A 46806-nucleotide genomic window follows, 5' to 3' on the forward strand; every position below is an offset into this window, starting at 1 on the left:
CGCCGGCTTCCGCTGGGGCCTGGACCACGGCTACGGCGTGCTGATCGAGATGGACGCCGACGGCTCCCACCAGCCCGAGGAACTGCCCCGCCTGCTGACCGCGCTCAAGGGTGCCGACCTCGTGCTCGGCTCTCGCTGGGTGCCCGGCGGCCGGGTGGTGAACTGGCCCAAGTCCCGCGAGATCATCTCGCGCGGCGGCAGCATGTACTCGCGGATCGCCCTCGACCTGCCGCTGCGTGACATCACCGGCGGCTACCGGGCCTTCCGCCGCGAGACCCTGGAGGGGCTCGGCCTCGAGGAGGTCGCCTCCCAGGGCTACTGCTTCCAGGTCGACCTCGCCCGCCGCGCGATCAAGGCCGGCTACCACGTCGTGGAGGTGCCGATCACCTTCGTCGAGCGTGAACTCGGCGACTCCAAGATGAGCCGCGACATCCTGGTGGAGGCCCTGTGGCGGGTCACCACGTGGGGCGTGGGGGAGAGGGTCGGCAAGGTCCTGGGCCGGGACAAGCGGCCCGGCACGGCGGCCGACGGACAGGCGGCGTCCGGTGACGAGCCGGCGAAGTCCGGTGACCGGTCGGCCAAGCCCGGTGACGAGTCCGCCAAGCCCGGTGACGAGTCGGCGAAGTCGGGTGCCGAGTCGGAGAAGGCGTCCGACGCCAAGGCCTGACCGGCCTCTTATGCCGCACTGAGCCGGGGCCAGGCACACTGGGAGTATGACGACTGGCGCTCAGACCCCCAGGTCCCCCGCCCGGCCTCCGCGCTCCCGGCTGCGCACGTTCCTGCCGCTGGGCGTCGCCGCCTGGCTCGTGCTGGAGATCTGGCTGCTGATCGTGGTGGCGGGCGCGTCCAGCGGCTTCGTGGTCTTCCTGCTCCTGGTCGCCGGCGTGGTCCTCGGCTCCGTGGTCATCAAGGCGGCGGGCCGCCGGGCCTTCCGCAACCTCACGGAGACGCTCAACCAGCAGCAGTCGGGCATGGGATCCGGTATGCCGCCCGAAGCCCGCCCGAACAGCGAGGGCAATGGCCTGATGATGCTGGGCGGGCTGCTCCTGATCCTGCCCGGCCTGATCTCGGACGCGCTCGGCCTGCTCATGCTGCTGCCCCCCGTCCAGAAGGCGGTGAGCCGGTACGCCCAGCGGACGGTGGAGCGCAAGCTCCGGGACGCCGGTCCCGGCACCCTGGGCGACGCCTTCCGCCAGGCGAGGATGCACCGCCCGGACGGCAAGGTCGTCCAGGGCGAGGTCATACGGGACGATCCGGACGACGCCCCGCAAGGCCCCCGCCCTCCACTGACGCGCTGAGCCCGCGGACACGACAAAACCGCGGGTGCCGTACATGAAGCTCATGTACGGCACCCGCGGTTGTTCGGTTGTGTCGCCTACGGTTTCCCGCTACGCACTCTTGCGGCTGTCTCGCGGATGCACCGCGATGTTCATCGCGCCGGAGCGCAGAACGGCCAGACGCTCCTCGAGGACCTCTTCGAGCTCCTCGCGGGTGCGTCGCTCCATCAGCATGTCCCAGTGCGTACGCGCGGGCTTGGCCTTCTTCTCCTCAGGGCCGTCGCCGTCAACCAGGAGTGCCTGGGCCCCGCAGACCTTGCACTCCCACTCCGGCGGGATCTCCGCCTCGACCGAGAAGGGCATCTCGAATCGATGCCCCTTCTCGCATGCGTACTCCACGGCCTGGCGCGGGGCCAGGTCGATGCCGCGGTCCGTCTCGTAGCTGGTCACCACGAGGCGCGTGCCGCGAAGAGCTCGCTCACTCATGAATCGTGCCTCCCGGGCTTGTCGCCCACAGGACAGGTGTCGCTGTCGTCGTCATCCGGTCAACGTCCGGGCGGCGGTAAAGATTCCCGTTCCGACTCCCGATCCGGGCCCTGCGTCGCCGTCGCAGCCGCAGCCTTGCAACCAGTGCAGTACCCGCCGACGTCCGGTTTGTCACCTCCGCTGGCAGAGGTGACATAGCGATTCGGCACCTTTGACGCGCAGTAACGGTACGCCTGGCAGGCCAAACGCGTACACTACAGCCCTTTCGCGCCGAGTGCTAAATCCTTTCGGGTACCGGGTTGCCCGCGTCGCCGATCGCCCGCCGCACCGGGACCCGCGCGAGCAGCGCGAACCCGATGACGAAGAACGCCACCAGCGAGATGATGGCGTCCCGGTAGCTCCCGGTCAGCTGGTAGGTCAGCCCGAAGAGCAGCGGTCCCAGCCAGCTCATCCCGCGGTCGCTCAGCTCGTACGCCGAGAAGTACTCGGCCTCCTTGCCCGGCGGGACCAGATGGGAGAACAGGGAACGGGACAGCGCCTGGCTGCCGCCCAGGACGAGCCCGATCCCGGCGGCCAGCACGAAGAACCACACCGGCGCCCCGGCCGGCAGGAAGTACCCGGCCGCGAGGGTCACCGTCCAGGCGACCAGCGAGCCGAGGATCGTGCGCTTCGCCCCGTACCTGCGGGCCAGCCGGCCCAGCGCCAGCGCGCCCGCCACCGCCAGCACCTGGACCAGCAGGATCGCCACGATCAGCGTGGACTGCCCGAGGTCCAGTTCCTCGGAGCCGTAGACCGAGGCCTGGGAGATCACCGTCTGGATGCCGTCGTTGTAGACGAGGTACGCCAGCAGGAAGGCCAGCGTCAGCGGGCGGCGCCGCATGTCCCGGACCGTCGCCGCGAGCTGCCGGAAACCGGGCAGCGCCGCCTCCCGGGCCACCGCACGCCGATCACGCAGCCGCCGGAGCGGAATGAGCGCGAAGGCGCCCCACCACAGCCCCGCCGACGCCAGGCAGATGCGGACCGCCGCGCTCTCGCTCAGCCCGAAGGAGTCGTGGCCGGTGTAGAGGACCAGGTTGACGATCAGAACCAGGGAGCCGGCCGCGTAGCCGAAGGCCCAGCCGCGGGAGGAGACCGCGTCGCGCTCCTCGGGCGGGGCGATCTGGGGCAGGTAGGAGTTGTAGAGCATCATGGCGACCGACTGCGCCGCGTTGGCGACGACCAGGAGCAGGCCGCCCAGCAGATAGCGGTCGCCGTCGAGGAAGAACATGGCGGTCGTCGCCGCGGCGCCGGTGTACGCGGCGGCGGCCAGCAACGGCTTCTTGCGGCCCGAGCGGTCCGCCGCCGCGCCCACCAGCGGCATCACCAGCACCGCCACGATCACCGAGAGCGACACCGAATACGCGAAGAACGACCCGGCGCGCACCGGTATGCCCAGGGGGTGGACATAGCCGTCCGCGTCCGCCGCCGATTCGGCGACCGAGGTCAGATAGGGACCCAGGAACACGGTGAGCACGCTCGTCGAGTAGACGGAGCACGCCCAGTCGTAGAAGTACCAGCCGCGCTGCTCGCGCCGGCGTTCGGCGGCTGGATCGGCCCCGTCTGCCGCGTCCGTCCGCAGGGTGTCGGTGCCCACCGTGCCCTCGCCTTCCCCGTGAACGCGCACCGTCCGCGGGGCACGGCCGGGCTCATCCCCAGACGCCGCGGTCCTCCATGACCTTGCGCAGTGTGTCGATGTGATCGGTCATGATGCCATCCACTCCCAGGTCCAGGAGCCGGTGCATGCGGTCCGGATCGTTGACCGTCCAGACGTGCACCTGCAGCCCGCGCGCGTGGGCGGCGTGGACGAAGCGGTGGTCCACCACCCGGACGCCCGACTGCGCCTCGGGGACCTGCGCGGCCACCGCCGAGCGGCGCAGCGCGGCAGGTACGCCCCAGGAGCGCAGCCGCAGACCGAGGATGCCCCGGGTGCCGTACGAGGTGGCCAGGCGGGGGCCCGCGAGTCGCTGGGCGCGGACCACGCGCGCCTCGGAGAACGAGCCGACGCAGATCCGGTCCCAGGCGTCCCTCCGCCCGATCAGCTCCAGGAGGGGGCGCAGCGCGGGCTCCGCCTTCACGTCGATGTTCCAGCGCACCTCGGGGAAGGTGTCCAGGAGGTCCTCGAAGAGCGGTACGGGTTCCTCGCCCGCCACGCGCGCGTGGCGCACGCGCTCCCACGGCAGGTCGGCGATCCGCCCGGCCCCGTCCGTCACCCGGTCCAGGGTCGCGTCGTGGAAGGTGACGAGCCTCCCGTCCCGCGTGGCGTGTACATCGGTCTCGATGTACCGGTAGCCCGCCTCGACCGCGCGGCGGAACTGCCGCAGCGTGTTCTCCAGGCCGTCCGCCGCCCCGCCCCGGTGGGCGAAGGCTATGGGGCCGGGATGGTCCAGGTAGGGGTGGCGTATCGGGGTGGTCACCGACGCAGTATCGCGCGCCGGGGTTGACCGGCGGCAACCACCGTGCTGCCGTCCGGTGCCGCCGGTACGGCGAACACGCGCAGGAACACCTGGGCGAGCGGGCCGATCGACACGGCGTAGAGCAGGGTGCCCAGTCCGACCGTGCCGCCGAGGGCGAAGCCCGTCACCACGACGGTGATCTCGACGACGGTCCGCACCAGGCGCACCGAGAGCCCCGTGCGCCGGTTCAGCCCCGTCATCAGGCCGTCCCGCGGTCCCGGGCCGAAGCGGGCGGCGATGTACAGCCCGGTCGCCGCGCCGTTCAGGACGATGCCCGCCACCATCGCCGCGATCCGCAGAGTCCAGCCGTGGGCGTCCGGGACGACGCCCAGCGTGGCGTCCATCGCGGCGCCGATCACGAGCACGTTGGAGACGGTGCCGAGGCCCGGCCGCTGGCGCAGCGGGATCCACAGCAGCAGCACCACGGCGCCCACGACGGTCAGGACCACGCCCATCGACAGCCCGGTGTGCTCAGCGAGGCCCTGGTGCAGCACGTTCCACGGCTCCAGCCCGAGCCCGGACCTGACCAGCAGCGCCGAACTCGCGCCGTAGAGCACGAGACCGCCGTAGAGCTGGGTCAGCCGCCGCGTGAGTCGCCTTGACTGGCCCGACTGGCCCGACTGGCCCGACTGCCTGGACTGACTGGACAAGAGGTGCCCCCTGGGTGGTGGTAGTGGCCTGCCACATGACACCCTGTGGCTTGGGAAGAAGAGTCAACCATGGCCAATTCGGGGAAGGTGGACTGATTTCCATGGCGCAATGGACCTCGGCTGTGGGAGCGGGACAGCTCGCCCGACTGCTCGGCTCCCAGCAGGACCGGCCGGCCGGCCCCGGCACCCGCCGCCCGCCGGCCTACCGCGCACTCGCCGACGGCATCCGGCTGCTCGTGCTGGAGGGCCGCGTCCCGGTCGCCGCCCGGCTGCCCGCCGAACGGGAACTGGCCCTCGCCCTGACCGTCAGCCGCACCACCGTCGCCGCCGCCTACGAGGCGCTGCGTGCCGAGGGCTTCCTGGAGTCCCGGCGGGGCGCGGGCAGCTGGACCGCGGTGCCGGCCGGGAACCCGCTGCCGGCCCGGGGGCTCGAGCCGCTGCCGCCCGAGGCCCTCGGCTCGGTGATCGACCTGGGCTGCGCGGCGCTGCCCGCACCCGAGCCCTGGCTCACCCGCGCGGTGCAGGGCGCCCTCGAGGAGCTGCCGCCGTACGCGCACACGCACGGCGACTATCCGGCCGGACTGCCCGCGCTGCGCGCGATGATCGCCGAGCGCTACACCGCGCGGGGCATCCCCACCATGCCCGAGCAGATCATGGTGACCACGGGGGCGATGGGCGCGATCGACGCCATCTGCCACCTCTTCGGAGGCCGCGGCGAGCGCATCGCCGTCGAGTCCCCGTCCTACGCCAACATCCTCCAGCTGATGCGCGAGGCCGGGGCCCGGCTGGTGCCCGTCGCGATGGCCGAGGGGCTCATCGGCTGGGACGTGGACCGCTGGCGCCAGGTGCTGCGCGACGCCGCACCCCGCATCGCCTACGTCGTCGCCGACTTCCACAACCCCACCGGCGCGCTCGCCGACGACGACCAGCGGCGGCGGCTGGTGGACGCGGCCCGGTCCGCGGGGACGGTGCTCGTGGCCGACGAGACGATGAGCGAGCTGTGGCTGGACGAGGGCGTCGAGATGCCGCGCCCCGTGTGCGCCTTCGACCCGGCCGGGTCCACCGTGATCACCGTGGGCTCCGCGAGCAAGGCATTCTGGGCCGGGATGCGCATCGGCTGGGTCCGTGCCGCGCCCGACGTGATCCGCAGCCTGGTCGCCGCGCGGGCGTATGCCGACCTGGGCACACCGGTGCTGGAGCAGCTCGCCGTGAACTGGCTGTTCAGCACCGGCGGCTGGGAGCAGGCCGTGGCGGTGCGCCGCGAACAGGCCCGGCAGAACCGGGACGAGCTGGTGGCGGCGGTACGGCGGGAGCTGCCGGACTGGGAGTTCGAGGTGCCCCGGGGCGGGCTCACCCTGTGGGTGCGGACCGGAGGCCTGTCGGGTTCCCGGCTCGCCGAGGCGGGTGAGCGGGTGGGGGTCCGCGTCCCGAGCGGGCCGCGCTTCGGCGTCGACGGCGCCTTCGAGGGATACGTCCGACTGCCGTTCACGGTCGGCGGCGCGGTGGCCGAGGAGGCGGCGGTACGACTGGCCGCCGCGGCCCGGCTGGTGGAGAACGGGGGCGTCGGCGGCGGCGAGGCCCCCCGGACGTTCGTGGCCTAGGGCCGGTCCGAGGGGGCCGGGGCGGAGCGGTGGGTCGGGCCGCCCCGGCCACGGGGTCAGGAGGAGGTCTCCGCCGCGACGGCCTCGGCGGGGACCGGGTCAGCGGGAGCCGGCTCGGCCGGTGTCCCGGCCGTCGCCTTCTCCGCCGTCACCGGGGTCGGCTCCGTGTCCGACGCGGTCTCCTCCGGCTCGCTCGCGACCACGATGACCGGGGCGTCCTTCTTCTCCATGGAGACGGCCTTCACCTTGGCCTCCGCCACGGCCTCGGCCTCCGCCTCCGCCTCCGCCTCCGGAGGAAGGGGGGCCTGCTCCCCGTCCGCCGGTGTCGTGCGCGGGGGGAGCAGGTCGAGCACCGCCTGCCGGTGTGCCTCGCTGGTCGCGTCGTCGTAGGGGTCGGGAGTGGCCGGAACCTGGAGACGGTGCACCGGGCCGGTGCCCAGGCGGGCGTATCCGCGCCCGGGCGGGACCTGGGTGAGGGGCGTGGTGTGCGGGGGAGCGCCCAGCGCGTTCGCCAGCTCCTCGGCGGTGGCCGGGCCGAGCACGACACGCGCGCGCGTGTGCTGCCGTACGGCGTCGGTGAGGCCGTCCAGGGCGTCCAGCTGGTCGGCGACGACCACCGTCACGTTCGCGGCCCGGCCGTGCCGCAGCGGGATCTGGAGCAGGGTCTGCGGGTCCCGGCGGCCGCCCGTGGCGGCGAGGTGCGTGAACGCGGTCGGACGGTCCAGGAAGATCCACAGGGGTCGCCGGGTGTCGTCCGGTGCGGCCAGACCCTGCTGGCGGGCCTGGTTGACGGAGATCAGCCGCCGCTCCGTCTCGGCCGCGGCCCACTCCAGGCTGGTCAGCGCGCCGGTGAGGCCGCACTCCACGGCCAGGACGCCGTCCCGGCCGACCAGGCAGGCGTACTCCCCGGTGCCGCCGCCGTCGACGATCAGCAGGTCGCCGTGGTGCAGCGCCTGGAGGGCGACCGAGCGCAGCAGGGTGGACGTGCCGGTGCCGGGCTGCCCCAGGACCAGCAGGTGGGGCTCGGTCGAGCGGATACCGGTGCGCCAGACGACCGGCGGTACGTCCCGCTGCTCCACGCCGTGGGTGAGCGGGAGCGTGCGCTGGACCCGGGTCGGGTCGGTGAACCCGAGGACGGTCTCGCCGGGAGCCGTCACGAAACGCTGGGCGGCGATGTCGGTGGGCAGCGCCGCGAGCACGTCGACGCAGAGGTGGTTGGCCTCCTCGTCCCACGTGAAGTGGTACTCACGGCCCCGGCCGGACTTCGCGGTGAGCAGGTGCTCGATCCGGGCCCGGGACTCGGCCTCCCCGTCGGTGAAGTAGGCGGGGTAGCGGATCACGAGGTGGGCGACGCGGCCGTCGTCGTCGAACTCGTACGCCGGGAACGCCTTCTCCCACCCGCCGCCGTGGGCGTACAGGGGGTCGGGGTCCTCCGCGAGGGAGAAGTACGGGACCAGCGCCTCGTAGAGCGACTGCAGGCGCCTGGCCCGGGTGTCGTCGTCGGCGCCCACGGGCGCCGCCGGGGTGCGCTCCCTGCCCTGCCAGGCTGCCGCCGCCATCAGGACGATGACGGCGAGCAGCGGGCCGTACGGCACGAGCGCCACCACCAGGACCACCGAGGCCACCAGGAACAGCAGCGCGCCGCGCCGGTCCTTGGGGGTCTCGGTCCATCTGCGCCGCGCGGCCGCGGCCAGTCGGCGCAGACCGCGGGCGATCGTGATCAGCGGCTGGAGGACGTCGGTGGCGCTGTCGGCCGCCGTCCGGGCCAGCTCCCGGCTCCGGGCGAGCTGTGCGCCGCCGTTGCTCAGAATGCGGGGGAGGGGCCGCCGGGCCACTGCTGCCTCCTGGAGGTGCGTACGTGCGGATGTCGGGCGGTGGAGCGGGGCCGTCAGAACTTGATGCCGCCGAGGAGGCCCGCCAGGCTCTCGCCGCCTGCCTTGATGCTCGGGGCGATGGCCGTACTCGCGAGGTAGAACCCGAAGAGGACGGCGACGAGCGCGTGGGAGGCCTTGAGGCCGTCCTTGCGGAAGAAGATGAAGACGACGATGCCGAGCAGGACCACGCCTGAGATCGAGAGGATCATGTGAGTTCTCCTGGTTCACGGGGACAGTCACCATGAGTACTTCCAGGCTCACAGCATGTATCCATACGATAAAAGGTGCAAATGGGGGAAATTTGACTGAATTGCCCCAAGTGGCGTAGAGGTCCTTGGTCCGCTCGGGTGCCCCGCGAGCCAGTACCCTGGCGGTTCACCCGCACCGCCGCACCGCTCGTGGCGGTGCGTACACGTTGTCCCCGGCGTTCGTCAGGCTCGGACGAGCGTCACGTCGGTACTGAGAGGTGGTCCGGCCGATGAGCGAAGCCCCCGACCCCGAGGTCGTGGAGCTGGCGACCAAGATCTTCGATCTGGCCCGGCAGGGGCGGACCGAGGAGCTGGTCGCGTACGTGGACGCCGGTGTACCGGCCGACCTCACCAACGACCGCGGCGACTCCCTCGTCATGCTCGCCGCCTATCACGGGCACGCCGACGCGGTGCGCGCGCTGCTGACCCGTGGCGCCGACGCCGACCGCGTCAACGACCGGGGTCAGACACCGCTCGCCGGAGCCGCCTTCAAGGGGGAGACGGACGTGATCAAGGCGCTGCTGGAGGCCGGCGCGGACCCGGCGGCGGGCACGCCGTCGGCCGTCGACACGGCGCGGATGTTCGCTCGGACGGACCTGCTGGAGCTGTTCGGCGCCCGGTGACGGGACCGTGGCGAGGGCCGTGTCCGGGTCCACTCCACATTTTTCTGACCAGGGAAAACACTGAAAACGGGGGAGGCGGTACAGGGCCGCCGAAATTTCGGTCGCGGCAGATGTGACCGCCGGGCCATCATGACGACGTGGTTCACGGACGTGATGGCTGGGCAGGTGTTGCCGCACCGCGCGGGCCGTGACACGGCCCGCAAGGGCCACCGACGAGAGGCAGAGGAACATGGTCTTCAGCAAGCAAGAGACGGCGGGCGCTCCGACGTGTTGGCGCACGGCCAGGTAACGCGTGCTCCCCGGTTGCGTCGACGCTTGATGTGAGGCTGTTTCCCATGTTCGATCCGGTCATAGCGCCCAGCGGTACGCTGCTCGGCCTGCTTCAGCGGGGTCGCGGCGACGGCACGCTGCACGCGCTCACCGCTCCGCGCGCCGAAGCGCTCGCGGCACTGAACCACTGTGTGCTCCACGACCCCCGCCACGACTGGCAGGTCGAGAACCGCTCCCTCTACTACGCCCGCCTCTACCTCGACCTGAACGGCGAGCTGGACGCGATCGAGGCCCACCTCTTCGACCCCGAGGACGTCCTGGACGCCGACGAGTCGCGCACCGGGCTGGCCCTCGCGGTCCTCGGTCACCTCGCCTCCTACGGCAGGCTGGACGCGCTCCGGCTGCTGCGCCGGTACGCCGCACATGGCGTCAACTGGGCGTGGGCCCTGGACGAGCTGGCGCTGCGCGACGACGACGCGGGGCTGCGCGCCCTGGCCGCGCCCGTCCTGGCCCGCTTCCCGCGCGACGCCGAGGGCGAGGCCGAGCTGGCCGCCGCGGTGCGGGACGCCTTCGAGCCCCGGCCCTGGCGCCTGTGGGCCGACGACCCCCGCGAATTGATCGCCACGCGCGTGCGCGCCGCCCAGGAGACGGGCTGCTTCGACCGCTGGCAGCGCCAGATGAACTCCACCGGACCGCGTCCCGGCTGGAGCGTGCGAGCCGTGTTCGAGTGGGCCGAGCAGGGCGTCGAGCGCGGCACCCCGCTCCACGTGCCGGCCGCGCGCTGCCTCACGGCCGTCGCCGGGCCCGAGGACCGGCCCGAGATCGTCGAGGCCGCGCGGTCGGGCACCGAGGGCGCCCGCTGCACCGCCCTGCGCTATCTCGCCGACAGCAATGATCCGGACGTCCTCGACCTGATCGAGGGCGCCGTGGCCACGGGCTCGACACCGGTCGTCGAGGCCGCCGTCGCCGCCTACGAGCGCATGCGCAGCCTCGCCGCCGTCGACCGGGCCCGCGGCTGGGTGCACCGGCCCGACGCCCTGGGGGCCGCCGCCGGACGGGTGCTCGCCTGCCGGGGCGCCGCCCAGGACCGCGATCTCGTGCTCGCGGCGCTGCGGGAGGCGGTACGCGGCGAAGGCCCCGACGCGCCGACCCTGTGGACCCTCGTCGACGGCACCGGGCGGCTCGGTATCGCCTGTGCCGCGCCCGTACTGCGCCACATCTACCGCGAGACCGCCTCCTCCCACCTGCGCGGCCGGGCCGCCCGCGCGCTGGCCGCCACCGACCCGTCCTTCGCGGCGGGCTTCGCCATCGAGTGCCTGTGGGACTGCGAGGAGACCACCCGCGAGATCGCCGCACGCCATGCCGAGACCGGCGACAACCGCGTCGTCGAACGGCTGCGCAGGCTCGCCGCCGACCCGGCCGAGGAGGACGAGGTCCAGACGGCGGTACGCAGCCGCTTCGGACCGGACGCGCCCGCCGTGTGAGCGCCACGGGCGCCGGTCCGACCGGGCCCCGCACCGGGCGCGCGGCTCCAGCCCGAGGCGCTCCGGATGAACGGCGGACGGACCGCGGCTCAGTCAGGCGTGGCCGCGCCCACTCCGACGGGCGGGGTCAGCGCCCCCGTACTCCCAAGAAGCGCACCGGTGTGCCCGGTGACGCCTGGGCCGCCGCCGGGAGGTCGGCGGTGCGCACGACGCCGATCACCGGATAGCCGCCGGTCGTCGGGTGGTCGGCCAGGAACACCACCGGCCGCCCGTCGCGCGGCACCTGCACCGCGCCCAGTACCGTGCCCTCGCTGGGGAGTTCGCCCGGGCGAGCGCGTTCCAGGGCGGGTCCGTCCACGCGCAGTCCGATGCGGTTGCTCGCGGAGGACACCCGGTACGCGCGCGAGGTGAACGCCCGTACCGCCTCCGGCGTGAACCAGTCGGCGCGCGGACCCGGCGTCACCCGCAGGACCAGCTCCGCCGGAGGAGCCGGCTGTGGAGCGACGTCCACGCGCGCGTACCGCCCGCCCGGCCGTCCCAGGGGAAGCACCTGTCCGTCCGCGAGGGGCGGCGGGCCGAGGCCGGACAGCAGGTCGGTGGAGCGGCTGCCGAGGACCGGCTCGACGAGGACGCCGCCCCGGACGGCCACGTAGGAGCGCACCCCGCGGTCCGCCGCCCCGGCGTCGAGCAGCGCGCCGGGCGGCACGGCGACCGGAGCGCCCCAGGACACCGGCCGTCCGTCCACCGTCACCGGGCAGGGGGCGCCGCCGACCGCCACCGTCAGCGCGCACCGCGCGCGCAGCGCACAGCCGGTGAGCGTGGTCTCCAGGACGGCGGCCCCGGGCGGATTGCCGACCAGCCGGTTGACCAGCGCCGCCGCGGGTGCGTCGAGCGCCCCGGAGTGGGGGACGCCGAGGTGGGCGTGGCCGGGCCGGCCCCGGTCCTGCACGGTGGTCAGGGCCCCGGCGCGGACGACCGCGAGCGCACGGTCCGTCATGGACCCCCCTGGCGTCCTCGGGGGACGAACCGCACACGCGTGCCCGGCGACAGCAGCGCCGCCGGAACGCGCCTGTGGTCCCACAGCACGGCGTTGGTGGAGCCGATCAACTGCCAGCCGCCCGGCGACGAGCGCGGGTACACGCCCGTGTACGGCCCCGCCAGCGCCACCGAACCCGCCGGGACGGCGGTGCGCGGGGTGTCCCGGCGCGGCACGTCGTAGCGCGCCGGCAGGCCGGTCAGATAGCCGAAGCCCGGTGCGAACCCGCAGAAGGCGACCCGGAACTCGGTGCCCGCGTGGATGCGTGCCACCTCGTCCGCCGCGACGCCCCAGTGCGCGGCCACGTCGGCCAGGTCCGGGCCGTCGTAGCGGACCGGGATCTCGACGACGTCCCCCGCGCGCGGGGGAGCGGGCGGCACCTCGGCGGCCGTCAGTTCGGCCGCGAGCCCGACCGGGTCGGCGAGGCCGTCGAGGAGGACGGTGCGGGCCGCCGGGACGATCTCCCGGGCCACGAGCGTGCCCTCCGCGCGGCGCCGCGACAGCTCCGCGTGCCACGCCTCGGCCTCCTCGCCCGAGGACACCTCGACGAGCAGGGCGTGGTCGCCGACCCGCAGGACGTTCACGAGAAGGGCTCCACCCGGACTCCGGACGCCTCCAGCCGCTCCCGAATCCGGCGCGCCAGTTCCACCGCCCCGGGCGTGTCGCCGTGCACGCACAGGGAACGCGCCCTCACCTCGACCACGGCCCCCGAGCGGGCGGTGACCGTGCCGGCGCGGGCCAGCCGCACCGCGCGCTCCACGACGGCGTCCGGGTCGGCGATCACGGCGCCCTCCTGCCCGCGCGGCACGAGCGTGCCCCCGTCCGTGTAGGCCCGGTCCGCGAACGCCTCCGGGACCACCGGCAGCCCCGCCCGCCCCGCCCGTTCCAGCACGCGGGAGCCGGGCAGCCCGAGGACGGGCAGCGTGCCGCCCGCCAGGAGCACCCCGTCCACGACCGCGGCGGCCTGCTCCTCGTCCCCGACCACCCGGTTGTAGAGGGCGCCGTGCGGTTTGACGTACGCCACGCGCGTGCCCGCCGCGCGGGCGAAGACCTCCAGGGCGCCGATCTGGTAGGCCACCTCGGCCGCCAGTTCGGCGGGCGGCACGTCCATCGCGCGCCGCCCGAAACCTGCCAGGTCCCGGTAGGAGACCTGGGCGCCGACCACCACGCCCCGCTCCGCCGCCAGCTCGCAGACCCGGCGCATGGTGGCCGGGTCACCGGCGTGGAAGCCGCAGGCGACGTTGGCGCTGGTGACGACGGACAGCAGCCCCTCGTCGTCGGTGAGCCGCCAACGGCCGAAGCCCTCGCCGAGGTCCGCGTTCAGGTCGATCGAGGTCATGTCTCCAGTGTCCCCGGTGCCGTGGCCGCGGGCGGTCCGGGACCCGTGCCGTGGCATCCGGATCACACCACGCGGTACTGCTCGTAACGGGCGTCGGTGAGGAACATCTGCCCCGGCGCGTGGGTGAGCGCGAAGGGCGGCCGCGAGGCCATGACCGCCGCCTGCGGGGTCACGCCGCAGGCCCAGAACACCGGGATGTCATCCGGCTCGCGGTCCACCGCGTCGCCGAAGTCGGGCCGGTCCAGATCGTCGATGCCCAGCGCCGACGGGTCGCCGCAGTGCATCGGGCTGCCGTGCACCGCCGGGAGCAGACTGCTCTCGTGGATCGCCGCCGACAGGTGCGCGGGCGGCACCGGGCGCATCGACACCACCATCGGCCCGCGCAGCCGTCCGGCCGGACGGCACCTGCGGGAGGTGACGTACATCGGGACGTTGCGGCCCTGCTCGACGTGGCGGATCGGGACGCCCGCCGAGGCCAGTGCCCACTCGAAGGTGAAGCTGCACCCGATCAGGAACGTCACCAGGTCGTCCCGCCAGTGCTCCAGCACGTCCGTCGGCTCGTCCACCAACTCGCCGTCCCGCCATACCCGGTAGCGCGGCAGATCGGTGCGCAGGTCCGCGCCGTCGGCGAGCACGGTGGTCCACGACCCGGCGTCCGTGACGTCGAGCAACGGGCAGGGCTGCGGATTGCGGGTGCTGAACAGCAGCATGTCGTACGCCCAGTCGGCGGGCACCGAGATCAGGTTGGCCTGGGTGTGGCCGGCGGCGACCCCGGCCGTGGGGCCGGACAGCCCCTTCCGGAAGCGGGCGCGGGCCGTTTTCGGGCTCCACGTGTGCGCGTGCTCGTCGACGAGGGCGAGCGGACGGTCCCCGGTCGCGGAGTGCGGGTGGTTCATGCCAGTTCCTTTCCGCGCGTCTCCGGCAGACCCAGCAGGGCCAGTGCCGCGATGCCGTAGCCGATGGCGCCGAAGACGAGCGCGCCGCCCACGCCCCAGCTGTCGGCGAGGAAGCCGACCGTGGTGGGGAAGACGGCGCCCACGGCGCGTCCGGTGTTGTACGTGAAGCCCTGGCCCGCGCCCCGCACCGCCGTCGGGTACAGCTCGCTCAGGTACGAACCGAACCCGCTGAAGATGGCCGACATGCAGAAACCGAGCGGGAAACCGAGCACCAGAAGCAGGGTGTTGGCGCCGCTGGGGATGTTCGCGTACGCCAGGATGCAGACGGCCGACAGCAGCGCGAAGAGCCAGATGTTGCGCCTGCGGCCCAGCACGTCGGTGAGCACGCCGCCGGTGAGATAGCCCAGGAAGGCGCCCGAGATGAGGAACGTCAGGTAGCCGCCGGTGCCGACGACCGACAGGTCGCGCTCGTCCTTCAGGTACGTCGGCACCCAGGTGGCGAGGGTGTAGTAACCGCCCTGGACCCCGGTCGAGAGCAGGCTCGCGAAGAGCGTGACGCGCAACAGCCCCGGTGAGTCCGCCGTGCCCGGCTTGAAGATCGCCGCGAACGACCCCTTGCCGGCGCCCTTCTCCCGGACCTCGGCGGCCCGCGGCGCGTCGTGGACACTGCGCCGCACCCACACCACGAGCAGCGCCGGCAGCGCGCCCGTCCAGAACATGACGCGCCAGGCCAGGTCGTCACCTGCCAGCGAGAACACCAGCGTGTACACGATCACCGCGAGTGCCCAGCCCACGGCCCACGAGCTCTGGATCGCGCCGAGCGTGCGCCCGCGGTGCCTGGGGCTCGCGTACTCGGCGACCAGGATCGCGCCGACCGCCCACTCACCGCCGAAGCCGAGGCCCTGGAGGGCGCGGAAGACGAGCAGCGTCTCGTAGTCGGGCGCGAAGCCGCAGGCCACCGTGAAGACCGCGTAGGTGATCACGGTGAGCAACAGCGCCTTGACCCGGCCGACGCGGTCCGCCAGCACACCCGCGAGTGCGCCGCCGACCGCCGAGACGACCAGGGTGACGGTGGTGAGCAGGCCGGTCTGACCGCTGTCCAGACCGAAGTACGCGGCCAGCGCGACCATGGTCAGCGGCAGCGTGAAGTAGTCGTACGAATCGAGGGCGTAGCCGCCGAACGCGCCGCCGAAGGCGCGGCGGCCCCGCGGGCCGAGGGCACGCAGCCAGCCGAACGGGCCGTCTTCCGAGGCGTGTTCGGACGTGCCGGGAGGGCGGGTGTCGGCGGGGAGGGCCGGTGGGGGAGCCGGTGTGCTCATGGTGCACCTCGCAGTGGGAGGACGGGAGGGTGCTGGTCGAGCAGTACAGCGACGCTGCTTGGGCACCGTAGGGGATCGTTCAACGATCCCTCAATACCCCTGTTGTTTCGTTCTGGCATCTGCGATTGAATTCCGGGCATGGCAGAGCAGTTGACGGGACTGGCCGACGACCGCGCCCTCCTCGGGCGGACCAGCACCGCCGAGCGGGTCTCGGACATCCTCAGGAGCCGGATCGCCGAGGGCTACTTCCCACCCGGGACCCGGTTGTCCGAGGACAGCATCGGTGGCGCCCTCGGCGTCTCCCGCAACACCCTGCGCGAGTCGTTCCGCCTGCTCACGCACGAACGCCTGCTCGTCCACGAGCTGAACCGGGGCGTCTTCGTCCGGGTCCTCACCGTCGAGGACGTCGAGGACATCTACCGCACCCGCTCCCTCGTCGAGTGCGCCGTCGTCCGGGGCCTCGGCGAGCCGCCGTACCCGCTGGACGGGCTCGCCGAGGCCGTCGAGGACGGGCGGCGGTCGGCCCGCGAAGGTGACTGGAAAGGCGTGGGTACGGCCAACATCCACTTCCACCGGGAACTGGTGGCCCTCGCCGGCAGCGAACGCACCGACGAACTGATGCGCAGCGTCTTCGCCGAACTGCGTCTCGCCTTCCACGTCGTGGACGACCCGCGGCGCCTGCACGAGCCGTACATCGCCCGGAACGCGGAGATCCTCACGACCCTGGAGAGCGGCGAGCGCGAGAAGGCGGCGCGGCTGCTCGCGGTCTATCTGGAGAACTCGCTGGAGCGCGTCGTGGAGGTCTACCTGCGGCGGGTCGGGGACGAAGGGTAGGACCGGCGACACGACGGCCCACGGCACGGCGGCCGACCGCCGTGCCCGAGGGGGCCCATCTGCGCCGTTTGGGCCGATGTCAGACCGAGGACCTAGTCTGTGCACCGTGACTTCGCCTGCATCGACGGACAGCGTTCCGCCCCAGCTCAGCGCGGGGCCGCGCCCCGCCCCGGGCCCGGCCGCCGACGAGGGCCTGGCGCGGCGGCTGCGCGCGCTCGCCTGCACGGCGCCGCTGCACGACCTCGACGCGCGCAAGGTCAACCTCGCCGGCGAGTACTCCGTGTACGGCATGGCGGAGGTCGCCCTCGCCGCCATCGACCTCGTCACGCTGAACATGGACTTCGACACGGGCGCCGACCACGACCAGATAGTGGCCAGGCTGATCCCGCGCGTCGCCGCCCAGGCCCCGAGCCGCCCCGCCGCCGAGCACGAGCGGGTGGCCCGCTGGGTCCTGGAGAACCTGATCAACGTCGGCAGCGTGGACCGCGGCTTCCGCGCGGTGTACGGCACCTTCGGCCCCGACGGCACCTATGTGCGCCGCGACTACGACTTCAAGCTGCTCGAAGAGGTCCCCGGCCCCGGCGGCACCGTCTACCTGCGCACCACGGACGAGGCGGTCAACGTCCTCGTCGGCGCCCTGGACACCGACGTCACCAGTGCCCAGATCGCCGCCGAGGTGAAGCTCGAGGTGCTGATCAGCCGCGGCCGCCTCGCCGACGCCCAGCTCGCCGCCGAACAGGCCCGGTACCGGACCGTCCAGTACTCCGAGACCCTGCGCCGCGCCCTGGACGCCACCCGGCGCAACGTCCGCGCGGTGGACTGGCTCACCGCCGTCCCCGACATGATCGCCGAGGCCCTGGACCACGTCGCCGACCGCTACCGGCACGAGAACGCGATCCTGACCAACATCCGCAAGGCCCGCGACGAGACCGAGGACGCCGAGCACAAGCGCCGCGCCGCCGAGCTGGTCGACATCGTCAAGGACTGCATCCGCCGCCACACCCAGCTCCAGTCCCGCCTCCTGGAGGCCGGCCCGCTCTTCCGCGCGGAACAGGACCGGCAGGCCTTCGCCACCCCCCTGACCACCTCCGGCCTCGACCTGTACGGCCATCTCGTCGCCCCCGTGCTGCCGTTGCCCGTGGAGCGGGCGCTGCGCGTCACCGACGCCTTCTTCGCTCGGGGCACCGGGCTGCGCACACCCGTCTCCGTCCGGGTCGGCGACCTCGTCGACATACTCCTCACCCCGCCGGTGGAGCGGGAGCACCTGGGCGCCGAGATGCCGGAGCCCGACCTGATCGCCACCCCGGACGACAGCCGTTTCAGCGAGGAGCAGCTCGCCGCCGCCATGGAGCTGCTCGACCTGCCGCACGACGCCCCGCGCCGCCTGTCCGGGCTGCTGGCCGACGCCCGCGCCCGCGACGCCGAACTGCCGTACCTCGTCGCCCTGCTCGCCGTCCACGCGGCCAGCCCGCCGGTCGGCACCGCCTACCGCCAGGGTGAGCCGAAGCTGCTGTTCGCCGTCGACGACGGCACCGAGCTGGACGACCCCGAGTTCGGCGGCGCCGACCTCATCGTCGGAACGGCACTGCTGGACGCGGCGGGAATGGCGGCGGACCGGACGGAGGCGGCATGACCGGACGGCACCACCGCTGCGACGGCCCCGCTCAGCACGTCGCCCACCACCACAGCCCCCACCCCCGTCCCCAGCGACAGCACAGCGAGGAGTACCGACCGTGACCGAGCACGTCGACCGGAGCGAGCCGGAGGCGGGTGCCGCGCCGACCACCGCGGCCGTCACGCCCGCCGACGCCGCCGACGCGGCGCGGCTCGTCGCCTTCGGCCTCCAGCCCAAGCTGTTGCCCGCCCGCGACCAGGAGTACGCCGACCTGCTGCGCCGCTACCGCGAGGACCCGCCGTTCGCACGGCTCGCCGACGCCGTGGCGGCCGGCCTCGGGCTGGTCGTCCTGGAGGTGTCCCCGCGTGCGGGAATGGCCGTGACCGCAGCCGAGGACTCGGTCTTCGCGGTCCGCATGGGCGACTACGCGCGTCGCGCCGCCACCGACTCCGGCGACCGCTTCCTGCACGGCCTCGCCCACCTCGCCGTCGCCGCCATGGCCTACCCGCGCCCCGAAGACCTCGCCGACGACGGCTACATCGGCCGCGTCACGGTCAACGGCGTGGACGCGTTCGTCCGCCAGGCCTGCCGGAGACTCGAGGAGCGGGCCGAGCAGCAGGGCGAGAACACCGACCCGGCCACCGACGCCCCGGGCCTGGAGGCCGCGTGGCGGATCTGGGTCCGGCGCAGCGCGACCGGCGCCACCAAGGACGCGCGCAGACTTCCGGGCTCCACCACCGGCATCGTCGGCAAGGCCGCCGCGTTCCTCACCGAGTCCGGCTTCCTCCAGCGCACCGGCGACGACCACGGCGGCACCTACCGGACGACGGCCCGCTACCAGCTCCAGGTGCGTGACATGGCGGGCAGCGCCGCCATGACCGAGCTGCTGGACCTGGGTGTCGTCCCGGTCACCGACGGCACCGCGACGCTGCTGCCCGCCGAGGAGACGGACGACCTGGAGCTGGTCGCCGACGCCGGACTGCCCTTCCACTCCTCCTGACCCCACAGCCGCCCGACAGCCCCCGCCCCGTCCGAACGCCCCGCCCCGTCCGTCCCGACGTCCGAAGACTTACGAGAGTCCGCCATGTACGAGCTGTCCCGGGTCCGCCTCTACTCCATCGGACCCGCCGGTGCGCGCTACGCCGACACCGTGCTTGACCTGCGCGGCGTGGGCGAGCCCGTGCCCGACCCCGCGCCCACCCAGGCGGAGTTCTTCGAGGAGGAGCCCGTCGGCCCGCCGCGCCGCCCCGCGCCCGCCGGCGTGCTCTTCCTGGAGAACGGCGGCGGCAAGTCCGTGCTCCTCAAGCTGATCTTCTCGGTGATGCTCCCGGGCCACCGCAACACCCTGGGCGGCGCCAGCTCCGGCGTGCTGCGCAAGTTCCTGCTCGCCGACGACTGCGGCCACGTGGTGCTGGAGTGGCAGCACGTGCAGACCGGCGAGTGCGTCGTCGTCGGCAAGGTCAGCGAGTGGCGCGGGCGGCAGGTCTCGGGCGACCCGCGGAAGTTCGCCGAGGCCTGGTACTCCTTCCGGCCAGGCCCCGGACTGACCCTGGACAACCTGCCGGTCGCCGAGGCCACCGCCGTACGACCGCCCGTCGAGGGAGCCTCAGGAGCGCAGGGCAGGCGGCGCACCATGAAGGGCTTCAGGGACGCGCTCACCGAGGCCGGCAAGGCCTACCCGCACCTGGAGGTGCACTGGGAGGAGATCCACGACCGCTGGATCGAGCACCTCGGCGACCTCGGACTCGACCCCGAACTCTTCCGCTACCAGCGCGAGATGAACGCCGACGAGGGCGAGGCCGCCGGTCTCTTCGCGGTCAAGAAGGACTCCGACTTCACCGACCTGCTGCTGCGGGCCGTCACCGACACCCGCGACACCGACGGCCTCGCCGACCTGGTCGGCGGCTTCGGCAACAAGCTGGGCCGGCGCGCCGAGCTGATCGCCGAACGCGACTTCACCGCCGGGTCCGTCGACCTCCTCGGCCGGATCGTCGAGGCCGCCGAGGCACGCACCCGCGCGCGGGACATCCACGCCGCCGCCGAACGCCGCACCAGGAACCTCGCCCGCCGGCTCACCGCGCGCGGCGCCCAGGAACGGGTGCGGGCCTCCGACCTCGCCCAGCGGGTCACGGCCGCCGCGTACGCCGTCACGCACGCCGAGTCCGCCCGCGACCGCAGCAACCTCATCGCCGCCGAACTCGCCTACCGGCACGCCTCCCTGGCCCTGACCGGCGCCGAGAAGGCCGCCGCCGCGCAGAAGCGCGAACTGGCCGAGGCCCGCACCCTGCACGCCGCCTGGCAGGCCGCCGAGGCCGTCCTGCGACACCGCGCCGCCGCCGACCGCGTCACCCGCGTCTCGGCCGCCATCCAGGAGGCCGAGCGGGACGCAGCCCCCGCCCTCGCCGCCCGCTCCAAGGCCGCCGTCGACCTCGTCCGCGCCCTGCACGCGGCGGCCGCGAAGGCCGAGGACCACGCCAACGAGGAGGAGGAGAGGTCCGCCGCCCTCCAGGAGGTCAGCGACGCCGCCCACCGGGACTCCACCACCGCCGCCACCGAGGCGCAGCGCGCCCGCAGCGAGGCCGGACACCTGCGCCAGCGCCTCACCGAGGTCGAACAGGAGACCGCCGAAGCCGTCCGCGCCGGCTGGCTGGACGACAGCGCGCCCGACGCCGACCCGGCCCGCGCCGCCCTCGCCGCCAGCGACGCGGAGAAGACGACCGTCGCCGCCTGGGACACCGCCCGCGAGGCGGCCCGCCGGGCCACCGAGCGCGCCCGCGAGGCGGCCGCCGCCGAGAGCCGCGCCGAACTGACCGCGGCCCGCGCCGCGGACGCGGCCACCGCGGCCGAGCGCGCCCACGAGGGCGAGCGGCGCACCGCCGAGGCCCTGGCCGCGGAGGAACGGCTCGCCGAGCTGCTCGGCCTGGCCGCCGGGACCCGCCCGGGCATCCCCCAGCCCCGCCGGGACACCGACCGCGACGACCGGGCCGCCGCTCCCACCGCCCCGGACGGCGCGCTGACCCCCGAGGAACTCGACCGCTTCGCCGACGAACTGCGCGAACTGCTCGACGACACCGTCTCCTCCGCCGAACGCCAGCTGTTCGAGCTGCGCACCGCCGCCGCCGACGACTCCCGCATCCTCGGCGCGCTCGGCGACGGCGGTCTGCTGCCGCCGGGACCGGATGTGCTGGCCACGGTCGAGTTCCTCGGCGAGCACGGCATCCCCGCCCTGCCCGGCTGGCGCTACCTCGCCCAGGCCGTCGACCCCGCCGACCACGCGCGCGTGCTGGCCGCCCGCCCCGAGCTGGTCGACGGCGTGATCATCACCGACCCGGACTCGCACACCCGCGCCCGCGAGGTCCTCGGCGACGCGGCCCTGCTGCCGCGCTCCGCCGTCGCCGTCGGCACGGCCGCCGCCCTGCTCGCCCCGGCCCCGGCCCCCGAGTCGGACACCGGGGACGTCTTCCTCGTACCGCCGAACCCGGCCATGCACGACGAGCAGGCCGCCGACGAGGAGCGGCACGCGCTGCGCGCACGGGCGGGCGAGCGGGACGAGGAGATCCGCACCCTCGCCGCCCGCCTCGGCAAGGACCGCGAGCTGGCGGCCCGGCTCGCCTCCTGGCGCACCGGCTGCCCGGCCGGACGCCTCGCGGAACTCGCCAGGACCGCCGAGGAGGCCCGCGCCTTCGCCGAGGAGACCGAGGCCGAGCTGACCGAGGCCCGCACGCTGCGGGCCGAGGCCGACGAGAGCGCCGCCGAGGCCGTGCACCTGCGGGACGAGCGGCAGGAGGCCGCACAGAAGGCCCGCCGCGCCGCCGACGCCCTCGCCGGACTCGCCTTCCGGCTGCGCGAACGCGCCGGCTGGCAGGTCAGGCTCCGTGAACTGGCCGACGAGGGCGCCGAGTCCGAGGCCCGCGCCCAGGCCTGCCTGGAGCGGGCCCGAGCCGCCGACGAGGACCGGCGCGCCGCCCAGCGCGCCGCCGACGACGCCCGCCGCACGGCGCGGGCCCTGCGCGCCGAGCGCTCCGAGATCGCCGGCGCCCCCGACGACGTACCGGAAGAGGAGCCCGCAGACGGCGCCGGGGCGACGAAGCCGAAGGCGTCCCTGCCCGACCTCCGCGAGGCCTACCGCGCCGCGTCCCAGGTGTACGAGAAGGTCGGAGTCGGCGCCGACCTGCGCGCCGAACAGGCCCGCGCGGAGAGCGACGAGAGCGCGGCCCGCGCCGAGCTGGACCGGCTCAGCAACAAGGTCCGCACCCGCGCCGGAGCGCTCCTGGAATCGCCCGACGGCTCCGACGGCCCCTCCCGGCAGGCCGCTGTCGCCCGCGCCGAGGAACTGGTCCAGCTCCTGGAGACCCGTATGTCGAGCGCGAGCGAACAGCTCGGCCGGCTGCGCGGCGAGGCCGAACGGCACGCGCCCGAGGACGGCGACACCCACACCGACCTCCCCGAGGAGCTCCTGCCGCGCGACGCCGAGCACGCCCAGACCCTGCTGCGCACGGCGACCGCCGAACTCGCCGCGCGCACCGAGGCCCTGGCCCAGGCCCGCGACGCCCACGCCGAACTGCTCGACGCGCACCGCGCCGCCGAGGACGCGGCCGGCGGCTTCGACGAGATCGCCGCCATGCTCCGCGACCTGCTGCGCGAACACGGGCCCGAGGAGGAGCAGGAGGAGCCCGAGCCCTACGCCGGCGACCTGGAGGAAGCCCGCAGGGCCGCGGCCGAGGCCCGCCGTTCGCTGCGCGGCTGCGCCGCCGACCTGTCCGCCGCCGAGGCCGCCGTACGCGAGGCGAGCGACGTCCTCGTCCGGCACGCCAACTCCACCCGCTACGAGCAGGTCCGCACCCCCGCCCGCCAGCAGATCCGCGAACTGCCCGCCGCCGCGCTGCCCGAGCACGCCGCCAAGTGGGCGGACGCCTTCGCTCCCCGGCTGCGCGTCCTGACCGACGAGCTGGCCCAGCTGGAGCGCAACCGCGACTCGATCGTGGACCGGCTGCGCGGACTGGTCGAGTCGGCCCTCGCCACCCTCCGCTCCGCCCAGCGGCTGTCCCGGCTGCCGGAGGGCCTCGGCGAGTGGTCCGGGCAGGAGTTCCTGCGCATCCGCTTCGAGGAGCCCGACCAGGCCACCCTCACCGAGCGGCTCGGCGAGGTCGTCGACGAGGCCACCCGCGCGGCCGTGAAGAAGAACTCCGACCTGCGCCGCGACGGCATGTCCCTGCTGCTGCGCGGCGTCGCCGCCGCCCTGCAGCCCAAGGGCGTCGCCGTCGAGATCCTCAAGCCCGACGCCGTACTGCGCGCCGAGCGCGTCCCCGTCGGGCAGATGGGCGACGTCTTCTCCGGCGGCCAGCTGCTCACCGCCGCCATCGCCCTGTACTGCACGATGGCCGCGCTGCGCAGCAACGACCGGGGCCGCGACCGGCACCGCCACGCCGGCACCCTGTTCCTCGACAACCCCATCGGCCGCGCCAACGCCACCTATCTGCTGGAGCTCCAGCGGGCCGTCTCGGACGCGCTCGGCGTCCAGCTCCTGTACACCACCGGCCTGTTCGACACGACCGCGCTGGCCGAGTTCCCCCTGGTCATCCGGCTGCGCAACGACGCCGACCTCAGGGCGGGACTGAAGTACATCAGCGTGGAGGAGCACCTGCGGCCGGGCCTGCCACAGCCGACGCCCGCCGCCGAGGGGGAGGGCGAGGCGGTGCACAGCGAGATCACGGCGACCCGCATGTTCAAACGCCCCGCACAGTCGCCCGCGTGAGCGTGGTCCACGCGTGAAGCCGGTGTGGAAATGAAGTGGAGGCGTTGTCGGAGGTTCCCCTTATGCTGCTCCAGTTGATCAAGCGGCACCTGGGGAGGGCGCGACATGCTCGGCAAGCTGTTCGGCAAGGCGGGGGAGAGACCGGCGGCTGATCCGCACGCCCTTCCCGCCCCGCGCGGCCGCAGGAACGGTACGTACCCGGTGCGCGCCCTCGGTGACACGCGGGTGCTGGCGCTGGTGGAGGCGGCCGACGCGGGGGACTGGAACGGAGTGAAGGCGGCCCTGGCCCCGTTCGACCTCGGCCGGGACCACCAGGTGCTCGGCGAGCTGGCCGATCTGGGCGGGGTGCAGGACTGGATCGGCCGGGCCGTCGAGCAGGACGCCGAGCACCGGGCGACCGCGCTGCTGATATCCGGGGCCCGCCACATCGCCTGGGGCTGGGAGGCGCGGACCGCCGATCGCGCCGTGAACGTCACGCGGGAGCAGTGGCGCCTCTTCCACGAACGGCTCGAGATCGCCGAGGAACAGCTGCTGCTCGCCGCCGAGCTGCGGCCGGACTGGGTCACCCCCTGGTGCCGCCTCCTCACCTCCGCCCGCGGCATGTCGCTGCCGGACGACGTCAAACGGACCCGGTACGAGGCCGCGCTGCGCCGCGACCCGCTCGACCTGGAGACCCACCTGGAGCGGGTGTCCCAGCTCCAGCCCCGCTGGGGCGGCGAACCGGGGGAGGCGATGACGTACGCCCGCGAGGCGTTCACCCGCGCGCCCGAGGGACACCGCCTCGGCTGCGTGGTGGCCATGGCCCACATCGAGGACTGGGTGGAGTCGGACAGCCCGAGCTGCCTCGACCTGCCCTACATCCAGACCGAGCTGCGCGACGCGGCCAGGCACAGCATCCTCCACCCCGCCTACGAGCGACGCCCGGGCTGGCAGCAGGACTTCAACACCTTCGCCATGGCCCTGTCGCTGGCCTCGGAGAGCGTCGTCGCCCCGCGGGTCTTCCACGAGCTGGGCGGCGCCTGCACGCCGTGGCCCTGGCGCTACATGGCCCAGCCGGAGAAGGCGTACGCCCGCTTCCGCCGCCACGCCTGAGCCGGCCCGGCCGCACTCCGCCCCACTGGGCCGCCATCCCGGCGCCCTCCGCACCTCACCTCTTCATCACGCCACCCCGGGACTGCCCGATGACCCTGCCCGACGCTCCTACGAACCCGGTCGGCGCCGACCGCACCTTCCAGGTGGACCTGCGCGGCCTCGTCGACCTCCTCTCCCACCACCTCTACTCCAGCCCCCGCGTCTACCTGCGCGAACTCCTGCAGAACGCGGTGGACGCGCTGACCGCCCGGCATACCCTCGAACCGGCCGCCCCCGCGGGCGCCTTCGGGATCCGGCTGTACGCCGACGGTTCGGTCGTCCGGGTCGAGGACGACGGCGTCGGCCTCACCGAGGCCGACGTGCACACCTTCCTCGCCACGATCGGGCGCAGCAGCAAGCGTGCCGAGCAGGTCGCCGAGCAACGCGGCGACTTCATCGGCCAGTTCGGCATCGGACTGCTCTCCTGCTTCCTGGTCGCCGACGAGATCCACGTCGTGAGCCGCTCCGCCCGCACCCCCGACGCACCCGCCGTGGAGTGGCGCGGACGCGGAGACGGCAGCTACACCATCCGCACCCTGCGCCCCTCCGCCCGGCCCCGGCCCGGCACCACCGTCACGCTGACACCCCGCGCCGACGCCGGCGAGTGGACCCGGCCGACGCAGGTGCGGGCGCTGGCCGGGCACTTCGGCTCCCTGCTGCGGCACCCCGTGACCTTCGACGACGGCACGGGCGGCACGGGCGCCGCCGTCAACCCCGAGCCCGCGCCCTGGGCGCGTACCTACCCCACCCCGGGGGCCCGTTCCCGCGCCCTGGCCGCCTACGGCGAGGAGGTCTTCGGGTTCAAACCGCTGGACACCATCGAACTGGACCTGCCGGCCGTGGGCCTGAAGGGCATCGCGTGCGTACTGCCGCAGGCGGTACCGGCCGGACGGCGCCACGGCCACCGCGTGCACGTCAAAGGCATGCTGCTGTCCGAACAGGCCGACGAGATCCTGCCCGAGTGGGCGTTCTTCGTCCGCTGCGTCGTCGACGCCGAGAGCCTGCGCCCGACGGCCTCCCGCGAGTCCCTGTACGAGGACGACACCCTCGCCGCGGTCCGCGACGCCCTCGCCGAGCGGCTGCGCGCCTGGATCGCCCGGGCCGCCGCCAGCGACCCCGACCTGCTCGCCCGCTTCCTCCACGCCCACCACCTGGCCGTGAAGTCGCTCGCCGTGCACGACGACGAGATCCTGCGGATGCTGCTGCCCTGGCTGCCGTTCGAGACCACCGACGGGCACACCACCCTCGACGAGTTCGCCCGCACCCACGGCACCGTGCTCGTGACATCGAGCGTGGAGGAGTTCCGGCAGGTCGCGGCGATCGCCTCGGCGGCCGGGCTCGGCGTCGTCAACGGCGGCTACACCTACGACCGCGAACTGGTCCACCGGCTGCCCGAGATCAGGCCGGAGACCAGCGTCGCCGACCTCGATCCGGCGACCCTCACCGCGCACCTCGACCCGGTCGACCGGGAGACGGAACTGGCGGCGGCGGCCTACCTCGCCCGCGCCCGCGAGGCCCTGGCCGTCTTCGACTGCGACGTCGCGCTGCGCACCTTCCAGCCCGCCTCCGCTCCCGCCCTCCTCGTCGACAGCCGCGAGGCCCGGCACGAGCGCACCCGCTCCCAGCTCGCCCGCGAGCAGGAGGGCGGCCTGTGGGGCGACATCCTCGGCGCCCTGCGCCAGGAGGCCCCGCGCGCCCAGCTCATCCTCAACCAGCTCAACCCGCTGGTCCGCACCGCGGTCGCCATCGACGAGCCCGAACTGGCCCGCACCAGCGCCGAAGCCCTCTACGGGCAGGCGGCACTGCTGTCCCGGCGCCCGCTCAGGCCCGCCGAGTCGAGCCTCATCAACCGCTCCTTCCTCGACCTCCTCGCCCACGCCCTCCGCAAGGACAACTGACGATGCCCACCGCACCCCACCCCCAGAGCATCGACGAGCTGTACGAGGCGCTCCAGGCGAACCAGCGGCGCCCCTACGGCCGTACGCGCACCGTCACGGCGGAGGAACTCGTCGACGCCGCCGAGCAGTTCGAGGAGCCCCTCCCTCTCGTCCGCGCGCTGCTCGAACTCCAGGAGGCGTACACGTACGGCTCCGAGCCCCGCAAGTCGCCCGTGGCCTTCGCCCGACTGCTCACCCTCTTCGACGAGCAGCCCGACGTCTTCGACGAGAACCTGCGCCACCTGGTGTTCTGGCGGTTCAAGTGGGTGGCCGCCGCCCTGCGCGCGCTGCCGGAGATACCGCTGACGAGCCTGCGCCAGTGGCTGACCGAGATGCGCGACCGGTACGAGAAGGCCGGTCTCGGCCTCCAGCCCTACTACGGGCAGGCCTACCGGCTGGCCGCCCACGTCGGCGAGGACGAGGCCCCCGCATTCGAGCTGTGGGCCGGTCGCACGCGCACCCGGCTCAGCGACTGCGAGGCCTGCGAAATCTGCGAACGCGCCCTGTACCACCTCGCGTCGGGCGACGACGAGCGGGCGCTGCGCACCTGGGAGCCCGTCCTGGCCGGCAAGGAGTCGTGCCAGGAGGAACCCGCCCGCTCCATCGCCCACGCCCTGCTGCCCCTGCTGCGCGCCGGCCACACCGACCGGGCCCGTCAGCTGCACCTCGCCGGATACCGCGGCTGCCGCCGCAACCCCTCGATGTCCGGCGAGGTCGGCCGCCACCTGGAGTTCTGCGCGCTGACCGGCAACGAGGCACGCGGGCTGGAACTGCTCGCCGAGAACCGGAACCTGTTCGACGAGGTCGACTCGCCGCTCGAGCTCCTCGACTTCCTCACCGGCGTCGAGGTCCTCCTCCAGCGCGTCGAACAGCTCGGCCACGGCGAACTGCCCGCCGCCGGTTACCCGGGCCGCACCTGGACGGTGACCGGTCTGCGCGCCGAGGTGCACGGCCGCGCCGACGGCCTCGCCGCCCGCTTCGACGCCCGCAACGGCACCACGGCCCACACGGAGCGCCGCCGCACCCGCCTCGACCGCGCCCCGCTCGTTCAGGCGCTGGAACTGACCCTGCGCACCCGCCACCTCGACGAGGTGGCCCCCGGCGCCCCGGTCGCCGCTCCCGCCGCCCGTACGGCCGCCGCCTTCCCCGAGTCGCTGCCCGAACTGGTCGCCCGGGCACGGGCACTGGACGAACAGGGGCACCCGGACGCGCGGGCCTGCTGGACGGAACTGCGTACCCGTGTCACCGCCCGTGACTACACGCACCCCGACGACCCGGCCGTGGGCCCGCTCGCCCGGCTGCGCGCCGACCTGCTGGCCGACGAGGGAAGCCGGCTGGGCGAGAGGGACGACTTCACCGGGGCGGCCGCCCTGTACGAGGAGGCCGCAGGCCTCTACGACGACGCCGGCACACCGGCCCACGCCGCACTCGCCCGGGCCCATGCCCTCCTCGCCACCGCCCAGATCCCGCCCCGGGCCTCCGCGGCCGTCGTGGGTGCTCCCGAACGGGAGTCCGCGGTGCCCGGGACCGTGCCTGCCGCCGGAGCCGGGGCCCAGGCCCCGGCCCCGGTTCCGGGCGGCGGCGGCGACGAGACCCCGGGCGAGGCCGCCGCGCTGACCGCCGCCCACGCGGCCATGGTCCGCCTGCACGAGGAGTCGTCCGGCCTGGCGCCGTACCAGGAGGCACGGCTGCTGCGGCTCAGGGCCACCGCGCTGGGCCTGCGCCTTCAGGCGTCCCGGAGCGACGTTCACGTCGCCGCCGTCCTCGACGAGATCGGCCTGCTGCTCGACTTCGCCACCCGGCACGACGTCCTCGGGCAGATCGCCGGTGCCCTGATACTGCGGGCCACCACCTTCGCGCTCTCCGGCGACCTGCCCGCCGCGGTCGCCGAGACCGACGCGCTCCTGGACCGGCTGAGAGCGCACGGACCCGCCTGGCACCTGCCCCGTGCGCTGGGACTGCGCGCCCGGCTCCGGCTCGGTGCCCAGGACGCGGAGGCCGCCCACGCGGACCTGGGCGAGGCGCTGCGCCTGGCCGCCGACTGGCCGGCCGACGCCGTCGACACCGCCCGTCTCCACGGCGACCTCGCCGAAGCCTGCATGCACCTGGGCCGTCCCGACGAGGCACTGCGGCACCTGACCCGCTCCGCGGAGCTGAACCTCCGGCGCGGCGACCGCTTCGACGCGTACTGCGCCTACAGCAACGCAGCCACGCTCAGCCTCGACCTGGGCCGGGTCGAGGACTGCATCGCCCTGCTCGACTCCCTGCTGGCCGAACCGGACGTCGCCGCCGGAGAGCAGGACGACCGGCTGGTCGCCCAGCTGCGCCTGACCCGCGCCCGGGCGCTGCGCGCGGGGGAGGACCTCAAGGCCGCCACGGCGGAGTTCCTCGCCCTCGCGGCCGAGTCGGCCGGCTGGGACGACGACCCGGGAAGCCACGCCATGATCGCCGCGGAGACGGCCGTACTCCTCGCCGAAGCAGGTGAGTTCGACCGGGCCCGAGAGGCGGCCGACCAGGCGCTGGCCGCCCACGCCCGCGACCCGCGCCACGAAGCGCTCAGCAACTGCCTGCGCGAACTGGCCCGCCTCCAGGCCCAGCAGCAGGGCGCCGACGGCCTGGCCGGGGCGCTCGCCTTCCTCGCCGACGCGGGCCGGGTCGCAGACGGGGCCCGTGCCGCCGGGTACGAGGCCCACGGACGCCCCCTGGACTCCGCGCTGGCCTACGAGTACGGGAGGGTCAACGCCTACGCCGACGCCTATGAGGACGCCCTGGCCGCCCTGGAGAAGGCCCTCGCCCTGGTCGGCGAGCCGGGGCCGGACAACGACCGGGCCGGCGAGTGGGCCGAGTGCGTCCGCTTCGCGGCCGCCATGGAGGGCGTCTACCTGGAACGCCCGGCCCCCGCCCTCGCCCGCCTGGACGCGGCCGTCGCCCGCCTGACCGCCCTGGGGCACACCGAGGAGACCGAGCCACTGACGTCACTCGCCGCCCGGCTGCGCGACGAGGAGTAAGAGGAGCGTCGGGGGAGCGGCGGATGCCGGAGCCGGCCGGGCGCCCGCCGCCCGGCCGCTCAGGGATGCGACAGCTGTCCCGCGCCGCCCCGCCGGCCTATCCGCTCCTGGCCCCGCTCGGCGGCCCGGGCCTGACGCCGCGCCCGGCGACGCTCGCGGCGCATGGCCCGCGCGGTGCTGCTCGGCACCGACACGACACCGTGCCGCTGGTTCCACACCTGCCGGGTCACCCACACGTCCAGCACGCCCCAGGTGGCCACCACCGTGCCCGCCACACTGGCGAGCACCATCGGGAACGCCAGCCAGGACTCCGCCAGCGTGCACAGGAAGGCCACCATCGCCAGTATCAGCGTCACGGCGACGACCAGCACCGCACGGACGGCCGCCGTACGCACCGGATCGGGCATCCGGCGGCGCCGCGCGGGCTCCTCGTGCCACAACGGCCGGTATCCCGACTTCCGCTGGCCCGCCCGGGTCTCCGGCCCGGAAGCCGGAATGTCGCGATCCGGCGCCTTGGGGGCCACCGGTGCGGTCACCTCGGCCGCACCTTCGTCCGCGCGCGCACCGCGCCGCTCCGCCGTGCTCATCAACATGTCACTCCCCACCGCCAGCAGACAGCTCGTCCGTGTCCGAAGGCACGGCTCCCCTCTGGCTGCCCGGCTTGCGCTGCTTTACGCCGCCCGTGGGCGGGATGCGGCTCCTGTGGCCGATTCCGCCTCCGTTTCCCGTAGTGAAGGACGAACGGCGGGTCTCCAAGATTCCCGGAAATCCCGCGCAGTCGAATAATTTCGGCCAATCCGCCCGTCATGCCGTCACGACGATCTCCTGTCCCTCGGCCGATCCCGGGAGGCAATCTCCCGCAATGACCGGACAACTGACCATCGCCGACCCCCGGTGCGGAAGTTCGGCCTCCGGACGGGTCTTCGAGTTACCTGTGCGTCAGTAGTAGGCTCGCGCCGTTTGTTGACGCACATGTGTACCCCCGACGTTGGGGGTCGAGCTGGGGGAGGCCATGCGCTTTCGCGGGAAGTCGATCCGCCGGAAGATCGTGGCGCTGCTCCTCGTGCCGCTGGTGTCCCTGACCGCGATCTGGGCCTTCGCCACGGTGCTGACGGGCCGTGAGGCGGCCCGGCTGTTCAGCGTCTCCACCGTCGTCGAGGAGATCGGCTACCCGGTCGAGGACACCGTCCGCGTCCTCCAGCAGGAACGCCGCCAGACCCTGGTCCACCTCGCCGACCCGCGCGCCTCCGACGGGCTCGCCGCCCTGCAGCGCAGCCGTACCGCCACCGACGAGGCCGTCGCCGAGATCCGCCGCAACGCCGCCGACGCCGACGTGCGGGACGACCTCGGCCAGGCCGGGGAAGAACGGCTCACCGCCGTGCTGGACGCCTTCGACGGCCTCGGCTCCCTGCGCCGCAGCGTCGAGGACGGGACCGTCGACCGCGCCCAGGCCCTGGGCCTCTACAACCGCCTGGTCGACCCCTGCCACGACCTGCTCGCCAACCTCAACGTCGTCGACGACGTGGGCCTCGACAAGCAGTACCGCGCGCTCGTCAACGTCTCCCGCGCCCGCGAACTCCTCTCCCGCGAGGATGCCCTCCTCGGCTCCGCCCTGGTCACCGGGCGGCTCACCCGCACCGAGATCCGGGACGTCTCCGACCTCGTCGCGCAGCGCACCGTGATGTACGACATCAACCTGCCGCTGCTGCCCGCCACCGAACGCGGCCGCTACCAGCGCTTCTGGAAGAACGCCTCCTCAGCCCCGCTCCGGGTCGCCGAACAGGCCGCCGTCTCCTCCGACACCGGCACACCGAGCGGAGTCACCGCCCAGAGCTGGGACACCGCGGCCGGGAACGTCCTCAAGGAACTCGGCGAACTCGACGACGACGCCGCCGACCGCTACCAGGACCGTGTCGACCCGGTCGCCACCAGCACCATCGCCAAGGCCGTCGTAGCGGGGGCGCTCGGTCTGATCGCCCTGCTGTACTCCCTCTTCCTGTCCGTCCGCATCGGCCGCTCCCTCATCCGCGACCTCAAGCAGCTGCGCCTGGAGGCTCACGAGGCGTCCGGCGTCCGCCTGCCCAGCGTGATGCGCCGCCTGTCGGCGGGCGAGGAGGTCGACGTCGAGACCGAGGTGCCGCGCCTCGAGTACGACCGGAACGAGATCGGCGAGGTCGGGCAGGCCCTCAACACCCTCCAGCGGGCCGCCGTGGAAGCCGCCGTCAAACAGGCCGAACTCCGCGCGGGTGTCTCCGAGGTCTTCGTCAACCTCGCGCGCCGCAGCCAGGTGCTCCTGCACAAGCAGCTGACCCTGCTCGACACCATGGAACGCAGGACCGAGGACACCGAGGAACTCGCCGACCTGTTCCGTCTGGACCACCTGACCACCCGGATGCGCCGGCACGCCGAGGGCCTGGTCATCCTCTCCGGCGCGGCACCCTCCCGGCAGTGGCGCAAGCCCGTCCAGCTCATGGACGTGGTGCGGGCCGCCGTCGCCGAGGTCGAGGACTACGAGCGCATCGAGGTCCGCAGGCTGCCGCGCGTCGCGGTCACCGGACCCGCGGTCGCCGACCTCACCCACCTGGTGGCCGAACTCCTGGAGAACGCCACCGTGTTCTCGCCGCCGCACACCGCGGTGCAGGTGCTGGGCGAGCGCGTCGCCAACGGCTTCACCCTGGAGATCCACGACCGCGGCCTCGGCATGGCGGCCGACGCCCTGCTCGACGCCAACCTCCGGCTGGCCGAGACCCCCGAGTTCGAGCTGTCCGACACCGACCGGCTCGGCCTGTTCGTGGTCAGCCGGCTCGCCCAGCGGCAGAACGTCCGGGTATCCCTGCAGCCCTCGCCGTACGGCGGCACCACCGCGGTCGTCTTCGTCCCCGACGCGCTGCTCACCGACGACGCCCCGGACACCAACGGCGTCGGCTTCCGCCTCGACCGCCCCCAGCACGTCAAGGAGAAGCAGCGGGAGGACAGCCGCCGTTCCGCCCACGTGCCCGCACGACTCACGGAGCGCCCGGCCGCGCTTCTGGACGGCCCGGTCGAACTGGAGGCGCCCGTCGACCTGGACGCCCTCGACGGCCTCCCGGGCACGCTCGACGACGACAGCGAACGCGGCGGCCTGTTCCGCCCCCGCCGCTCCCTGGCCGCGGCCGACGACGACCAGGCCGCCCACCGCACCGGACCGCGGCGCCCCGAGTCCCGGCACGGTGACGAGCCGGACGCCGAGGACGGAACCGAGGCGAACGCACCGGTCGCGCTGCCCCGCCGCCGTACCCCCAAGCTGGTCAGCTCGCACGGACGCCCGGTCCCCGAACGGACCGCCCGGGACACCGCCGACGAACTCCCCGCACTGCCCGCCCGCCGTCGGGGCGCGGGCACCGCCGACCGCACCGCGGGCCCCACAGCCGGCCGCAGCGGTGACACGCCCGCCGCACGCGAGGCCGACCCGGCCGCGAACGCCGAGGCCGGCGCGCTGCCCCGACGCGTACGGCAGGCCAGCCTGGCCCCCCAGCTCAGGCAGAGCCCCGAACCGGCCACCGAGGACCGCTCCGACCCCGCCGACCGAGACGCCGACGAGGTACGCAGCCGTATGGCCTCGCTCCAGCGCGGCTGGCAGCGCGGCCGCAAGGAGAACGCCGCGGGTGACGACCCGCCCGGCGGCACAGCACCATCAGCACCACGAGGAACGACTAAGGGGGACGGTCGATGACCGCACCGAAGGCGACCGGCCACACCGCGACCAAGTCCGGGGAGCTGAACTGGCTCCTCGACGACCTGGTGGACCGTGTCGCGAGCATCCGCAAGGCCGTCGTCCTGTCCGGGGACGGCCTGGCGACGGGTGTGTCCAAGGACCTGACCAGGGAGGACAGCGAGCACCTGGCCGCCGTGGCGTCCGGGTTCCACAGCCTCGCCAAGGGCGTGGGCCGGCACTTCGAGGCGGGCAGCGTCCGGCAGACGGTCGTCGAACTCGACGAGGCGTTCCTGTTCGTCACGGCCGCCGGCGACGGCGGCTGCCTGGCCGTCCTGTCGGACGCCGACTCGGACGTCGGACAGGTCGCCTACGAGATGACCCTGCTCGTCAAGCGGGTCGGCGTGCACCTGGGCACCGCGCCGCGCACCGATCTGCCCTCGGGCGGGTAAGTGGGATGACATGAGCGCAGACGGTCAGGGAAGAAACCACTGGTTCGACGACGAGGCCGGCCCCGTCGTCCGTCCGTACGCCATGACGCGCGGCCGCACCACCAGCGCGGCCCAGCACCGCCTCGACCTGATCGCGGTGGTCGTCACGGAACCCCACGCGGACGATCCCGAGGCGGACGTCACCCTCTCCCCGGAGCACGTGGACATCGTCGGCCTGTGCCGCGACTCGCCGCAGTCCGTCGCCGAACTCGCCGCCGAACTCGACCTCCCCGTCGGGGTGGTGCGGGTCCTGGTCGGCGACCTCGTGGACATCGAACTCGTCCACGTCAACCGGCCCGTGCCCCCGGCCGAGCTGCCGGACGAGAACATTCTGCGCGACGTGATCAGCGGGTTGAGGGCACTGTGAGCCGGCCCCCGGGCACGTCGGGCGGCGGCATGTTGAGGAGAAGAGATCGATGATCTTCGGGCGTTCCCAGCGCGGCAAGCCGCCGGTCGAGCCCGTCACGCTCAAGATCCTGGTGGCCGGCGGGTTCGGTGTGGGCAAGACCACCCTCGTCGGCGCGGTCAGCGAGATCAGACCGCTGCGCACCGAGGAACTGCTCACCGAGGCCGGGCGGCCCGTCGACGACGTGAGCGGGGTGGAGGGCAAGCACACCACCACCGTCGCCATGGACTTCGGACGGATCACCCTGCGCGAGGACCTGGTGCTGTACCTCTTCGGCACGCCGGGCCAGGAGCGGTTCTGGTTCATGTGGGACGAGCTGTCCGAGGGCGCGCTGGGCGCCGTCGTGCTGGCCGACACCCGGCGCCTGGAGGACTGCTTCGCCGCGGTCGACTACTTCGAGCGGCGCTCCATCCCGTTCGTGGTCGGCGTCAACTGCTTCGAGGGGTGGGCGCGCTACCCGGCCGAGACCGTCCGCCAGGCCCTCGACCTCGACGAGTACGTACCCTTGGTGATGTGCGACGCCCGGGACCGGGAGTCCGTCAAGGAGGTACTCATCGGCGTCGTCCAGCACGCCATGACCCAGGCGGCCGACCGCCGCCGGACCGTCACGACATGAGCGGCGGACGTCACATGAGCGGCGGACTCCACGTGAGCGGCGGACACGACGTGAGCGGCGGACATCACGTGAGCGGCCGTCACCCGAAGGGCTAGCCGGCGTCGCCGTCCCCCGTCCGGCCGAAGCTCCTCTCCACCGCCCTGCGCCAGTTGCGGTACTCGCGGTCGCGCACCGACGCCGTCCCCAGGTCCGTCAGCGGTCGTGGTCGGCCGTTCAGCCCGCCGGAGCCGCCGTCCGGTCGGTGCCGCGCCGGACCTCGTGACTCGCTACGTCCGCCCGCCCCAGCACCCAACTCGCCCCGCGCAACGCCTTCGCCGCCTGCTTCAACGGTGCCAGTCGGGCCGCCGCCCGCCGGTGGTCCGGCACACTGCCCGGCGCGCACAGGACCGTCGCCAGGGACAGCGTCACGGGCCGGCCACCGGCCGACCACGGCACGTCCAGCACCGAGGCGGCCAGCGGATCCAGCCCTTCCGGATCGGTGAGCACCAGGAAGTCGTCACCGCCGATGTGCCCCACCCGCGTCTCCCCGTCCGCAGCCCGGAGCAGGGCCCGCCCGACCGCCCGGATCAGCTCGTCGCCCGCGGCGAACCCGGCGTCGTCGTTGACCTGTTTGAACCCGTCCACGTCGAGCCAGCTCAGCGCGAACGCCCGCCCGGCAGCGATGCGCCGGTCCACCTCGGCCGTGATCGCGTCCGAACCGGGCAGCCGGGTCAGCGGATTGAGCCCGGCCGCCTCCTCCACCCGGCTCTCCGCCAGCGCCCGCACCAGGTCCGCGAGCCGCACGACCCCCACGCACCGCCCGCGCGCGTCCACGACGGCCACGTCGTCCGACGTGCGGTGCGGGCCGCCGACGGCCACCACGTCCAGCACCTCCCAGGCCGTCGCCTCGATGCCCACCGTGCGCGGCGGGTCGCCGAGCTTGGCGGCCGGCCGGTCGGCGTACAGGGCGTGTCCGTAGCGCCCCGACATCGACAGCAGGAAGCGGGAGCGGTGCACCGAACGCACCGGAGCCCCGTCCCGGTCCACGAGCAGCACCCCGGACACGTCGGGCGACCCGGTCAGCAGCGCCCGCACCCGCCCCGCCGAGGCCGTCGCCGGCAACAGCGCGGCCGGCCTGACGAACTGCCGTACCGACGGCCCCGACCTGGTCGCCGGCCCGAGACCGGGGGAGCCGGGCGGAACGTACACGTCCACCGTGGGCAGCCGCGCGGGCGGAGCGAACAGTTCACCCTGCGCCAGCTGCGCCCCCGCCGCCCGCGCGACGGCGCACTGCGCCTCCGTCTCCACCCCCTCGACGGACAGCAGCGCGCCCGACTCCTCGCACAGCACCCGCATCGCCCGCACGGCCGCCGGCCGCGCCAGCAGCGAGGCGTCGAGCTTCACCAGCTCCGGCGCCAGATCCGTCAGCAGCCGCAACGGCGCGTCCCCGTCCCCGACCCCGTCCGCCGAGATCCGGAACCCCTGCCGCCGCAGCTCGGCCACCGCGTCGAGCAGGGCCCGCCGCGGCACGTGCGTGTAGGGCGGACACACGTCCAGCGTCACCTCCCACGGGAGCCGGCCCGCCTCGCGCACGGCGTCGTGCAGGGGCTGGAGACCACCGAGGTCGGCGAGCGTGCCCGCGAACACGTTGACGTGCAGCGGCAGGAGCGTCTCCCGCCGCACCGCAGCACGCAGCGCCGACACCGCGAGCAGACCGTCGAGTTCGGGATCGCGTCGCGCCTCGGCGAGCACGTCGCCGGTCTCCGGCCGGGCCAGTATCTCCAGCGCCGCGACCCCGCCGGTCATCAGGTTGACCACCGGTTGGAAGGCGAAGCGGAGAGTGTCCGTCCAGGAGCGCACGGGAGCAGGATGGCGCGACGGCCTACCGCCCGGGCCCAGTTCACGCGACGTTCACGCAGGATTCCGACCCGCTCACGCAACGTGTGCCCCGGCGAGTCGCGGGTCCGCCCACTTCCCCCACGGAGCCCCGCCCTGATAGATGCAGGGAACATGACACGACTCTCCACCGCGCTCCGCGGCCTGGTCACCACCGTCGCCGCCCTGTTCGCCGTTACCGCCCTCCCGGCGCTCCCCGCCACGGCAGCCCCCGCCCCCGCGCAGCCCCGGCCCGAACCGAGGGCCCCGGAGGACTTCGTCGCCCTGCGGAGCGTCGACCCGACGATCATCGAGGAGATGCGCTACGTCACCGCGCACAACTTCGTCGGCGAGCCCGTCGACGGCTACCGGCAGCCCCTGTGCATCCTCACCCGCCCGGCGGCCGAAGCCCTCCACCGCGCCCAGACCCGGCTGCTGCGCCAGGGCTACTCCCTCAAGGTGTACGACTGCTACCGGCCCCAGCGCGCCGTCGACCACTTCGTGCGGTGGGCCGAAGACCTCGACGACCAGGAGATGAAGGCCGAGTTCTACCCGGACGTGGACAAGACCCGCCTGTTCGCCGACGGCTACATCGCGGAGAAGTCCGGCCACAGCCGGGGCTCGACCATGGACCTCACCCTCGTACGGCTCCCGGCCGGGCCCACCCGCCCGTACCACCCCGGACAGCCCCTGGTGCCCTGCTTCGCGCCGCAGAACGAGCGCTTCCCGGACAACTCCGTCGACATGGGCACCGGCTACGACTGCTTCGACACCCGCTCGCACACCCTCGACCCCCGCATCCAGGGCGTGCAGCGCGCCAACCGGCTGCTGCTCAAGGACACCCTGGAGGACGCCGGCCTGGTGAACCTCCCCGAGGAGTGGTGGCACTTCACCTACAAGCCGGAGCCCCACCCGGACACCTACTTCGACTTCCCGGTCTCCGCGAAGTCGCTCGCCGGCCGCCGCTGACCGGCCTGCCGGAGCCGCCCCCTCCGCTGATCGGATACAGTCCGCCGCGTGTCCGAAAATGAAACCTCCGTTCCCAACTCCGCGCCCGACTCCCACTGTTCGAGCTGCGGATCGCCCTACGGAGAGGGCGTCTCCGGCTGGCCCCGCACCTGCCCCGCGTGCGGCACCGTGGCCTACCGCAACCCGCTGCCGGTCGCGGTGGCTCTCCAGCCCGTGTACGACACGCAGGGCACCGCCCTGGTCGTCATCACCCGCACCGTGACCCCCGCGCGCGGGGGCGTCGCCCTGCCCGGCGGCTACGTCGACGACCGGGAGGACTGGCGGCAGGCCGTCGTCCGCGAGCTGAAGGAGGAGACGGGCATCGACGCGGCGAGCCGCGACGTACGGCTCGCCGACGCCATGAGCTCGCCCGACGGCCACCTGCTGCTCTTCGGGCTGCTGCCCGAACGCCCGGCCGAGGGCCTGCCGCCCTCCACCGCCACGGACGAGACCGAGGGATGGCACCTGCTGCGCAGGTCGGAAGAGCTGGCCTTCCCGCTCCACACCCGGGCCGTACGGGCGTTCTTCGAGGGCCGCTACATCTGAGCCGCGCGCTCCGCGAGCCCCCGGACGCGGACGGGGCAGGACGGCTCGCTCACACCGTCCTCGCCCTCCCGCTCCACGACCACCCGATGCCCCTCCCAGCGGCACACGTACCGTTCGATCTCCGGTTCCGCCCAGCCGTCGCCCGCGTCCGGCACGACCAGCCCACCGCCGGTCCGCCCCCGCGCGGGCGCCCACACCTCGAGTTCCGGCGCGCCGTCCTCCCCGCGCACCGGAACCACCGCTCCCGCGCGCGCGAACACCGGGATGCGCGCGAGGGGAGCGTCCACCAGCACCTGCGCCGGCCCCTCGTACGCCCGCTCCGTCACCACGTCGTACCAGCGCCCCCGCGGCAACCGCACCGCACGCCGGTCCACCCCGGCACCCAGCACCGGCGCCACCAGCAGACAGTCGCCCAGCAGAAAGGCGTCCTCGCAGTCCCGCAACGCCCGGTCCTCCGGCGCCTGCCACCACACGGGGCGCACATACGGAGCACCGGTACGCCGGGCCAGGTGCGCCAGCGTCACGAAGTACGGCAGCAGCCGCCGCCGCTCGGCGAGCGCCACGCGCGCGTGCTCCAGCACCTCGGCCCCGAACTCCCACGGCTCCCGCCGCCCCGCCCGCGACCCGGCGGCGGTGCGGAACAACGGCAGAAAGGCGGCCAGCTGGAACCACCGCAGATACAGCTCGGGCGACACACTCCCGTCGGCCCCGCCCACCTCCGGCCCCGTGTACGGCACCCCGCACAGCCCGAGCCCCAACACCCTCGCCAGCGAAGCCCGCAACCCCGGCCAGCCCGTCGCCACGTCCGCGAACCAGGCGCCGCCGTAGCGCTGCAGGCCGGCCCATCCGGAACGGGAGAGGACGAACGGCCGCTCGTCGGGCGTCAGCGTCCGCAGGCCCTCGTACCCGGCCCGCGCCATGCACAACGCGTAGACGTTGTGCGCCTCCCGGTGGTCGCCGCCCCTGCCCTCCAGCGCATGCCGCGCCGACCGCGGCAACGTCGGCTCCCCGAAGGCGGCGAAGGACGTGGGCGCGTCCAGGTCGTGCCACACCCCGGCGAACCCCCGCCCGAGCCGCTCCTCGTGGAGCCCGCCCCACCACTCGCGCGCACCCGCGTGCGTGAAGTCCGGGAAGACCACGTCCCCGGGCCGCCCCACTCCCCGCACCACCGCCCCGGTGGCGTCCCGCACGAACACGTCCGCGCGCGTCCCGCCGTCGTACACCGCGTTGCCGGGCGCGACCGGGACCGCCGGCTCGACGGCCGACACCAGCCGGACGCCCTCCCTGCGCAGCTCCTCGGCGAGCACCGACAGCTTCGGGAACCGCTCCTCGTCGACCGTGAACACCCGCTGGGCATCGGCGTGCCCGATGCCCAGGTGCACCGCGTCCAAAGGCAGATCACGCTCCTGATGGCCGGCCACGACCCGCCTCAGGTCCTGTTCGTCGCCGAGACCCCCCTGCGCGTGATGGTGCCCGAGCGCCCACGCCGGCGGCAGCACGGGCGCTCCGGTCAGCGATGCCCAGGCCAGCAGCACGCGCGCGGGGGTTCCCACCGTCACCCAGCACCGCAGCGGACCGCCGTCCATCCGCAGCACACTCCGCCCCGGCCGGTCGTGCCCCGACCCGGCACCCTCCTCACCCTCCCGCAACGCCACCGTGCCGTCCCACGCGTTGTCGTGGAAGACCAGGTGCGTCCCCGCGTCCGCCACCACCAGTTGCACCGGCATCGTGACGGACGCCCCGTCCTCGGCGGCGGCGAAGGGCAGGGCGGGGCCGCTGTTCCACAGCCGGTACGTGCCGTTGCGCAGCCGGGGACCGGCGGACCGCCCGCCGAGCCCGAAGAACCGGGCGTCCGCCGCCACCTCGGACCGCTGGGTCCAGCGCGTGGGACCGCCGGCGACCGGCTCCCACCAGCGGGGCGGCAGCTCACGACGCAGGACCACACCCCCGGGAGTACGCACCTCGACCGCGCCGTGCCGGGACACGGCCACCGTCGCCCGCTCCGCCACCACCCGCCAGCCGCCGTCCTTGTCCGGCTCCAGCACCGCCCGCGGATCCGGCTCCGGACAACGGCCCGCCAACGCGTACGAAGGCTCCGGGCCGGCCCCGTCCCAGCCCCAGAACACCGCTCCGTTCACCGCCACCAGGACGCGCAGCTCGGAGCGTTCGAACCGGACGACACCGCCGCCGGCCCCGGGTTCCACCTCCCGCATCGGGCCCGGCACCCGCGCCCGCTCCGCACCGCGCGGCGGCAGCCCGGCCGCGTCGACACGCCGCCTGCGCCACGCCGCCCGTACCGTACGCAACCCCTGCGCCATGCCTCCGGAACCGACCGTCTTCATCGAACGCACCAGGTCACGACCGTCCATGCTGCTCACCCTGCCATCGACCAGCGCGCACGGGGGCGGCGTTCAACTGCCGTTCACCCGTGACCGAACCACATCTTCATGTCGCCGACTATGTGGGGCGCGCCCTGGTGCGGAAGTCGATCACATGGCATCGTCCCTGTCAGCCGCGTCACGCGCACACCCCAGCCCGTGCGCGGAGGACGCACACGACGCGCACAGTCCGGGAGCCGCCCCATGTCGACCGAGAACCCCGAGCCGCTCTGGCAGCCGGATGCACGACGCATCGCCGAGGCACGCATCACCCGGTTCCAGACCTGGGCCGCCGAGCACCACGGAGCCCCCGCCGAGGGCGGGTACGCGGCCCTGCACCGCTGGTCCGTCGACGACCTGGAAGCCTTCTGGAAGGCCGTCACGGAGTGGTTCGACGTCCGTTTCTCGACCCCCTACGCGCGCGTGCTCGGCGACCGGTCCATGCCGGGCGCCCAGTGGTTCCCCGGCGCCACGCTGAACTACGCCGAACACGCCCTGCGCGCGGCCGCCACCCGCGCGGACGAACCGGCCCTCCTGTACGTCGACGAGACCCACGAGCCGACCCCCGTCACCTGGGCCGAGCTGCGCCGCCAGGTCGGCTCCCTCGCCGCCGGACTGCGTGCCCTCGGCGTACGCCCGGGGGACCGCGTCAGCGGCTACCTCCCCAACGTCCCGCAGGCCGTGGTCGCCCTCCTCGCCACCGCCGCCGTGGGCGGCGTGTGGACCTCGTGCGCGCCCGACTTCGGCGCCCGCAGCGTCCTGGACCGCTTCCAGCAGGTCGAACCCGTCGTCCTGTTCACCGTCGACGGCTACCGCTACGGCGGCAAGGAACACGACCGCCGCGACACCGTCGCCGAACTCCGCCGCGAACTGCCCACCCTCCGTGCGGTGATCCACATCCCGCTCCTCGGCACCGAGGCCCCCGACGGCGCGCTGGACTGGGAGACCCTGACCGCCGCGGACACGGAGCCCGTCTTCGAGCAGGTGCCCTTCGACCACCCCCTGTGGGTGCTCTACTCCTCCGGCACCACCGGCCTGCCCAAGGCCATCGTCCAGTCCCAGGGCGGCATCCTGGTCGAACACCTCAAGCAGCTCGGCCTGCACTGCGACCTCGGCCCCGAGGACCGCTTCTTCTGGTACACCTCGACCGGCTGGATGATGTGGAACTTCCTCGTCTCCGGCCTGCTCACCGGCACCACGATCGTCCTCTACGACGGCAGCCCCGGCTTCCCGGCCACGGACGCCCAGTGGCGCATCGCGGAACGCACCGGCGCCACCTTCTACGGCACCTCCGCCGCCTACGTCATGGCCTGCCGCAAGGCAGACGTCCACCCGGCCCTTGACCTGGACCTCTCCGCCGTCCAGTGCGTCGCCACCACCGGCTCACCGCTCCCGCCCGACGGCTTCCGCTGGCTGCACGACGAGTTCGCCGCGAGCGGCGCCGACCTGTGGATCGCCTCCGTCAGCGGCGGCACCGACGTGTGCTCCTGCTTCGCGGGCGCCGTCCCCACCCTCCCGGTGCACATCGGCGAACTCCAGGCCCCCGGCCTCGGCACCGACCTGCAGTCCTGGGACCCGAGCGGCAGCCCCCTCACCGACGAGGTCGGCGAACTGGTCGTCACCCATCCCATGCCCTCGATGCCGATCCGCTTCTGGAACGACCCCGACGGCAGCCGCTACCACGACAGCTACTTCGACACCTACCCCGGCGTCTGGCGGCACGGCGACTGGATCACCCTCACCTCACGCGGCTCCGTCGTCATCCACGGACGCTCCGACTCCACCCTCAACCGGCAGGGTGTCCGCATGGGCTCGGCCGACATCTACGAAGCCGTCGAGCGGCTCCCCGAGATCAGGGAATCCCTCGTCATCGGCATCGAGCAGCCCGACGGCGGCTACTGGATGCCCCTCTTCGTGCACCTGGCACCCGGGGCCGCCCTCGACGACACCCTCCTCGACCGCATCAAGCAGACCATCCGCGCCAACCTGTCCCCGCGCCACGTCCCCGACGAGGTCATCGAGGTGCCCGGCATCCCGCACACCCTGACCGGCAAACGCATCGAGGTCCCGGTCAAGCGCCTCCTTCAGGGCACCCCGCTGGACAAGGCCGTCAACCCCGGCTCCATCGACAACCTCGACCTGCTCCACTTCTACGAGGACCTCGCCCGCAAACGCTCCTGACCAGGACACCGACGAGCCGGCCGCCCCGCGCGGCGGCCGGCTCCCGCGCCCGCCCGACGCCGTTGTCAGTGCCGCCGATTACTGTGAGTGAGCATTGATCGACCGTGCGCAGGGGGAAACATGGCGCACACCGGCCAGACCGACCAGACGATGCGGCGCGTCCTGCGCCGTGAAATCGCGGGCACCATCGGACTGCTCACCGACGAACACGACTTCCGCGCCATGCGGCGCTACCGCAGCTTCACCTTCCACGACCACGCCGCATACCTCCGCCAGGTGGAAGCCCTCCTCAGGGCCCGCGCGGCACAGGGCTCCCACACCACGGTCGCGCTCTTCGACCCGGAGGAGTACGCCGCCTTCTGCACGGCGGCGGGCCTCGAAGCCGACGCCCCCGCCAGCCGCGCCCGCTTCACCGCCGAACTCGCGGCCCACGGCCCCACCCTGCCGTACGAGGGCCAGCCCCTCACCGACCTGCTCCCCGCCCTCGTCGACGAAGCCGTCCGCCAGGCCACCTGGGAGTACACATCGAGCCTGCTCGCCCGCCTCGGCAGCTGCGCCACCTGCGGCGAGGACCTCGGCCGGGCCGCCTTCACCCGCGCCTCCCGTCTCCTGGGCCGCGTCCTGGAAACGGCCCCACCAGGCAGCCGGCACCTGGTCTGCAGCGTCTCCGGCCACCCGGAGGAGACCTTGGTCGCCGCCCTCCTCGTCGACGAGGACACCGACGGCACCCCGCACTTCGACGAGGCCGAGGCCCTGGAGTTCACCAGCGTTCTCGCCCTCGGCCTGGCGACCCACAGCCCCGGCGGACTCGTGATGCGCGTCAGCCCGCCCCACGGCCCCGACCGCATCCACGGCTGGCGCCTGCGCGGATACGGCCTCGTACCCCTCACCGCAGCCGAGGTCTTCGACGCCTACTGCACCGACGTCGAGTCCGGCGACCTCGTCTCCCCGGAATCCAACGTCGACTACTGCGCCCCGCCCGACCTGGGGGACGACCGCCTGCCCCCGGACCACCACCACTGAACGCGTGCGGGGCGCCCCACCCCAAGGTGGAACGCCCCGCACCACAGCGACAACGGCAGCCGCATCCGGCCCCTACTCGCCGGACAGCACCGCCTGGGCCGCGTTCCGCGCCTCCTCGGCACTGTCGGCCGCCCGGGCGGCCGACGCGGCCCGCTCGCACTGCGCCAGCGTGAACTTCGCCAGCGTCGCCCGCACGTACGGCAGCGACGCCGCACCCATGGACAGGGAGGTGACACCGAGACCGGTCAGCACACACGCCAGCAGCGGATCCGAGGCGGCCTCACCACAGACACCGCAGCTCTTGCCCTCGGCCTTCGCCGCCTCGGCCGACAGCGCGACCAGGTCGAGCAGCGCCGGCTGCCACGGGTCCTGCAGCCGGGACACCGCGCCCACCTGACGGTCGGCGGCGAAGGTGTACTGCGCGAGGTCGTTCGTCCCCAGCGACAGGAACTCGACCTCCTGCAGCACGGAACGCGCCCGCAGCGCGGCCGACGGGATCTCCACCATCGCGCCGAACTTCGCCCGCAGGCCCGCCTCCCGGCACGCGTCGGCGAACGCCTTGGCGTCGGCCCGGTCCGCCACCATCGGCGCCATGACCTCGAGGTGGACCGGCAGGCCCTCCGCCGCCTTCGCCAGCGCCGTCAGCTGCGTACGCAGCACGTCCGGGTGGTCGAGCAGCGTCCGCAGGCCCCGCACGCCGAGCGCGGGGTTCGGCTCGTCACCCGGGGTGAGGAAGTCCAGCGGCTTGTCGGCACCGGCATCCAGTACTCGCACGACGACCCGGCCCTCCGGGAAGGCCTCCAGGACCTGGCGGTAGGCGGTGACCTGCTTCTCCTCCGACGGCGCGTTCTCGCTGTCGTCGAGGAACAGGAACTCGGTCCGGAACAGGCCGACACCCTCCGCGCCGGCCTCGACCGCCGCGGGCACGTCGGCGGGACCACCGATGTTCGCCAGCAGCGGCACCTTGTGACCGTCCGAGGTCGCACCCGGCCCCGTCGCGGCGGCCAGCGCGGCCTTGCGCTCGGCGGCCTCGGCCGCCAGCCGCGCCTTCTTCTCCTCACCCGGGTTCACGAAGACCTCCCCGGTGCTGCCGTCGACGGCGACGACGGTCCCCTCGGGAAGCTCACCGGCGCCCGGCAGGGCCACCACGGCAGGCACACCGAGCGCCCGCGCGAGAATCGCGCTGTGGCTGGTCGGCCCACCCTCCTCCGTGACGAATCCCAGGACGAGCGTCGGGTCGAGCAGCGCGGTGTCGGCCGGCGCCAGATCCCGCGCGATGAGCACGTACGGCTCGTCGCTGTCCGGGACACCCGGCATCGGCACCCCGAGCAGACGGGCGACGATACGATTCCGCACGTCGTCCAGGTCCGCCACGCGGCCGGCCAGGTACTCCCCGGCACCGGCCAGCAGGGCACGGTACGCGGCGAAGGCGTCGTACACGGCGCGCTCGGCCGTGCTCCCGACGGTGATCCGCCGCTCCACGTCCGCCATCAGCTCGGGGTCCTGGGCCATCATGGCCTGCGCCTCGAGCACGGCCTGGGCCTCGCCCCCGGCCAGATTGCCGCGCGCCATCAGATCGGCCGCCACAGCTTCCACGGCCTTGCGTGCGCGCCCCTGCTCACGCTCCGCGTCCTCGGCCGAAATCTGCTTTGCCGGCGGCTCCAGGACCGCCGTCCCCATGTGCCGAACCTCGCCGATCGCCACACCGTGGCTCACGCCGACGCCTCGCAGCGTTGTCTCCATCTCACCCGTCCCGATAGTGCGGCGGGTCCCGCCGCCGCGGTGGTTGTCCTGCCGGCCGTCGATGCCGCCGTGTGACGGCATTGACGTCACTTCCAGAGGAAGAGACTCTCGCCGGCCTTCACGTCGCCGTCCTCACGGAGATCGGTGAGCGCCTCGGCGGTGGCCTCCAGAGCCACGATCGGGCAGACCGGCGACTTGCCCGCGGCCTCGACCGCGGCCGGGTTCCAGCGCACCACGCCCTGACCGCGCACGACGGTGTCGCCCTTGTTCACGAGCAGTTCGAAGCCTTCGCCGTTCAGTTGCACGGTGTCGATGCCGAGGTGGGTCAGGACGCCGTGCCCGCTCTCGTCGACGACGACGAAGGCGTGCGGGTGCAGAGAAACGATGACGCCGTCGACCGGAGCGACCGCCTCGGAGGGCTCCCGCACGGGGTCGATGGCGGTGCCCGGGCCGACCATGGCCCCGGAGAAGACGGGATCGGGCACAGCGGCCAGGCCGATGGCGCGTCCTGCGAGCGGGGACGAGACGGTGGTCATGGGAAGCCTCCCAGGGCGGGGATCTGTACGGGCCGTCACTGCCTGTCCCGGACGGCACACTGAGCAGCAGGGTATGTCATAGGAAGTACCGGTTCCGCATGTGTGTTCCGATTAGAGGTCTAGACCACACTCCTCACGGATTTGCACCCGTTCTGCGGCCCCGTGTACAGTCTCTAGTCCTGCCTGAGGTTGAGCGATGCACAGCAAGGCGTCCTCGCCCCGGCAGTACCCAACTCATCAGATCCTATCGCTGGATCACCTTCTGCATGTCCGCAGGACGGTGGTCAAGAGCACCGGGAAAGCCTGATAGTGTTGGAAACACCGAAGGGAAGCGCCCGGAGGAAAGCCGCGAGAGAATCTCTCGGGTGAGTACAAAGGAAGCGTCCGTTCCTTGAGAACTCAACAGCGTGCCAAAAGTCAACGCCAGATATGTTGATACCCCGACCTGATCGGATCTC

At 73.7% G+C, this 46806-nt stretch carries 37 protein-coding genes (1 of these 37 cut by a window edge); 20 read left to right on the plus strand and 17 right to left on the minus strand.

The genetic code is table 11. The features are described from left to right. Together ACZ6IM_RS12710 and fxsA are read left to right on the plus strand one after the other, a co-directional pair. Positions 1 to 667, plus strand: the 3' portion of a protein-coding gene (locus ACZ6IM_RS12710; protein ID WP_469556431.1) for a polyprenol monophosphomannose synthase. 278 nt of this gene lie to the left of the window's left edge; 667 of the gene's 945 nt are visible here — the last part of the coding sequence; its start codon lies beyond the left edge, outside the window; it ends in the stop codon at positions 665 to 667. A 46-nt stretch (positions 668 to 713) separates the two neighbouring features. Further along, positions 714 to 1298 (plus strand): FxsA family membrane protein, encoded by a 585-nt coding sequence (fxsA, locus tag ACZ6IM_RS12715; RefSeq protein ID WP_469556328.1) that lies wholly within the window; start codon positions 714 to 716, stop codon positions 1296 to 1298. Between the two features lie 90 nt (positions 1299 to 1388). On the opposite strand, the gene ACZ6IM_RS12720 is transcribed toward fxsA, so the two are convergent. The 4 genes from ACZ6IM_RS12720 to yczE form a co-directional block, all read right to left on the minus strand. Beyond that, entirely contained in the window at positions 1389 to 1763 is a 375-nt protein-coding gene (locus ACZ6IM_RS12720) for an RNA polymerase-binding protein RbpA (RefSeq protein ID WP_003977404.1), read from the minus strand. A gap of 277 nt (positions 1764 to 2040) precedes the next feature. Then, positions 2041 to 3396, minus strand: coding sequence for an MFS transporter (locus ACZ6IM_RS12725; protein WP_052837938.1), 1356 nt, complete (start codon positions 3394 to 3396; stop codon positions 2041 to 2043). A gap of 52 nt (positions 3397 to 3448) precedes the next feature. After that, the gene (locus ACZ6IM_RS12730; RefSeq protein ID WP_469556331.1) at positions 3449 to 4216 is read right to left on the minus strand and encodes a glycerophosphodiester phosphodiesterase; all 768 of its coding nucleotides are present in this window, start codon (positions 4214 to 4216) and stop codon (positions 3449 to 3451) included. Further along, positions 4213 to 4905, minus strand: coding sequence for a membrane protein YczE (yczE, locus tag ACZ6IM_RS12735; RefSeq protein WP_469556334.1), 693 nt, complete (start codon positions 4903 to 4905; stop codon positions 4213 to 4215). The genes ACZ6IM_RS12730 and yczE overlap by 4 nt, the downstream gene beginning before the upstream one ends. A 101-nt stretch (positions 4906 to 5006) precedes the next feature. On the opposite strand from yczE, the gene ACZ6IM_RS12740 reads away from it, so the two are divergent. Continuing rightward, entirely contained in the window at positions 5007 to 6506 is a 1500-nt protein-coding gene (locus ACZ6IM_RS12740; protein WP_469556336.1) for an SCO1417 family PLP biosynthesis transcription factor, read from the plus strand. Between the two features lie 56 nt (positions 6507 to 6562). Here the strand turns inward: ACZ6IM_RS12740 and ACZ6IM_RS12745 are convergent, their stop codons facing one another. Together ACZ6IM_RS12745 and ACZ6IM_RS12750 are read right to left on the minus strand one after the other, a co-directional pair. After that, positions 6563 to 8341, minus strand: coding sequence for a hypothetical protein (locus ACZ6IM_RS12745; protein ID WP_052837942.1), 1779 nt, complete (start codon positions 8339 to 8341; stop codon positions 6563 to 6565). A gap of 53 nt (positions 8342 to 8394) precedes the next feature. After that, on the minus strand, positions 8395 to 8589 hold the full coding sequence (locus ACZ6IM_RS12750; protein WP_003977410.1) for a hypothetical protein: 195 nt from the start codon (positions 8587 to 8589) through the stop codon (positions 8395 to 8397). Between the two features lie 269 nt (positions 8590 to 8858). On the opposite strand from ACZ6IM_RS12750, the gene ACZ6IM_RS12755 reads away from it, so the two are divergent. Both ACZ6IM_RS12755 and ACZ6IM_RS12760 read left to right on the plus strand, forming a co-directional pair. Continuing rightward, entirely contained in the window at positions 8859 to 9251 is a 393-nt protein-coding gene (locus tag ACZ6IM_RS12755) for an ankyrin repeat domain-containing protein (RefSeq protein ID WP_052837943.1), read from the plus strand. Between the two features lie 335 nt (positions 9252 to 9586). Continuing rightward, complete coding sequence (locus tag ACZ6IM_RS12760; RefSeq protein WP_052837944.1) at positions 9587 to 11005, plus strand: hypothetical protein; 1419 nt, start codon at positions 9587 to 9589, stop codon at positions 11003 to 11005. Between the two features lie 127 nt (positions 11006 to 11132). Here the strand turns inward: ACZ6IM_RS12760 and ACZ6IM_RS12765 are convergent, their stop codons facing one another. From ACZ6IM_RS12765 to ACZ6IM_RS12785, 5 genes are all read right to left on the minus strand, one after another. After that, positions 11133 to 12002, minus strand: a complete 870-nt coding sequence (locus ACZ6IM_RS12765) for a 5-oxoprolinase subunit C family protein (RefSeq protein WP_052837945.1) — start codon at positions 12000 to 12002, stop codon at positions 11133 to 11135. Next, positions 11999 to 12625: a 5-oxoprolinase subunit B family protein gene (locus ACZ6IM_RS12770; RefSeq protein ID WP_052837946.1), complete on the minus strand. Its 627-nt coding sequence runs from the start codon at positions 12623 to 12625 to the stop codon at positions 11999 to 12001. Before ACZ6IM_RS12770 ends, ACZ6IM_RS12765 begins: the two co-directional genes overlap by 4 nt. Beyond that, complete coding sequence (locus ACZ6IM_RS12775; protein ID WP_052837947.1) at positions 12622 to 13380, minus strand: LamB/YcsF family protein; 759 nt, start codon at positions 13378 to 13380, stop codon at positions 12622 to 12624. The genes ACZ6IM_RS12770 and ACZ6IM_RS12775 overlap by 4 nt, the downstream gene beginning before the upstream one ends. A 62-nt stretch (positions 13381 to 13442) precedes the next feature. Next, positions 13443 to 14276 carry a putative hydro-lyase gene (locus ACZ6IM_RS12780; protein WP_469556343.1) on the minus strand — a complete coding sequence of 278 codons (834 nt, stop codon included), beginning with the start codon at positions 14274 to 14276 and terminating at the stop codon, positions 13443 to 13445. Continuing rightward, on the minus strand, positions 14273 to 15595 hold the full coding sequence (locus tag ACZ6IM_RS12785) for an MFS transporter (protein WP_469556346.1): 1323 nt from the start codon (positions 15593 to 15595) through the stop codon (positions 14273 to 14275). Before ACZ6IM_RS12785 ends, ACZ6IM_RS12780 begins: the two co-directional genes overlap by 4 nt. A 138-nt stretch (positions 15596 to 15733) precedes the next feature. Between ACZ6IM_RS12785 and ACZ6IM_RS12790 the strand changes: the two genes are divergently transcribed. From ACZ6IM_RS12790 to ACZ6IM_RS12820, 7 genes are all read left to right on the plus strand, one after another. Further along, positions 15734 to 16429 (plus strand): GntR family transcriptional regulator, encoded by a 696-nt coding sequence (locus ACZ6IM_RS12790; protein ID WP_052837950.1) that lies wholly within the window; start codon positions 15734 to 15736, stop codon positions 16427 to 16429. Positions 16430 to 16535: 106 nt separating this feature from the next. After that, complete coding sequence (locus tag ACZ6IM_RS12795; protein ID WP_469556348.1) at positions 16536 to 18062, plus strand: hypothetical protein; 1527 nt, start codon at positions 16536 to 16538, stop codon at positions 18060 to 18062. 100 nt (positions 18063 to 18162) lie between these two features. Next, a complete protein-coding gene (locus tag ACZ6IM_RS12800; protein WP_052837952.1) occupies positions 18163 to 19044 on the plus strand; it encodes a hypothetical protein in 882 nt (293 codons plus the stop codon). Between the two features lie 84 nt (positions 19045 to 19128). After that, on the plus strand, positions 19129 to 23799 hold the full coding sequence (locus tag ACZ6IM_RS12805; RefSeq protein ID WP_469556352.1) for a coiled-coil domain-containing protein: 4671 nt from the start codon (positions 19129 to 19131) through the stop codon (positions 23797 to 23799). Between the two features lie 105 nt (positions 23800 to 23904). Next, positions 23905 to 24891 carry a hypothetical protein gene (locus ACZ6IM_RS12810; RefSeq protein ID WP_052837954.1) on the plus strand — a complete coding sequence of 329 codons (987 nt, stop codon included), beginning with the start codon at positions 23905 to 23907 and terminating at the stop codon, positions 24889 to 24891. Positions 24892 to 24980: 89 nt separating this feature from the next. Then, complete coding sequence (locus tag ACZ6IM_RS12815) at positions 24981 to 26828, plus strand: HSP90 family protein (RefSeq protein WP_469556355.1); 1848 nt, start codon at positions 24981 to 24983, stop codon at positions 26826 to 26828. 2 nt (positions 26829 to 26830) lie between these two features. Then, positions 26831 to 29875, plus strand: a complete 3045-nt coding sequence (locus tag ACZ6IM_RS12820) for a hypothetical protein (RefSeq protein ID WP_052837956.1) — start codon at positions 26831 to 26833, stop codon at positions 29873 to 29875. Between the two features lie 59 nt (positions 29876 to 29934). Here ACZ6IM_RS12820 and ACZ6IM_RS12825 read toward each other — a convergent pair whose 3' ends face one another. After that, positions 29935 to 30462, minus strand: coding sequence for a hypothetical protein (locus ACZ6IM_RS12825; protein ID WP_469556358.1), 528 nt, complete (start codon positions 30460 to 30462; stop codon positions 29935 to 29937). Positions 30463 to 30887: 425 nt separating this feature from the next. Between ACZ6IM_RS12825 and ACZ6IM_RS12830 the strand changes: the two genes are divergently transcribed. The 4 genes from ACZ6IM_RS12830 to ACZ6IM_RS12845 are packed head-to-tail and all read left to right on the plus strand — an operon-like array spanning position 30888 to position 35079. Next, entirely contained in the window at positions 30888 to 33587 is a 2700-nt protein-coding gene (locus tag ACZ6IM_RS12830) for a sensor histidine kinase (RefSeq protein ID WP_469556361.1), read from the plus strand. Further along, the gene (locus tag ACZ6IM_RS12835) at positions 33584 to 34018 is read left to right on the plus strand and encodes a roadblock/LC7 domain-containing protein (protein WP_469556364.1); all 435 of its coding nucleotides are present in this window, start codon (positions 33584 to 33586) and stop codon (positions 34016 to 34018) included. Before ACZ6IM_RS12830 ends, ACZ6IM_RS12835 begins: the two co-directional genes overlap by 4 nt. A 10-nt stretch (positions 34019 to 34028) precedes the next feature. Then, the gene (locus ACZ6IM_RS12840) at positions 34029 to 34424 is read left to right on the plus strand and encodes a DUF742 domain-containing protein (RefSeq protein ID WP_052837960.1); all 396 of its coding nucleotides are present in this window, start codon (positions 34029 to 34031) and stop codon (positions 34422 to 34424) included. Positions 34425 to 34473: 49 nt separating this feature from the next. Continuing rightward, positions 34474 to 35079: a GTP-binding protein gene (locus tag ACZ6IM_RS12845; protein WP_469556368.1), complete on the plus strand. Its 606-nt coding sequence runs from the start codon at positions 34474 to 34476 to the stop codon at positions 35077 to 35079. Positions 35080 to 35292: 213 nt separating this feature from the next. Here the strand turns inward: ACZ6IM_RS12845 and ACZ6IM_RS12850 are convergent, their stop codons facing one another. Continuing rightward, a complete protein-coding gene (locus ACZ6IM_RS12850; RefSeq protein WP_469556371.1) occupies positions 35293 to 36918 on the minus strand; it encodes an EAL domain-containing protein in 1626 nt (541 codons plus the stop codon). Between the two features lie 150 nt (positions 36919 to 37068). Between ACZ6IM_RS12850 and ACZ6IM_RS12855 the strand changes: the two genes are divergently transcribed. Beyond that, positions 37069 to 37902 carry a M15 family metallopeptidase gene (locus ACZ6IM_RS12855; protein WP_052837963.1) on the plus strand — a complete coding sequence of 278 codons (834 nt, stop codon included), beginning with the start codon at positions 37069 to 37071 and terminating at the stop codon, positions 37900 to 37902. Between the two features lie 48 nt (positions 37903 to 37950). After that, a complete protein-coding gene (locus ACZ6IM_RS12860; protein ID WP_052837964.1) occupies positions 37951 to 38487 on the plus strand; it encodes an NUDIX domain-containing protein in 537 nt (178 codons plus the stop codon). Here ACZ6IM_RS12860 and ACZ6IM_RS12865 read toward each other — a convergent pair. Further along, positions 38478 to 40856: a glycoside hydrolase family 31 protein gene (locus ACZ6IM_RS12865; protein WP_469556377.1), complete on the minus strand. Its 2379-nt coding sequence runs from the start codon at positions 40854 to 40856 to the stop codon at positions 38478 to 38480. The genes ACZ6IM_RS12860 and ACZ6IM_RS12865 overlap by 10 nt on opposite strands. Before the next feature lie 213 nt (positions 40857 to 41069). Here ACZ6IM_RS12865 and ACZ6IM_RS12870 point away from each other — a divergent pair, with 213 nt between their 5' ends. Next, entirely contained in the window at positions 41070 to 43046 is a 1977-nt protein-coding gene (locus ACZ6IM_RS12870; RefSeq protein WP_469556379.1) for an acetoacetate--CoA ligase, read from the plus strand. Positions 43047 to 43166: 120 nt separating this feature from the next. After that, on the plus strand, positions 43167 to 44069 hold the full coding sequence (locus tag ACZ6IM_RS12875) for a hypothetical protein (protein ID WP_052837970.1): 903 nt from the start codon (positions 43167 to 43169) through the stop codon (positions 44067 to 44069). A gap of 72 nt (positions 44070 to 44141) precedes the next feature. On the opposite strand, the gene ptsP is transcribed toward ACZ6IM_RS12875, so the two are convergent. From ptsP to ACZ6IM_RS12890, 3 genes are all read right to left on the minus strand, one after another. Continuing rightward, complete coding sequence (gene ptsP / locus ACZ6IM_RS12880; protein ID WP_052837993.1) at positions 44142 to 45812, minus strand: phosphoenolpyruvate--protein phosphotransferase; 1671 nt, start codon at positions 45810 to 45812, stop codon at positions 44142 to 44144. A gap of 86 nt (positions 45813 to 45898) precedes the next feature. Continuing rightward, the gene (locus tag ACZ6IM_RS12885) at positions 45899 to 46348 is read right to left on the minus strand and encodes a PTS sugar transporter subunit IIA (RefSeq protein ID WP_052837973.1); all 450 of its coding nucleotides are present in this window, start codon (positions 46346 to 46348) and stop codon (positions 45899 to 45901) included. Positions 46349 to 46592: 244 nt separating this feature from the next. Next, a partial coding sequence (locus ACZ6IM_RS12890) for a hypothetical protein (protein ID WP_469556384.1) occupies positions 46593 to 46806 on the minus strand: 214 nt, incomplete at its 5' end.

Source organism: Streptomyces sp. NPDC042336 (assembly GCF_055581985.1).

Coding starts and splice junctions, on each gene's coding strand:
- fxsA (WP_469556328.1), top strand. CDS start 714: ATGACGACTGGCGCTCAGACCCCCAGGTCCCCCGCCCGGCCTCCGCGC.
- ACZ6IM_RS12720 (WP_003977404.1), bottom strand. CDS start 1,763: ATGAGTGAGCGAGCTCTTCGCGGCACGCGCCTCGTGGTGACCAGCTAC.
- ACZ6IM_RS12740 (WP_469556336.1), top strand. CDS start 5,007: ATGGCGCAATGGACCTCGGCTGTGGGAGCGGGACAGCTCGCCCGACTG.
- ACZ6IM_RS12750 (WP_003977410.1), bottom strand. CDS start 8,589: ATGATCCTCTCGATCTCAGGCGTGGTCCTGCTCGGCATCGTCGTCTTC.
- ACZ6IM_RS12755 (WP_052837943.1), top strand. CDS start 8,859: ATGAGCGAAGCCCCCGACCCCGAGGTCGTGGAGCTGGCGACCAAGATC.
- ACZ6IM_RS12760 (WP_052837944.1), top strand. CDS start 9,587: ATGTTCGATCCGGTCATAGCGCCCAGCGGTACGCTGCTCGGCCTGCTT.
- ACZ6IM_RS12765 (WP_052837945.1), bottom strand. CDS start 12,002: ATGACGGACCGTGCGCTCGCGGTCGTCCGCGCCGGGGCCCTGACCACC.
- ACZ6IM_RS12775 (WP_052837947.1), bottom strand. CDS start 13,380: ATGACCTCGATCGACCTGAACGCGGACCTCGGCGAGGGCTTCGGCCGT.
- ACZ6IM_RS12780 (WP_469556343.1), bottom strand. CDS start 14,276: ATGAACCACCCGCACTCCGCGACCGGGGACCGTCCGCTCGCCCTCGTC.
- ACZ6IM_RS12785 (WP_469556346.1), bottom strand. CDS start 15,595: ATGAGCACACCGGCTCCCCCACCGGCCCTCCCCGCCGACACCCGCCCT.
- ACZ6IM_RS12790 (WP_052837950.1), top strand. CDS start 15,734: ATGGCAGAGCAGTTGACGGGACTGGCCGACGACCGCGCCCTCCTCGGG.
- ACZ6IM_RS12805 (WP_469556352.1), top strand. CDS start 19,129: ATGTACGAGCTGTCCCGGGTCCGCCTCTACTCCATCGGACCCGCCGGT.
- ACZ6IM_RS12810 (WP_052837954.1), top strand. CDS start 23,905: ATGCTCGGCAAGCTGTTCGGCAAGGCGGGGGAGAGACCGGCGGCTGAT.
- ACZ6IM_RS12815 (WP_469556355.1), top strand. CDS start 24,981: ATGACCCTGCCCGACGCTCCTACGAACCCGGTCGGCGCCGACCGCACC.
- ACZ6IM_RS12820 (WP_052837956.1), top strand. CDS start 26,831: ATGCCCACCGCACCCCACCCCCAGAGCATCGACGAGCTGTACGAGGCG.
- ACZ6IM_RS12825 (WP_469556358.1), bottom strand. CDS start 30,462: ATGAGCACGGCGGAGCGGCGCGGTGCGCGCGCGGACGAAGGTGCGGCC.
- ACZ6IM_RS12830 (WP_469556361.1), top strand. CDS start 30,888: ATGCGCTTTCGCGGGAAGTCGATCCGCCGGAAGATCGTGGCGCTGCTC.
- ACZ6IM_RS12835 (WP_469556364.1), top strand. CDS start 33,584: ATGACCGCACCGAAGGCGACCGGCCACACCGCGACCAAGTCCGGGGAG.
- ACZ6IM_RS12840 (WP_052837960.1), top strand. CDS start 34,029: ATGAGCGCAGACGGTCAGGGAAGAAACCACTGGTTCGACGACGAGGCC.
- ACZ6IM_RS12845 (WP_469556368.1), top strand. CDS start 34,474: ATGATCTTCGGGCGTTCCCAGCGCGGCAAGCCGCCGGTCGAGCCCGTC.
- ACZ6IM_RS12855 (WP_052837963.1), top strand. CDS start 37,069: ATGACACGACTCTCCACCGCGCTCCGCGGCCTGGTCACCACCGTCGCC.
- ACZ6IM_RS12865 (WP_469556377.1), bottom strand. CDS start 40,856: ATGGACGGTCGTGACCTGGTGCGTTCGATGAAGACGGTCGGTTCCGGA.
- ACZ6IM_RS12870 (WP_469556379.1), top strand. CDS start 41,070: ATGTCGACCGAGAACCCCGAGCCGCTCTGGCAGCCGGATGCACGACGC.
- ACZ6IM_RS12875 (WP_052837970.1), top strand. CDS start 43,167: ATGGCGCACACCGGCCAGACCGACCAGACGATGCGGCGCGTCCTGCGC.
- ptsP (WP_052837993.1), bottom strand. CDS start 45,812: ATGGAGACAACGCTGCGAGGCGTCGGCGTGAGCCACGGTGTGGCGATC.
- ACZ6IM_RS12885 (WP_052837973.1), bottom strand. CDS start 46,348: ATGACCACCGTCTCGTCCCCGCTCGCAGGACGCGCCATCGGCCTGGCC.